This is a genomic window from Streptomyces sp. NPDC002754 (assembly GCF_053592315.1).
The window spans coordinates 332,904-390,574 of record NZ_JBSFVM010000001.1 but is presented as its reverse complement, the minus strand read 5'-3'; the positions used below and the strand labels follow the sequence as shown (position 1 = coordinate 390,574).

The window sequence follows — 57,671 nt, the reverse complement described above, 5'->3', positions numbered from 1 at the left end:
GTGGGCGGTCTGGTGGCTGGGAGCCGTTCCCGTGCTGGTCAACTCCTGGTGGAGCACGCGTGAGATCAAGCACGCCTTCGACCAGTTGCAGCCCCAGGCGGCACTGGCCGACTCCCGCCTGGCGCGGAAACTGCTCGCCGGTACCGTCACCGCCCCCTGGTCGACGCCGGCGATCATCGACGAGCCACTACCGGAGCGCGCCGAGGGCGACGATGAGAACGAACCGGCGCTGATCCTGTTCACCTCGGGCAGCACCGGATTCCCCAAGGCCGTGGTGCTGTCGCACCGCTCGATCATTTCGGGCCTGCACGCGCTGCTGGCCGTCACCAAACGTCTCCCCCAGGACCTCGGGGCCACCCCTGCGAGCGTCGCCCTGCATACTGCGCCGCTGTTCCACGTCGGCGGTGTGCAGACCTTGGTGCGCTCCGTGGTCGTCGGCGAGACGCTCGTTTTCCCGGAAGGCCGGTTCGACCCCGCGGGTGCGATGGACCTCATCGCCGCGCACGGAGTGACGCGATGGAGCGCCGTCCCGACGATGGTCGGCAGGCTGCTCGACGCCCGGGCGGAGCGCCCCGTCGACCTCGGCAGTCTGCGGTCCCTGACGCTCGGCGCGGCACCCGCACACCCCACGCTGTATCAACGCATCCGCGACGAACTGCCGTCCGTGCAGGCGCGGATCGCCACCGGCTACGGGCTGACCGAGAACGGCGGCCAGGCCACGGCTGCCACCGGCCGTGACACACGTGACCGCCCCGGAGTCTGCGGGATTCCGCTGCCCACCGTCGAGATCACCTTCGGCGAGCGGTCGGCGAGTGGCGACGGTGAGGTACTGGTCCGCGCGGCCTCGCAGATGCTCGGGTACTTCGGGGAGCCCGACGGCCCGATCGATGCCGAGGGTTGGCTGCACACCGGCGATCTGGGCCACCTGGACGAGGACGGCTACCTGTGGGTGACCGGACGCAGCAAGGACCTCATCCTTCGAGGTGGCGAGAACATCGCCCCGCTCGCGGTCGAGCGCGCGCTCGTCGGAGTCGAGGGCGTTCTCGACGCGGCGGTGCTCGGCCTTCCACACGCCGATCTGGGCGAGGAGGTGGCCGCGGTCGTAGTCGTCGACGAAGCCACTTCCGCCAGACCGGACCTCGACGAGTACGCCGCCGGCGCACTGCGTTCGGTCCTGGCGTCCTTCGCGGTGCCGACGCGCTGGCGCTTCCAGACCCACGAGCTTCCCGCTCTCGGCTCGGAGAAGGTCGACAAGCACGCTCTCGCCGCGGAACTCACCGCAGGAGAAACCCCAGTAGACGCCCGCGCCGCGACGGGCTCGTAGGCGAGGCCGCGGCGGCGCGCACAGCACCGGCCACCGGCGGAACCGCCCCGCACTGGTCATTCACAGAGGAAGGACCACATGCCCTCATCGGAATCGTCCACTCCTGAATCTCCACCAGCAGGCCCGCACCCGACGCACTCCCGGCGCTCCGTCCTCATGGCCTCGTCGGGAATGGCCTTCGCGGCCCTGGGCGTGCCCCTGTCGGTAGCGTCGGTGGCCGTCGCCGACGGTCCCAGCGCCCACAGACGCGGGGCGAGGGTACTCACGCCCTCGGTGAAGGGCCCCATCCCCTTTGACGCTCCGGGCAGCCCCGGACGCAACTACCCTTTCTTGGCGACTGATGTCGACCTGGCGGGGCGCGGGTACGTACTGGAGGAGTTCTTCTTCTCGGGTTCGGCGAACTCGTACGACCTCCCGGTCCCGACAGTCAAGAACGACCCGCCCCTGCCCACCGCCGACAGAGTGGTGTCGACGCATCCGTACACGACCCGGATGGTGATCCACCGCCCCGCCGACCCCGCCAAGTTCAACGGCACCGTGTTCGTCGAGTGGACCAACACCACCGCCAATTACGAGGTGCCGATCTGGTGGCAGCGCAACCACGAGTTCCTCATCCGCGAGGGCTACGGCTACGTGGGGGTCGCGGCGAACCAGTGGGGCGTGCACGCGGACCCGCACGGCCTCAAACACTGGAGCCCGGAGCGGTACGCGTCGCTCGACATCCCGCTCGTCCTGATCAGCGGTGCGACGGAGGTCGACCCGATCCGTCATGACGACCAACTCTCGTACGACATCTTCGCGCAGGCCATGAAGGCGGTGAAGGCCGTCCCACGTGTCATGGGCACCATGCCGGTGCGGCATGTCATCGCCGGCGGCCATTCCCGCTCCGCCGTACATCTCGGTGTGTACCTCAACGCCGTGCATCCCCGGGCCCCGATCGCTGATGGAGTGATGCCGCTCATCGCCGGCCGCCAGGTGCGCCCCGCTCTGGACATCCCGGTGATGAAGGTCCTGTCCGAGACCGACTTCGTCGGCATGTACGACGAGTGGACACAGAACACCGCCCGCCAGCCGGACACCGACCGGTTCCGTACCTGGTGGATGTCGGGCACCACCCACGGCGACCTCCAAAGCAGCCTCGCGGGCGCGGCAACCACGGCCCGCGACCTCGGCGACCAGCAGCCCGCGCCAGCCGACTGCGATCTGCCGGGTCTGAGCCGTGTCCAGTCCCATCACGTCGTTTCCGCCGCCATGGCCGCGATGGTCCGCTGGATCACCGACGGAGTGCCACCCGCCCACTCACCGCTGCCCGAGTTCACCACCACTCCCCCGGGCCTGGTCCGCGACGAGCACGCGAACGGCCTGGGCGGGATCCGCCTGGCCACCTTCGACGTGCCGGTGGCGACGGACCGGGGCACCACATCCTGCGCCAATCACTTGGTCGGAACTCATGTCCCGTTCGACGATGCGACATTGCGGAAGCTCTACCCGGCTCACGACGACTACGTCGCTGCCGTCGTGAAGGGACTGCTCCGCAACGTCAGGGACGGTTTCCTGCTGAAGGAGGACGCGACTGTTCTCGCGGAACAGGTCCGGGCGTCGATCGTCGGCACCGGCCTGGCCACCGGACCACTGATCACCAGTATCGGGGACTTCACGACCAATCCCTCGATCAGTATCCTCCGCGACCACACGCAGCTCTACTACTTCCGCAACGGTGCGCCATTGCTCGCCACTCTCGACCGCGCTGTCACCGCTGCTGCAGAGGGCTACACAGCGCACCGGCACGGAGATCGCGCTGTCCGGCGGGAGGCGTTCACCAAGGCCGTCGGACTTGTACGCAAGTACCGCGAGGAGACGTCCCGAATGCCCCACGAGGGCCGGGCCGACCCGGCGACCTCCGCGCTTCTCGTCCGCTACGCCGACACACTGATCGACAAGCTCGCCGCCGAGCGGGACAAGTAGTACCCCGAACGACAGCCGGCCCGGCACACCCCTCACGAGGTGTGCCGGGCCGGTCGCCATTGGTGTCACAACGGTCAGGTCGCGGCGATCGTCGCGGTGTCGAGCACGAACCGGTACCGCACGTCGCCCGCCGTCAGCCGGTCGTACGCCGTATCCAGTTCCTTCGCCGCGATCACCTCCACCTGGGCCGTGATCCCGTGCTCGGCGCAGAAGTTGAGCATCTCCTGCGTCTCGGGCATGCCACCGCTCATCGAGCCGACCAGCTTCCGCCGGTTGGTCAGCAGGGTGTACGGGTCGATCCGCAGCGGCTCCTCGGGGACACCGAGGTTGACGAACGTACCGTCGAAGTCGAGCAGATCGAGGTGGGCGGTGAGGTCGAAGTTCGAGGGGACCGTCGACACGATGAGGTCGAACGAGTCCTTCATCGCCGCCAGGTCACCGGTCGTACGGAATGCGTCCGCACCGAGCCGTTCGGCGTCGGCGCGCCGGTCCTCCGTGAGTTCGAGGACCGTCGTGTGCGCGCCGAGGGCGTGCGAGATCTGTACTCCGATGTGGCCGAGCCCGCCGAAGCCCAGGATGCCGACCCGCTTGCCGGGCCCCGCGCCCCACAAACGCAACGGCTGGTACATCGTGATGCCGGCACACATCAGAGGTGCGGCGGCCTTCAGCGGCAGTGAGTCCGGGATGCGGGCAACGAATCGCTGATCGGCCACGGTGCGTTCGCTGTATCCGCCGAGCGTGACCTGACCGTCCCGGCCGACCCCGTTGTAGGTCAGCACCTTGCCGCGGCGGCAGTACGACTCCTGGCCCGCCCGGCACACCGCGCACTCCCGACAGGAGTCGACCAGGCAACCGATGCCGACATGGTCGCCGATGGCAAGTCCGGTGACCTCGGCGCCGATTTCGCGGACGATCCCGGCGATCTCGTGGCCCGGGACGATCGGGTAGCGGGTGTGCCCGAACTCGGCGCGGGCATGGTGGACGTCGCTGTGACAGACACCGGCGTAGGCGATGTCGATGAGGACGTCCGTCGGACCGACGTCACGGCGCTCGATGGTGACAGTGCTGAACGGGTCGCTCGGACCGGCCATGGCCCGGGCCTGTGCGGTTATCAACACTCGCTCCTTTCAAGGATGTTGGTCCGTGCTCATGGGTTTTCAGCTGATGAGGGACTGGTACTCGAGGTACTCCTCGATGCCGTACCGGCCCATCTCGCGGCCGACGCCCGAGAGTTTGAGACCACCGTGCGGAGCGCGCATGTCGATGGGGGCGCCATTGATGCGCACGCGTCCGGTGCGGATGCGTCGTCCGATCCCGCGGGCCCGCTCGGGGTCGGCGGACCAGACGCCGCCCGCGAGGCCGTAGTCGGAGTCGTTTGCGATCGCGACAGCGTCGTCCGCGTCCTCGTACGGGATGATGACGTTTACGGGGCCGAAGACCTCCTGCCGCGCCAGCGTGTCCTGGTTGGTGCCGCTGAAGACGGTCGGCCGCACGTAGTAGCCGCGGTCGAGGTGGTCGGGTGCCTCGGGGCCGCCGGTGACCAGCTTCATCCCCTCGTCGATGCCCGTCCGGATGTAGCCGCGGACGCGCTCGCGCTGGGCGTCGGAGACCACGGGGCCGAGGGTCGTCGCCTCGTCGAAGGGGTCGCCCATGACGAACGTCGCGGCCTTGGCCGCGGCGATCTCCTCGGCCTCGGCGAGGCGCGAGCGTGGCACGAGCGTGCGCGAGAGGCCGCCGCAGACCTGGCCCGCGTTGCGGAAGGCGTCGGTGAGCCCGTCCGTGATCGCCTTCTCCAGGTTGGCATCCTCAAGGATGATGTTGGCGGACTTGCCGCCGAGCTCAAGGGCCACGCGCTTGACGGACCGGGAGGCGAGCTCCATCACGCGGCTACCGGCGCGCACCGAGCCCGTGAGCGAGACGAGGTCGATCAGCGGGTGGGTCGCGATCGCTTCACCGATCTCCGGGCCAGGGCCACTGACGACATTGAACACACCGTCCGGCAGGCCTGCTTCGGCGGCCGCCTCGGCGAAGACGAACGAGCTCAGCGGCGCGACCTCAGTCCCCTTGAGCACCATGGTGCAGCCCGCCGCGAGGGCGGCGCCCGCCTTCAGCGTGATCATCCGCATGGGACCGTTCCACGGGGTGATCGCTCCGGCCACACCCGCCGGGATGCGCCGGACGATGGTGTTGTCGAAGCGCTCCTCCCAGAGGACGTCCTTGATGGCCGCCGCCGCGATGCGCAAGTCGTTGATGGGCGTGGCGACATGCGAACTGCGCGCCAGCGCGATCGGCGTGCCGATCTCCCGTACGGTCGACCGCGCCAGCTCCTCGGCCTTCGCTTCAAGGATGTCGGCGATGCGGGTAATCACCGCGGTCCGCTCCTCCAGCGAGGTACGCGACCAGGTCTCGAACGCCTTGGCGGCGGCCTGCGCCGCACGGTCGACGTCGGTGGTGTGGCCCCGTGGCACCGTAGCGATCGGCTCCTCGGTCGCCGGGTTGACGACGGTGAGCACCCCGGTGCCCGCCGACTCGACCCACTTGCCGTCGATGAAGATCGCGTCCCGCTCGATCACGACTCTCTCCCTCGCGCGAGCACCACCGAGGCCGTTGCAACGCGCATCGTCGGTGATCGCATATACGAACCAGTGTCCCTTATTACGATTGAGAAGCTACAGCTGGCCGCCACACCAGGTCAATGGGTTGTCCGAGGAACGCCCGGCCGACAACACCGGAAAACGCTCCGGCCCCATTGACAGCCCCAGCCGGGTCCAACTTACGCTGCGCCGTAATGACGTCCCAGTGGTCGCATATACGGCCTTGGTCGATCGTGGAGGAGTACGGGATGGATTCCGGCCCGCTCACCGGCCTCCGGGTCATCGAGATCGCCGGACGCGGGCCAGGCCCCTTCGCCGGCATGCTGCTGTCCGACATGGGCGCCGAGGTCCTCAGGGTGGATCGGCCGAATCCGCCACCCCGGCCGCAGGCACCCGACCACCGCTTGGAGCTGTACAACCGCGGGCGGCGCTCCGTGATCGTGGACCTCAAGCACGAGCAGGGAACAGAGACCGTGCTGCGGCTCGTCGAGCAGGCGGACGCGATCTACGAGGGGTACCGGCCCGGCGTCGCCGAACGCCTCGGCATCGGCCCGGACGCATGCCTGGAGCGCAATCCGCGGATCGTCTACGGGCGCGGGACCGGCTGGGGCCAGTCGGGCCCGCTGGCACACACCGCCGGGCACGACATCAACTACATCGCATTGGCTGGGGCGTTGGACCCCATCGGGCACGCAGGGGGGCCACCTGCGATCCCACTCAACTTGATCGGCGACTACGCAGGCGGCGGCATGATGCTGGCCTTCGGAATCGTCTGCGCCCTGCTTGAGGCACGCGTCTCCGGCCAGGGCCAGGTCGTCGACGCCGCCATGATCGACGGGGCGTCGCTGCTGATGACGCTCTTCCATGGCCGCCGAATGATGGGTACCTGGAACGACGAACGCGGCACGAACTACGTCGACTCCGGCGCGCCGTTCTACAACGTGTACGAGACCAAGGACCACCGGTACATCGCCATCGGCGCGATCGAGCCGAAGTTCCAGGAGGCACTGTTCGACGCCATCGGCCTGAACCGCGACGGCATCACCGTTCCGGTCTCGCCGGTCGACCGCACCGAGTGGCCCGAAACCCGGCGCAGGCTGGAGGAGGTGTTCGCCACCCGGAACCGGGAGGAGTGGACCGCGCTGCTCGCTGACGTGGACGGCTGCTTCTCTCCGGTCCTCGGCCTCGGTGAAGTCGCCGGCCATCCGCACCACGAGGCGCGCGACGGGTTTCCGAAGCTCGGCGGCATACCGCAACCCGCCCCCGCCCCGCGGTTCGGCCGGACCCGGCCCACACTCAGGACCGGCCCGCCGGCTCCCGGAGAACACACCCACAAGGCGCTCGCCGACTGGGGTTTCACGGCGGAAGAACTGCGCACGCTGGACCGCGCGCATGTGATCCGCTAGCCCGCCGGCCGACTGATCCGCCGGCCCGCATCACCCACGCGCAAGCCATCGCGCTTACGCCCGATGTGACGGAGGCTGTGCATGACCGCCCTCGAAGGCGTGAAGGTGATCTGTGTCGGACAGTTCTACTTCGCCCCGTACTGCACCATGCTGATGGCCCGCCTCGGCGCCGATGTCATCAAGGTCGAAGCCCCTCAGGGCGACCCCTACCGGCGACTGCCGACCGTCGATGACGACGGTTACCCCATCCAGTTCCGCTTCCTGAACTCCGGCAAGCGCACCATCCGTCTCGACCTCACCAAGCCCGACGGCGCCGACATCCTGCGCGACCTCGTCAAAGGCGCCGACGTCCTCGTACAAAACCTCTCACCCGGCGCCATGGACCGCTTCGGCCTCGGCTACGACCAGCTCAGCGAGATCAACCCCCGCTTGATCATGGCCACGGGCACCGGCTTCGGCTCCTTCGGCCCCTACGCAGGCGAATCCGCCATGGACCTCACCATCCAGGCACGTAGCGCCATCATGTCCACCACAGGCTTCCAAGACGGTGCCCCGTACGCACCGGACCCTCGATCGTCGATTTCGTGGCAGGCACCCACGCACTCGCAGGGGTGCTCGCGGCACTCGTCCAGCGAACGACCACGGGACGCGGGCAGCACGTCGAGGTGGCCCTCCAGGATGCGGTCGTCCCGTCCCTGACATCCAATATCGCCGGACTGCTCAGCAAGAACACCACCTTCGAACGCACCGGCAACCGCCACGGGGCCATGGCCGTCGCCCCCTACAACGCCTACCGGACGGCCGACGGTTGGGTCGCCCTACTGTGTCCCACCGAGGCACACTGGCAGCGCCTGCGCGCGCAGTTGAACGACCCAGCCGCCGACGACCCACGGTTCGCCACCATGACCGACCGCGCCGCACACATGGACGACCTCGACGAGATCGTGGAGCGCTGGACCCTCACGCACACCAAGAACGACCTCACGCGACTGCTCGGCGACCTCAAGATTCCGTGTGCGCCGGTGGTGACTCTGCCGGAGCTCCTGGACGACCCGCACGTCCAGGCTCGCGGCGTCCTGCGCACCGTCGAGGACGAACAAGGCTCCTTCATGACCCTCGGCAGCCCCCTCTTTCTCTCCGACTCCCCCATGGTCGAACCAACCCGGCCCGGCGGCCTCGGCGAACACACCGACCAAGTCCTCACCGAAGAACTCGGACTGTCCACCGACCGCATCACCGCGCTACGTGACACCGGAGTCATCTGACCGCCGTGCACGGGCCGCACGGACCACGCCTACGAGCGGCCGACCATGGCGGCAGCCCAACGCTCCGGCCTGGCCCCGACGCACCTGATCCGTCCGAGTTCGCCCAGCCGCCGCAGGTGCGCCGAGGTCTCGGCGAGCGCGGAGCGCAGCGAGCGTGGCGTGAACGTGGCGAAGTCCCGTGCCCAGGAAACCGACTCCGCCACCTTCCACACCGTGTCATGTCCAAGCGCGACGGCGCGCTCGATCTCCGCCAGTCGCTCGTCGTGGTGCTGCCGCAAGAAGTCGAGTCGACCAGACAGCCGGTCGAAGGGCCACTCGTGGCCGGGGAGCACCAGCGTGTGATCCCGAATAGATCCCAGACGCCCCAGAGAGCCCAAGAAGTCCCGCAACGGATCGGGGTCCGAACCGGGCCGACGCGCGACGTTCGGTGTCACCTTCGGGAGGATGTGGTCACCCGTCAGCAGCAGGTTCCGGTCACGCTCGTGGAAGCACAGATGTCCCGCGGTGTGGCCAGGGGTGTGCACGGGGATCAGGGCCCCCTCAGTCCCGGGAACCGGCACACCCTCCTGGAGCTCCACGTCCGGCGCCGTCGTGGGCAACACCGCGTCGAGTGCCCGAAGTTCACCATCCAGTTCGGCGAGCAGGGGCCCGGGTACACCGCACTCCTGCAGCCAGTCCGCGATCTCCGCCCGCCGGGCTCGTCGCTCCTCTGCATCGACCTGGATCTGCGTGCGCTCGCCCAGGTGCGTCCCGATCCATGCCGACGTCCGTTCCCGGATCCGGGAAGCGAGCCCGTAGTGGTCGGGATGGGCATGCGTAGCTACGACACCCTTCACCTCGTCCAGGCTCGCACCAGCGCGCTCGAGCCCGGCGAGAAGGGAATGCCACGCCACATCCGAGTCCCAGCCGAGATCGACGACGACGATCCCGTCCGGATAGCGCAGCGCGTAGGAGTACGAGTAGGCCAGCGGGCTGGGAAACGGCACCGCCGTCGCCCAGACCCCGCCCGCGACGGCGAATCCTTCGATCCGTCGCGTGGGCCGTTCCTCGGGGCGTCGGTACGCCTCGGCGATGTCATCCTGCGCCGACGTTGGCATCACACCTCACAGTTCGCGATACCGAATATACAATCGCTATTACGCACGTTCACGATAGGTGGCGCCCACACTCATGGTCAACGCGCACAAGCGCCGTTCCGCAACCCCTCCATGAAGCCACCCTCCCCGCACATGCTAATGTCGAGTTCGTATTCACGAACTAACATTCTCAAATACGCACCGGGCTGATCGGTGATGACGTCCAGCGATGGAAGGAACGCCCGCAGCATGACCGGGTTCCACAAGAAGACGCGCCAGGGCAAGGAATCTCAACCACGCACCCTCCTGGCCTCGTTGATGTTCACGGCACTCTCAGTCTCTGTGATCAGCACATTGGGCGCCCCCATGGTCCCGACCATCGCCCGTGAGCAACAGGTGTCACTGAGCGCCGCCCAGTGGGTTCTGACCGCGACATTGCTCGCTGGGGCGATCGCCGGTCCCATCCTCGGCCGCCTTGGGGACGGCCCGCGCCGGAAGGGTGCCATTCAAGGAACGCTCGTGAGCGTGTTCGCCGGGAGCGTTCTGGCGGCGCTTGCCCCGTCGTTCGGTCTACTGCTGGCGGGACGCGCGCTGCAAGGCCTCGGCATGGGACTGATGCCGCTGACCATCGCCGTGGCCCGGGACCATCTCCCGGAGTCACGGATGCGCTCGGGAATCGCGGCGCTCTCCATCACGACGTCGGTCGGCGCGGGCCTCGGCTACCCCGTGACGGGCCTGATCGCCCAACACCTCGACTATCGAGCGGGATTCTGGTTCGCAGCGCTGCTCAGCGCCGCCGCGCTCATCGTGGTCACCCGCGTGACACCAGCCGGCTCCTCGGTCCCCCAGCGTCCCCTCGACATCATCGGGGCTACTCTGCTGTGCACGGGCCTGGCCGCGATCCTGCTGGCACTGAGTCAGGGAGAGGCCTGGGGAGTGACATCAGCTGCAACGCTAAGCTGCTTCGGCGCCGGCGCCGTGGTCCTCGCCTTGTGGATCGTGCAGGCGCTGCACGCCCGGCACCCGCTGGTCGACATCCGGCTGCTGCGCAACCGTGCGGTCCTGGCGGCCAACACGACCGCGCTGCTCATGGGCATCGGCATGTACGGGGTCCTGTCGCTGATCAACCTCTTCACACAGGTTCCCACCGAGGCCGGTTACGGTTTCCATCTCTCGCTCACCGCCACCGGACTCGTCCTGATGCCGATGTCCCTGGGGAGCATCACCGCCAACCGGGCCGCTTCGGCACTGGTGTCACGCATCGGGCTCTACCGTGTGCTGCCGCTGGGCGCGCTGGTCGTCTGCGTCGACCTGCTACTGCTCGCCCTGTGGCGCGAGCACGTCGCCGTCCTCGTCATCGGCACGTTCCTGCTCGGCACCGGTGTGGGTGCCGCGTACGCGGTGATGCCCATCCTGATCGTTCGCCACGTCCCGCCGTCCGAGACCGGCAGCGCGACGAGCTTCAACCAGGTACTGCGCACGGTCGGCGGCTCCGTCGGCAGCGCCGCGATCTCGGCGATCATGCTCACCTACACGCCGTCTTCCGGCGGCACTCCCGACGGCACCGCGTACACGACGGCCTTCCTCGTCACCGCGGCGGCGTCGTTCCTCGGCGTCGTAGCGGCGGTCGTGCTCCCCCGTGGCCCGTCGATGCAAACCTCGGACCCGAACTACCGCTCTCCCCAGCCGGATTCATACCGGCCGTCCTCGAACTCCTCTCCGAACCGGGTCTCCCCCATCGACACCGAGGTGTAGGTCACAGGGCAGTGGGGCGGCGAGCAAACGCATTCCCGGGGGCTGCTCACACATGCGAAGTGCTACAAGGAGGAAGACATGAAAGCGATCGGTCATGTCAAATTCGGTGGCCCGGAGGTGCTGCACCAGGTCGAGTTGCCCGACCCGGCACCCGCCCCTGGGGAGGTGCGGATTCGGGTACGCGCCGCCGCCGTCAGTCCCACCGACACATCGCGCCGGTCCGGTGCGCGCGGACGAGATGCGGGACCAAGAGATGCCATACGTACCCGGCATGGAACTGGCCGGGGTGTTGGAGGAGATCGGCCCCGGCACCGACACCGGCCTGTCAGTGGACGACCACGTGATGGGCATCGTCTTTCCACTCGGCTCGCACGGCGCCTACTCGGAGCAGATCACGCTGCCCGCCGACTCCGTGACCCGGACGCCCGCGGGTGTGGACGACATCGCCGGGTCGACCCAGCCAATCACCCTGGACGAGCTGGAGTTGACACCTGGGCAGACCGTCGCGGTGACCGGTGCCGCCGGCATGTACGGCGGATACGTGATTCAGCTGGCGAGGGCGGAAGGGCTACGGATGGTGGCCGATGCCGCGGACAAAGACCGGGAACTGGTCGAACAGCTCGGCGCCGACGTCGTCGTGCCGCGCGGCGACGACGTGGCCGCCCACTTCCTGACTGCGACGCCGGGAGGAGTCGACGGGCTTGCCGACGGCGCGATACTGAACGAGAAAGTGGTCGGCGCGGTGCGCCCGGGCGGACGGCTGGTCACGGTGCGCCACTATGTGGGAGAGCCGGTTAACGGTGTGACCTTCCATCCAGTGCGAGTCCGCCACTATGTGCGTGACTGGCCCAAGTTGGACCGGCTGCGCGAGCTGGTCGAGGCGGGCAAGGTGACACCCCGGGTGGCCGATACCTACCCGGCAGCCGAGGCCGCCGAGGCACACCGTCGCCTGGCACGAGGCGGCACCCGGGGCCGACTCGTGCTCACATTCGGCGATTGACGGATACACCCACCAGTGCAAATCGACCCCGACCGGGATTGCTCACACGGTCGGGGTCGAAGGCCGCACCCGGGTCAGATCGGTTCCCTGGCCGACACCTTGTGCGACCCCCAGGAGTCGACATGCTTGAGGAGCGTCTTGCGCAGCTTCGCCTCGCGGGACTTCATCGCGGAGGCCTGGCCGATGAGGATCGCCGCGCCGACACTCTCCCCCGTCTGATTGCGTACAACGGCGGCGAGGGCTTGCTGCGCACCGTGGTGGCGAAAGTTCTTGGCCACTCGGCTCTTGCTGATGTCGGCCAACTCGGCGAGGAATTCCGAGACGAGTTCCGGGTTCTCCGCCTGCTGTCGCCGCAGATAGGACTCACGCTCGACATCGGGGCGTGCCACCAACAGGGCTTTGCCGCCGGCGGTGTTGAGGAGAGCCCGCCGAATGTTGCTACGGGCGGCGAATCCGGTCAGCGCGTCCGTGCCCGACTCGCCGATGTAGATGAGGTGATCGCCGGCCTCGACGCCCAGGAAGACGGTGAGGCCGGTCGCCTCGTGCAGGGCGTCCAGATCCGCTTGTGTCACCTGCCCTGCGCGGATGTGACCGCTGGCCAGGGTGAGGCCGTACACCGCCGGGCCGAGGTAGAAGCGGCGGTTGTCCTCGTACAGCCACCCCTTGGCCTGCAGGCCCCGGATGAAGCCGTGCACCGAGCTCTTCGGGGCGCCCAGCGCCCGGGCGATCTCGGCGAAGCCGATGCCCGGGTGATAGACGACCTCTTCCAGGATCTGGGTCACCCGGTCGATGGTCCGGTGGTTCTTGGGGCCGGTGTCGTCGGAAGCGTCGGGAGCTGAAGACGTGTCTGTCACGCGTCCAAATGTAGTGGAACTCGACCTGGAATTCATAATTACGAACTCGTAAAGTGCGGCTGCCGCTTCTCGACGGAGGCGGCGATCCCTTCGGCGAAGTCCGCCGTCCCCAGCAGTGCGGCCTGGGCGTTCGCCTCGATGTCGAGGGCCGCCGACACCTCGGCCACCATTGCACGACGCATCGTGGCCCGGATCGCCGGCAGCGACAGGGGCGCGGAGGCTGCGATCTGCGTGGCGAAGTCGATGGCCTCGGTGCGCGGATCATCGGCGACCCGGTCGACCAGCCCCAGCCCGGCGGCTTCCTCGCCGTTGACGGAACGCCCGGTGTAGAGCAGTTCCAGCGCACGCTGCTGGCCGAGAGTCCTCGGCAGGGTCACGCTCAGGCCGAAGCCGTGGTGGAAACCGAGCCGGGCGAAGTTGGCGGTCAGGCGGGCATTCGGGGCCGCGACCCGGAAGTCCGCGGCCATGGCGAGGCCGAGTCCGCCGCCGACCGTGGCGCCGTGCAGGGCGGCGACGACCGGCTTGCGCCCGGAGAAGATCCGCAGGGCCTGCCGGTAGAACCGGCGGATCCCCCCGGCTCCGATGCCGCGCAGGTCGACACCCGCGCAGAAGTGCTTGCCCTGGGCGGCCAGGACGATGCACGAGACGTCGTCGTCATCGTCGTAGGCCAGGAGCGCGTCGGCCAGTTCGGTCAGTGACTTCTCGTCGACGAAGTTGTGGGGCGGTCGGTTCAGCTCCAACAGGGCCACCCGGTCGGCCACTTGCTCGCGCACGATGTCGTTCATGATCCGTCCCCTGCCTTCACAGTCAGTGCCGCGCGGGCCTCTTCCGCGAGCGACTTCTTGTCGATCTTGCCGGAGTGGTTGGTCGGCAGCGTCTCTTCCCGTAGATCCCACCGGGTCGGGACGGCGAAGGACGAGAGCCGTGAGCGGAGTTCCTCGCGCAGCCGCTGCTCCGTCAGGCCGTTCTCGATGGCGATCACGGCCATCACTTCTTCGCCGAGGTCGGGGTGCGGGACTCCGAACACGGCGGATTCGACCACCCCGGGGACCCCCGCGAGCGCCTCCTCGACGGCGGCCGGGGCGATGTTCTCGCCGCCGCGGATAATCATGTCCTTGGCCCGTCCCGTGATCCACAGGTAGCCGTCGTCGTCGATGTGCCCGAGGTCGCCGGTGTGCAGCCAGCCGTCGCTGTCGATGGGTGACTCGTCCAGGCCGAAGTACCCGACCATCTGAGTGGGGCTCTTCACCAGGATCTCGCCGTCCCCGACGTCAGCGGATTCCAGAATCTTCAACTCGACGCACGGCAGGGGTCGTCCGCTGGTTCCAGGCAGTCGTGTGGTGTCCTTGCCGGATGCCGCGGTGGCCTGACCGCCGTTCTCGGTGAGGCCGTAGCCCGTGGGCACCCTCGGTTCGACACCGGGCAGTCCGGCTCGCAGTCGGTCCAGGAACTCGCCGTGCACCGGGGCTCCGCCGACCGTGATCGAGCGCAGCGACGTCAGGTCCCGGCTGTGTACGTCGGGGTGCTCGAGGACGCGGGCAACCATCGTCGGCACGGCGCTCCAGCGGCTGATCCCCCACTCCTCGACGAGCCGCAGCGCCTCCCCCGCGTCGAACTTGCCGGACGGCATGACCAGGGTGTCACCGACTGTGATGGCACGGATGAGTGTCTGGACACCACCGATGTGGAACATCGGCCCGGTGTGCAGGCCCGCGTCCCCCGTCGACGCGACGACCTGGTGCGGGAGCCGGCGCGTGATGTGCAGCAGCATGTGCAGTCCGGCCAGGAGCGAGCGATGCGAGAGCACCACCGCCTTGGGGCGGCCGGACGTTCCGGAGGTGAAGACGACGACGGCCGGCGCGTCCTCGTCCTCATCACCGCTTTCGACGGGGAGCGCGATCCGGGGGGCCGTGGCCGGGTCATCGCATGCCCAGCGCCCGGTCGGGGCGTCAGCCGGGAGATTCGCCGCGCCCCGCGCGTCGGCCAGGACCAGCTTGGGGCTCAACAGCGCCAGAGCATCGGCGAGTTCGGCCTTCCCCCACCAGGCGTTGGCGAGCACCGGCACCGCGCCGACCTCGACGCAGGCCCAGAAGTTGATGATCCACTCCGGGCTGTTCCAGCCGAGCAGAAGGACCTGGTCGCCACGTCCCAGGGCAATGCTCTGGAGTTCGGCCGCCTTGGCGGCGACCGCGTCGCGCAGACCCGCGAAGGTGACGACCTCGGCGCCTTGCGCGATGTGCGCCCGCTCGCCCCACCGATCGGCGAAGGCCAGCAGACCCGCGATGCTGCGCGGGCGGTCCTTGTACGTGCGGAAGGCGGTGCCCCGCACCGTCTCGACACCGATTTCTTCGCCCCATACGGGTGGCGTCGGGTTCATGTGGTCCTCCATACAGACTGATGGGCGGGTGCTGTTACCAGGCGTTGGACAGCACTGAGAGGGCTTGGACCCGGTCAGGGACCCGCGGCGCCGAGGTGAGGATCCAGTCGTCGAGGGCGTGGTCCACCGACTCGACCAGATCCGGTTGCGAGACACCGACGTCCCTCAGCCGCCCGGGAACGTCGAACACCTCCAACTGCCGCTGGATCTTCCCGATCACCGCGTCCGGCGTGTGGTCGGAGAGACCGAGGATTTCTGCAAGTTGGACGATCCGTGGAGCGATCGCGCCGCCGTTGAACCGGATGACGTGCGGCAGCAGGAGGGCCTCCACGACGCCGTTGGCCGCGGCCGAGCGAGGCCCGAGGGTGTGCGAGAGTGCCCGTGCCAGGCCCCCGTCGGTGTGGTCGCTGCCCTGGCCGCTCATCAGGGCGGCCAGCATGAGTTGCAGGCGCGGCCGGGCGCTGTCCGGATCGGTGCGCAACTGCGGGAGCCACGCCACCACCGTGCGCAGGGCGTGCGCCAGCTGCGCATCGGCCAAGGGATCGACCTGTCGCGACTGGAGGCCCTCCACAGCCATGGAGTACACGTTCAGCGCGGCCGCCCGAACGAGTCGTGACGGTGCGGTGAGCGCCATCGCCGGATCCAACACCACGCCTTGCGCCCGGGTCTTCGGGTCGTACAGGGCGAGGCGCTCTCCGGTGTCGGGGTCGCGTACCGCGCTTCCCGCCTTGGCGTACGCGGTCGTCGGGGTGCTCGGCACCACCCACTGGGGCAGCTTCGGCGCGGTCAGGCGCGGGCTGACCAGCCTGCCGCCCCTGTCGCGCCGGGTGCACAGTTCGCGGATGTCCCGGTTCTCGGCGAGCAGGACGGTCGCAGCCCGCGCGGTGACCACCGCGGAGCCACCGCCGACAGCGATCACGGCGTCCGCGTCGTGCTCGGCGAGGAAGTCCCGGGCCTGGCGCACGACAGGCAGTGGACTGTGCTCGGCGACGCCGTCGAACTGCCCCACCAGGTACTCACCCAGGACGTGTCTGACCCGGCCGAGGGCGTCGGCGTGCTTGACGATCGAGGGCCCGCACACGATGACCGCGCGTCGCGCACCGTGTCGGTCGAGTTCACGGGGAAGTGCGGCCAGAGCATCCTCACCGGCGAAGGTGCGGAACGCCGTTGCGGCATGGCGGAGTTGAGGGGCGGCTCCCAAGTCCTGGCTCATCGGCTCAGCCCCCGAGTTCGACAACGGCGCGACCGCGGACCTGGCCGCCGTGCAGTGCCTCGACGGCGTCGTTCAGTTCGTCCAGCGTGAACCGGTCGGTGACCAGGGCGCTCGGGTCGAAGCGTCCGTCACGGGTCCAGTCGACGAAGGTCTCGAAGTCGCGCGCCGGGGCACAACTGCCGCCTACACAGCCGAGCAGGCTCTTCTCCCCGTTCAGCAGGTCCATGCTGTTCAGCGGGAAGGGGGCCCGCGGGATACCCACGAGGACGTCCGCGCCGCCACGGATGCCTGCGCCCCGGATGCCGGGGCGTACGGAGGCGAGGCTCACCGGGATGTTCGTGCCGACGCCGGTGCAGTCGAAGGCATAGTCGACGCCCTGTGTGCCGTCGTCGTGCGGGGTGAGGGCGCGGATGGCCGCGACCGCGTCGGTCTTCTTGGCGTTGATCACCTCCGTCGCACCGAACTGTCGCGCCAGCTTCAGTTTGTCGTCGTCGACATCGACGGCGATGACCGGTGTGGCGCCCAGGATGGCGGCACCGGCGATCGCACAGAGCCCCACACCTCCGGCGCCCCAGATGGCGACGCTCTGCCCCGGGCGGACCTCGGCGCTGTTCATGACGGCTCCGGCCCCGGTCATCAGTGCGCAGCCGATGATCGATCCCAGGTCCTCGGGCGTGCCGTTCGGCGCCTTGACCACATACTGCTCGTCGACCACGGCGTGCGTGCCCCAGGTGAACGTGTTGTGTGTCTTGGCCACGTCCCCGCCGGCGAAGGCGAGCTGCGAGGGCACGGGTGGGCGGCCGTCGAGCGGCGACCGGGGAATCCAGGTGACCAGCACCTCGTCGCCGGGCGCCACGTAGTGCACCTGGTCACCCACGGCCGCCACCGTGCCGATCGATTCGTGTCCGAGCAACATCGGCTCGGTTCGTGAGTCGTCGTAGATCCGGTCCAGCTGACTGTGGCAGACCCCGAACGCCCGCTGCTCGACCGCGACTTCGTACGGCCCCAGCGCGTCCAGTGTGACGTCCCGGATCTCCAGCCGCCGCTGTCCGGGCGGAAGGACCGCGATGCGTGCGTCAAGGGTCATGACGGTTCAGCTCCTTCTTCTGTGCGGCCGCTCAGGCGCCGCCCATTCCGAGCAGAGAGTTCATAAATCCGAACCATGGTACGTATTTACAGTCGCGAGACTATGGGCGCCACCGTGCACTGTCAACGCCGAACCTGCCGCTACGCAACGGAAAACCCGCGCGCACAAGCGTTGACACACCCCAGGTCGAACCATACGGTCAATCGCAGATACGCCCTCTGGTTCGTATATCAGAACTCTCGTGGTCAGTGAAGGGTCACGACCCGCGGGATTCCCGACCGACGCTCGGCAGAGCGTGCGCGGCATGCGGCCGCACCCTGACCCGGCGACGACGCCGCGTCACCAACAGGGAGATGCAATGACGCACCCACAGGAACAGACACTCGGGCCGGTGGAGGCACCGGATCCGGAAGCCGAAACGAAGTCCCCTCCGGGCATGGGACGCGTCGCGACCGCGAGTTTCATCGGCACCGTCATCGAGTTCTACGACTTCGGCATCTACGGGACGGCCGCTGCGCTGGTCTTCCCCAAGGTGTTCTTCCCCGCCCTCGGCGAAGCCGCAGGCATCACCGCCTCCTTCGCCGCACTCGGCGTCGCCTTCCTCGCACGCCCCTTCGGCAGCATCCTCTTCGGACACTTCGGCGACCGCCTCGGCCGCAAGAAGACCCTCATCGCCACCATGCTGCTCATGGGCCTCTCCACCATCCTCGTAGGACTCATGCCCACCGCCGCCCAAATCGGAGTCGCGGCACCCATCCTGATCATCGTGCTACGCGTCCTCCAGGGACTCGCCGCGGGCGGCGAGTTCGCCGGAGCGGTCCTGTTCTCCTCCGAACACGCACCCAAGGGCAAACGCGGCTTCTGGGCGATGTTCCCCAACTTCGGCGGCGGCGGGGCCATCACACTGGCCAACCTCACCTTCTTGCTCACCGCGCTCTTCATGAGCGAGGACACCTTCACCAGCTGGGGATGGCGCGTCCCCTTCCTGGCCAGCTTCCTGCTCGTCATCGTCGGGCTGTGGATCCGGATGCGGATCGACGAGACCCCAGTGTTCAAGAACCAGGTCGCTCAGTCGGGCACCTCACGACTGCCCTTCCTCGAAGCCCTCAAGCACCAGCCACGCCAGGTGCTGCTCGCCACCGGCACCGTGATGATCGGCTTCGCCCTCACCTACATCGGCGGCACCTACCTGGTCAGCTACGGCACGACCGTTCTCGAACTTCCCCGCACCTTCGTCCTGAGTATGGCGATGGTGGGCGGCCTCACCATCTCCCTCGGCACACTGATCGGTGCGGTCCTCTCCGACCGCATCGGCCGTCGCGGGGTGATCGTCGGCGCGGCGAGCGTCGGCGTGGTGTGGGCCCTTGTACTGTTCCCACTCCTCGACCTCGGATCGCGCGGCGTCTTCGCCATCGGTGTGCCCGTCACACTGTTCCTGTCGGGCATCGCCACCGGACCGCAAGGGGCATTCCTCTCCGAGCTGTTCCACACCCGCTACCGCTACACCGCGGCCGGCCTCAGCTACAGCCTGGCCGGAATGATCGGCGGCGGCATCCCGCCTCTGGTCGCGCCGTCCATCATCAACAACTTCGGCAGCTTCACCTTCGGATGCATCCTCGCCTGCGTCTGCCTCGTCAGCCTGATCTGTGTGCTCAAGGTCGGCGAGACGAGCCAGCTCGACCTCGACCGGGACGCGGTCGACGCCGTTGACTGATCACACGGCAGGCGGGCGGCCGGGCGACCTGGTGCTGCTGCGCCATGGCGAGAGTGTCTGGAACGCGCAGGATCTCTTCGCCGGATGGACCGATGTTCCGCTGTCCGATCGAGGACGGCGCCAAGCACGGTCGTGCGGTGCACAGTTGGCGGCAGTAGGCCTGTTGCCCGACATCGCACACACCTCGCTGCTGCGCCGAGCCATCGACACCGCGGATCTCGCACTCGACGCCACCGACCGGCACTGGATCGACGTCCGCCGGAGCTGGCGGCTGAACGAGCGGCACTACGGCGCGCTGCAGGGCAGGAGCCGACAACAGATACGCGACGAATTCGGTGACGAGCAGTTCCATCGATGGCGGCGGTCCTGGGACGTGCCGCCACCCGCCGGGGACGACGCCACTTCGTTGCAGGGCGACGGGACCGCCCGCTACCGCGGTCTTGGTGTCCCGGTTCCGGCAGCCGAGTCCCTCAAGGACGTACACGCGCGCCTGCTGCCGTACTGGGAGGCGGCCATCGTCCCCGATCTACTGGCCCGCAGAACCGTGCTGGTCGTCGCGCACGGCAACACCCTGCGTGCGCTGATCAAACTCGTCGAAGGCCTTTCCGAAAGCGCCGTATGCGGCCTCGACATCCCGACGGGGGTGCCCAGGCACTACCGCCTCGACAGCGATCTGCGCCCCCTCTCTCCGGGCGGCCCCTCCCTTCCGACCCGTACATCCCGCTAGATACACGAGATTGAAGGAGGTGACCTGCGATGTCGGCAGAGCCGACCTCGGCACGTCCACCCTTTGTCCTGGTCCACGGCGGCCGGCACGGTGGCTGGTGCTGGAAGCACGTGGCCACCGCACTGCGGCACGCCGGCCACATGGTGTACACCCCGACCCTGACGGGCCTCGGAGAGCGCTCGCACCTGCTCGACGAGACGATCGGCCTCGATCACCACGTTCAAGACCTCGTCGCCACCTTCGAGTTCGAGGACATCAACGACGCCGTTCTCGTGGCACACAGCTACGGAGGCATGGTCGTGTCCGGCGCCCTGGAACGGATGGCGGACCGAGTGCGCCGGGTCGTCTACCTCGACGCACACCTCCCGCGGACCGGGGAGTCCGCCTTCGACCTGGTCGGCGCCGACCGCGCCGCGCACCATCTGGCGGACGCCAAGAACAACGGAGAAGGCTGGTACATCCCACCGGCCGACGCCTCCCGGTACGGCGTCACCGATCCGGACGATGCCGCATGGGCCAACAGCCGCATCACGGCCCAGCCGTTGAAGACGTACCAGGACCCCGTCGGCGACACCGACCAGGCCTGGCGCCATCCCGGCCTGTTCATCGAATGCGTCCCGTCGTCCCTGGAGCCACACGTCTTGAACCGAGCCCGCGAACGACACGCCACCGACCCCACCTTCGCGTACCACATCCTGCACGCGACCCACGACGCGATGATCACGGCGCCGGGCGCCGTCACCCAACTCCTCCGAGAGGCGGCCGAGTCGTGACCACATCACCGACCCACACACTCGCCGAATACGCGGCCTCCACGTCGCTCGACGCGCTCCCCCATGAAGTGCGAGAGCAAGCGAAGCTGGTGATTCTCGACGAGATGGCCAGCGCCCACTTCGGCCGCCGGCAGCCCGCCGGTGCGCTGGCGGCCGAGTACGTCGCCACCATGCCCGGCCCGACGGAGTCACATGTGCTGGGCACCGCCCTGCGCACGTCTGCGCCACTGGCCGCGCTGGCCAACGGCACCGCTGGCCACGCGGATGAGATCGACGGGGCGCACGTCGTCGGCGGCCACCCCGGCGCGACACTCGTGCACGCCGCGGTCGCCATGGCCGAGCGGCAGGGCGCGACGGGCGGCGAACTGCTCAACGCCGTGGTCCTGGGCTACGACGTGGGTGTGCGTCTCATCGCCGCGTGCGGCGGTCTGTTCAGTGTGAAGGAGCGCCATCACCTGAACTCCGACTTCCTCCATGCCTTGGCGGCTGCCATCTCGTGCAGCCGACTCATGGGCCTTGAGCCGGAGCAGTACCGCCACGCGATGGCACTGGCGACCTTCCAGGCCAACGGGCTCTGCGCGCTCTTCCGCGAGCGAGAGCACCTCAGCAAGGCCTTCTGCAACGGCCAGTACGCGATGGCAGGGGTGAGCGCCGCACTACAGGCCGCCGTCGGCCTCGAGGGCTGCGACGACGTCCTGGGCGAACGCCACGGTGTGTTCCACGCGTGGGGCGTGGACGACGCGTCCGCGACGGTGACACGGGGCCTCGGCAGCGACTTCGCCGTGATGGGCGCCAACTTCAAGTTCGTACGCGCCGGTTACCCGATCCACGCGCCCACCGAAGCGGCCCTGTCGCTGGTGACGCGCCACGACCTCACGGTCGACAGCATCTCGGCGGTCGAGGTGGGCCTGCCTGCCCGCGCCATGCGCGTCGTCGACAACCGGCAGATGCACAACATCTGCGCCCAGGACATGCTCACCGCCGCCCTGCTGCGCGGAGGGCTCGCACTGAACGAGGACCCCTTCCCCGCCGCGCTCGACGACCCCGCGTTCGCGGATCTGCGAGCCCGCGTCTCCCTGGTTGTGAACCCTCTGCTGGAGGCTGAGGCACCCAACGGGCGTGGAGCTGTCGTCACGATCAGGACGCACGACGGCCGGAGCCTGACGGAACGGGTCGATCACCCCCGAGGGCACAGCGAACGGGGCGGGGTCAGCTGGGACGAACTGTCCGTCAAATGGCATGACGCGAGCCCGGGCCATGACGTGGGCTCCTGGATCGCTCACGCCCGCACGCTCGAGGAGTTGGAGCGCGCCGAGCAACTCGCGAGCGAATTCGCCCAATAGCCTTGATGAGCTGGGTATTTGACGTTGCCTCGGGTCCAAGAAGGCCACCTTCTTGGACCCGAGGCAACGTCATTTCAAACGCGCCAGTCTGACATGCCAGGACCCAGGAAGCACTGAAGCAAAGGGGCCGTATCACTACCCCCGCTGCCCTTCCCCCGTCACAACACGGCCTGCCACACCTCCCGTTGCCCGGGCAGGGTGTACGGCAACCTACGAGGCACAGAGAGGCGCCTGAGGACATGGGGCCGGTCCGTCGTGACCACGCCCCGATCAGCAAGCTCCCATCACCCCCGTACGAGAGAGTGGGCATGGCCACCGAACCCACCACCACCGATCCCGCCGAGACCGGCGCGACACCCTGGTCTCCCCTCGCCTCGACCCCCGCAGCCCCGACGCGACGCACCTTCATCGCCACGACCTCCGCTGCCGGCGGGGTCTTCGCAGCAGGCGGTCTGCTCGCAAGCCCCTCGCTGCTCGGCGCCCAGGAGGCCGCTGCCGCCGAGGCCTCCCCCAGCACCAATGTCACTCTGAGCGTCAATGGCCGTCGCCACGCCGTCACCGTCGACAATCGGACCTCACTCCTGGACCTGCTGCGCGAGCACTTGGCGCTCACGGGCTCCAAGAAGGGCTGCAACGCCGGCGCCTGTGGTGCCTGCACGGTCCTGGTCGACGGGAAGCGCGTGAACTCCTGCCTGACGCTGGCGATCCGCCTCGACGGCGCGGAGGTGACCACGGTCGAGGGCCTGGCCGACGGCGACGACCTGCACCCACTCCAGCAGGCGTTCATCGACCAGGACGCCTTCCAGTGCGGCTACTGCACCCCGGGGCAGATCGTGTCCGGTGTCGGTTGCATCGAGGAGGGCCACACCGGTTCCAAGGACGAGATCCGGGAGTGGATGAGCGGCAACATCTGCCGCTGCGGCTGCTATCCGAAGATCGTGCGTGCCATCGAGCAGGCCACGGGCCGGAAGTGAGGTCCGACTGACATGCACCCCTTTACGTACGCCAAGCCGAAGACCACCCGTGAGGCGCTCGACGCCGGCCGGCGCGGAGGGCGGTACATCGCCGGGGGCACCACTCTCGTCGACTTGATGCGCGAGACCGTCGAGCGACCCGACCGGCTGGTCGACATCAACTCCCTGCCGCTGCGCGAGATCAACGTCACTCCGCGCGGCGGGCTGCGCATCGGCGCCCTTGTCTCGATGTCCGACGCCGCCACCCACCCCAAGGTGAGCACGCTGTTCCCGGTGATCTCCGAAGCGCTGGAGCTGAGCGCGTCCGCCCAGTTGCGCAACATGGCCACCATCGGCGGCAACATCATGCAGCGCACCCGCTGCACGTACTTCCGTGACGTCACCGCCGACTGCAACAAGCGTGAACCTGGATCGGGTTGCGCCGCGCGCGAGGGATATAACCGCACACACGCGATCCTGGGCACCTCCGAGGACTGCGTGGCCACCCATCCGTCCGACGTCGCAGTCGCGTTGGCGGCCCTGGAGGCGCGAGTGCATCTGGTGAGCCCCGACGGTGAGCGGACGCTGCCCTTCGAGGGCTTCCTGCTCCGCCCCGGCAGCACTCCGATCCGCGAACAAGCCCTACACAAGGGTGAGTTGATTACCTCCGTGGAGGTACCCACGCTCCCCCGGCCGCTCGTTTCCGGCTACCTGAAGGTCCGTGACCGCCAGTCCTACGAGTTCGCCCTCACATCCGCCGCGGTGGCGCTGCATGTCACCGGTGGCGTGATCCGAGAGGCGAAAGTGGCGGCGGGCGGTGTGGGAACGGTGCCGTGGAAGCTGCCCTCCGTCGAGCGCGCCCTCGTCGGTGAGCGCCCCTCGGAGCAGCTGTGGGCCAAGGCGGCCGCATCGGCGGCGGACGGAGCTCGGCCGCTCCAACACAACAAGTTCAAGGCCGAGTTGCTCACACGCACCGTCGAACGCCAGCTGCGCATCGTAGGAGACCAGGTATGAGTCCTCAGCCGCAGGCAGCCGTCGGCGCGCCCCTCTCCCGTGTGGAGGGGCGGCTGAAGGTGACCGGGCAGGCGAAGTACGCCGCCGATCACGAACCCAAGGGTGTCGTGCACGCCGTCGTGGTCGATGCCGACATCGCGCGCGGGCGGATCACCGGGATCGACACCCGCGCCGCCGAGGCACTCCCCGGCGTACTGAAAGTGATGCACCACGGCAACGCACCCGAGCTCCCCTACCGCGACAACCCGGGCTCGCTCAACCTCCCCGGAAACCGGCTGCGCGTCTTCCAGGACACCGAGGTGCGATTCCACGGCCAACCGGTCGCGGTCGCCGTGGCCACCACTTTGGAGGCCGCTCAGCACGCCGCTTCACTCGTCAAGGTCACCTACCAGACCGAGGAGTCGGTCACCGACCTCGCCAAGGCACCGAACACGGGCGAACCCACGACCTACTCGCGCGGCGACGCGGAAGCCGCCTTGAAGTCCACCCCCGTCCGGCTCGACATGACCTACCACCTCGCCCGCGACCACCACAACGCCATGGAGCTGCACGCCACAGTCGCCCAGTGGGACGGCGAGCGGCTCACGCTGTGGGACAAGACTCAGTGGGTACAGAGTCCACGCGCCCAGCTCGCGGCGGACTTCGGGATTCCGGCCGACTCCATCCGTGTGCTGTCGCCGTTCGTCGGCGGCGCGTTCGGCAACTCCGCGCGCGCTTGGCCGCACATCACGATCGCGGCCCTCGCGGCCCGCGAGGTCGACCGCCCGGTGAAGCTCGTCCTGACCCGCAAGCAGCTCTACTTCGGGGTGGGGTTCCGGCCCGGCTACGAGTACAAGGTGCGCCTCGGCAGCGAGCGCAACGGGCGTCTGACCGCGATGACGCACGACCTGCGCGCCGAGACCTCGCGCTACGAGACGTTCGCCGAACGAGGCGTCACCGTGCCGGGTCAGATGCTCTACACGACGCCCAACGTCAGTCAGACGTACCGGACGGTGCCACTCGATGTGAACACCCCGACGCCGATGCGGGGGCCCGGCTATTCCAGCGCCGCGTTCCCCATCGAGAGCGCCGTGGACGAACTCGCCCACGAACTCGGCATTGATCCGGTCGAGTTGAGGCAGCGCAATGAGCCGGAGAACGATCAGACCAGCGGGCGCCCGTTCTCCACCCGCCGGCTGCGCGAGTGCTACACGGTGGGCTCCCGCGAGTTCGGCTGGAGCAAGCGCGACCCCAAGCCGCGCTCCTCCCGCGACGGCGACTGGTTGATCGGCACCGGCATGGCCACCGCGCTCTACGACACGCTGCGACAGCCGGGCCAGGCCGACGTGCGGCTCGACGCCGACGGCACCGCAGTCGTCGAAACCGCGACGAGTGACATGGGGCCCGGTACCTACACGTCCATGACCCAGGTCGCCGCCGACGCACTCGGCCTGCCCGTCCGCAACGTCACCTTCCGGCTCGGCGACACGGACATGCCGCCGGCGCCCATCCACGGCGGATCGCTGACCATGGCCAGCGTCGGATCCACCGTGCAGGACGGCTGCGACAAGCTGCGCAAGCAAGCCATCAAACTCGCCGTCGAGGACGAGGACTCCCCCTTGTACGGTGCCGATGCCGGGGACATCGTCGTACGCGGCGGCCGCCTCCACGTGAAGGACAACCCGGCACTCGGGGAGACCTACCGGCAGCTGCTGTCCCGAAACGACCGGACACATCTCGAAGCCGCCGGCAGCTATACCCCCGGCCAGGCCCGTTCCTCCATGTACGCCTACGGCGCGGTGTTCGCCGAGGTCGCCGTCGACGCACGCCTCGGTCTCGTGCGAGTAAGGCGGATGCTCGGCGTGTTCGACGCCGGACGCATCATCAGCCCCAAACTGGCCGACAGCCAGGCGCTGGGCGCGATGGTCGGCGGCATCGGCGCCGCCCTCTTGGAACACACGGTCACCGACCACCGCGACGGCCGCATCGTCAACGCCAACCTGGCCGACTACCTGGTCCCCGTCAACGCCGACATCCCCGACCTCAAGGCCATCTACGTCGACGGCCGCGACGACGAAGCCGACCCGCTCGGCGTGAAAGGGCTCGGCGAGGTCGTGCTGGTCGGCGTGGCACCTGCTATCGCCAACGCCGTATTCCACGCCACCGGGCGACGCGTGCGCCAACTACCCATTACAGCCGAGTCGTTGATCTGAGAGTCGGCGACCGACGCCGGAAGTGTGGAGGGCGCCACCAGCTTGGGCGGCGCCCTCCACACTTCATACCAAGAGCGGACTACATCGTGAGCCGTTCATCGTGCACACGCTTTCGCGATACACCGACCCTGCGTAGAGTCGACCGGCTTGCGAGGACGGCTGGGTTGGGGCCGACGACGAAGACCGCGCCCTTCTCGACGGCCTCCGGCGAGAGCGCCGCCGACAGGTGCTCCTTGCGGAATCGTCCGACACGGGTGGTGACCCGCATGCGCCCGCCGGAGCCCTGCACGAATTCGTCCAGCACGTCACCGTAATAAGGGTCGTCGGGGCGCCGAACCGACCACAGCAGCTCGATGGGGCGCCGTTTGTGGTGTGCTGCGGCCAGGCTGAGCAGCGGGGCGATCCCGGCTCCCATCCCGAGCAGCACGAGCGGAGTACTGTCGTCGAGCTCTTGGACGATGGATTCGAAGCGGCCGAAGGATCCTTCGAGCCGGACCCGGGTCCCCACCTCCACATCGCCGATCTTCCGCGTGTAGTCGCCGTGCTGCCGGATGGTGAACGTCAATTCCTTCTGGCTGTCTCCCGTCACGGAGAACGGGTGCCATTCCTTCCCTATGACTTTCCTGCGCTCGAACCGCAGGAAGAAGAAGTCTCCGGGTCGAATGCGCGGATCCGGCCGGTCCAGGACCACTGTCACCACGCGTGTGGTGTCACCACGCGCGATGTTGCTGCGCACGGTTCCGGTGAGGTACCCGTCAGGAGATATCCACTTCTTCCAGATATACACACCCAACACGGCGACCGTGTAGAAGTCGAAGAGCACCATGAAGGCGAAGTGCTCGCTGACCCGGCCGAGCAGGTGGGCATGGAGCCAGATCGCGGCGAGGACGAGGAGATTCAGCCGGTGCACCCAGACCGACAACTGGCGCCGGACAACCTTCTCAAGGAGTGACTTCACACGGCTCACCAGCCGGGATCGGTCCACCAGCCACCCGCTGAGAAAGAAGACCGAGAAACACAGCAGCCCAAAAGAGCCGTACAGCGCCCACTCACCCAGGTCACGGGCGAGCGCGTTCGGGGCGTACGAATTCTGGCTGTGGATATAGGCGAGGACCAGCGCGAGAACACCGAGCATGCCGTGCAGTCCGTAAACGGCAGGCAATCCGACCCAGCGGTCCAGCCACCCGGGGCGCGCGCTGAGCAGAACCGCCAGCAGCCACCAGCAGTAGGCCACAAGACCCAGCACGATAATATTCTTGAGCCGATCCGGGTCGCGTGATTCCGTCTCGAAGAGGACGACGAGCGGCAGCGGAAAGACGATGGCGATGCTCCAGAATGCGAGCTTTCGCAGGAAACTCATCGACTCGCCCCCGCCTGCGCGACCCACATACTCGCGATCCTGATTCTCGGCGTCTGGTCCTGCCTGGACTCGTGGAAGTCGGTGACGCCGAGGACGACCATGACCGCCACCAAGGCAACGAGAAGGACGGCTATTTTCGCTTTACTTTTCACGGTCACCCAGTTCAGGACTTGTAACCCAGCGCGTCCAGCCAGGGATTCAGTTCGGATTCGACGGATTCCATGTCGTCACGGGAGATGGTGAAGGCGTTCTGGACGACGGTGGATTCCGTCAGGCCGTCGGTAATGTTCTCGACGGTATCCGCCAGCTCGTTTCCGCCGTGCACCGAGAAGAGAACGACCTTCTTCCCCTTCAGGTCCTGCTGCTCCAGGAATGAGTACATCGCCATCGGGAGGTCGTACCACCAGATCGGATAGCCGATGAACACGGCATCGTAGTCGTCGATGTTCTTCACGAGCTGCTTCAGCTTGGGCCGGGCGTTCTCCTTCTGCTGGGCCTCTGTGATGTCCAGCGTCTCCTCATGGGATTCGGGGAGGGGGTTGGCTGTCTCGATACGGAACAGGTCCCCGCCGGTGCGTCGCTGGATGAGCGTCGCCGTGTACTCGACGTTTCCGTAGACCTTTCCGCCCACCTCCGTACGGCTGTTGTCCAACTCTTCCGCGGAGTTCACGGATTCATCGGTGTACGGGTGGGAGAAGTACGTGACGAGCGTCCGGTCGCCCCGGGCCGGTGGGCTCTTCGCCACGGCTCCGCTGTCCGTGCCGCGCGCTCCGGTGCCGCCCTGCCCCATCAGGGAGCAGCCGGCGAGGCCGAGGCCCGCGGTTCCTGCGGCGAACAGTCCAAGAAAGGCCCGGCGAGAAGTGTCGGCCATGGGGATGTGACTCCGTGTCGTCGGCGTGATCGTCGCCGAGCGGAATTCCCACGCTTGGCTCACGCCTCATCCTGCGGGCCCGAAAGAGCGCGTGACAGACCGTGTTTTGCCGGGGAGTGGCGTTCCAGGGAGGGACAGGGCCTCCCAAAAAATCACGGTTCCTGCGGGTTTCGAAGCCGCTGGTCAACCGTCATCTCAGTCAACCGAACGCTTCCCCAAAGAAGGACAGCCGCGCGTAAGGACTTGGTAAAGGGTGGATCCCCGGAAAGCGCCGTCGTCGTGTGAGAATTGGGTGCATGGCAGGAAGTGAGAACGGACCCCGCAGTAGCGCCACCGAGCTGGGTAGGTACCTGCGGGCACGCCGCACGCAGACCACCCCGGAACAGGCGGGCCTCACTCTGGGAACCGGGCTCCGCCGCACTCCGGGACTGCGCCGCGAGGAACTCGCCACCCTCGCCGGCATCAGCATCGACTACTACGTCCGCATCGAACGCGGGAAAGAAACCCGGCCCAGCCCTTCCGTCCTGGACGCGCTCGCCCGTGCGCTGCATCTGACCGAAGCAGAGCACCAGCACCTGCGAGAACTCGCGGTGCGCGCCGCCCACTACGCACCCGACCCCGCACCGCAGCCCGGCCGGACCGTGCGCCCGCACCTGAAGTTGCTCCTCGAAACGATGCGCCCCAACCCGGCCTACATCGTCAGCCGCAGCATGGACTTCCTGGCCTCGAACCCCGGCGGACTCGCTCTGTACGCAGGCCTGGAGGACTGGCCCGCAACGGACCGCAACCTCGCCCGGTACCTCTTCCTGCACCCCGCGGCCCGCGAGCTCTTCCCCGACTGGGACAGTCTGGTGCGCAGCTGCGTCGCCCGCCTTCGCGCGCAGGCCGGCACCGCACCCGACGCCCCCGATCTGACCAACCTCGTGGGCGAACTACTGCTGAAGAGCCCCGACTTCGCCAAGCTCTGGGAGCGCTACGACGTCGGCGGGCACAAGTTCGCCACGAAGACCTTCCACCACCCTCGGGTCGGCACGATCAGCCTCACCTCTCAGTCCATGACACTGGAAGGCACCTCGGGTCAACGTCTTGGTGTCTACGTGGCGGAGCCCGGCTCGCCCGATCATGACGCACTTGCCCTGCTCGACATGACGGAGCCCCAAACGCCCCGAGGGGAAGACCCCTCGGTGTCTCCACAGCCGGGGCAGCGCCCCCGCCACTGATCAGCCAACCCCCTCCGGCTTCGCGCCGCGGCAATGACACCTGCCCAGCGGCGGTTTCAGGCGCCGTTCAGCACCTCATCACGCCCTCTGGCCGACGCCTCATTCGGAAAAGCTGGTGCACGGGCGTTGACACGCTCTGGCCCGCATCTCTACCTTCGGTCGCAGATACGGAACTGCGTTCTTATATACGAACTTCAGAATGTGGTTCAGGCGGCCTCCGACGACAGGCCCGCCCGAACGCATCAGCCGTCCGTCGCCGCGCGCACCACCAGCCAGCCCTTACGTCCCCCTCAACACCCGCGCGCCCGGCGGCTCCTGGACCGATGACGCAACAGAGCACGTATGAGTACCGCCGCCCTCGGTCGATGCGCCCTCACCGGCAATCGGCCTCCTGACGCCGCGACGACGTCGCGTCGACGACAGGGAGATGCAATGACGCACTCACACGAACAGACACCACCTCCGCCGACCGCCGGCGACGAACCCGCCGCGGGTCAAGAAGATAAGCCGGGTATGCGACGCGTCGCGACCGCGAGTTTCATCGGCACCGTCATCGAGTTCTACGACTTCGGCATCTACGGGACGGCCGCTGCGCTGGTCTTCCCCAAGGTGTTCTTCCCCGCCCTCGGCGAAGCCGCAGGCATCACCGCCTCCTTCGCCGCACTCGGCGTCGCCTTCCTCGCACGCCCCTTCGGCAGCATCCTCTTCGGACACTTCGGCGACCGCCTCGGCCGCAAGAAGACCCTCATCGCCACCATGCTGCTCATGGGCCTCTCCACCATCCTCGTAGGACTCATGCCCACCGCCGCCCAAATCGGAGTCGCGGCACCCATCCTGATCATCGTGCTACGCGTCCTCCAGGGACTCGCCGCGGGCGGCGAGTTCGCCGGAGCGGTCCTGTTCTCCTCCGAACACGCACCCAAGGGCAAACGCGGCTTCTGGGCGATGTTCCCCTCCCTGGGCGGCGGTGGCGCGATCGTCCTCGCCAACGCCACGTTCTTCCTGACCTCGATCCTGATGAGCGAGGACACCTTCATCAGTTGGGGCTGGCGGGTCCCGTTCCTCGCCAGCTTCCTGCTCGTGCTCTTCGGACTGTGGGTACGGCTGCGCATCGCGGAGACTCCGGTCTTCAAGAAGCAACAGGCCGACTCCTCCGGCACGTCCAAGATGCCGTTCGCTGAAGCGTTCCGGAACCAGCCGCTCCAGGTGCTGTTGGCGACGGGCACGGCGATGACGTGCTTCGCCTTCACCTACATCGGCGGTACCTACCTCGTCAGCTACGGCACATCCCAGCTGGGCCTGAAGGGCGCCTACGTCCTGGGCATCACGGTGATCGGCGGAGTGGCGATCTCCGCCGGAGTCATACTCGGCGCCGTGCTCTCCGACAGGCTGGGTCGGCGCGTGGTCATGATCTGGGCGACCGCCGCGGCGGTCGTGTGGGCGATCGTGCTCTTCCCAATCCTCGACCTGGGCTCGCGGACGGTCTTCGCCATCGGCGTGATCGTCACCATGTTCATCTCCGGGCTCGGCCGCGGCCCCCAGGGGGCATTCCTGTCCGAGCTCTTCCACACCCGCTACCGCTACACGGCCGTAGGCCTCAGCTATGCCCTCGCCGGGATGATCGGCGGAGGTGTGCCGCCCCTCGTCGCCGCGTCGATCATCGGCTCGCTCGGCAGCTTCGCGTTCGGCCTGATCCTGGCCGCCACCTGTGCGGTGGGGCTGGTCTGCGTCCTCCTGGTCGGCGAGACCAGGCAGGTCGACCTGGACAACACAGCGCCGGACGCGCCGAGTCCCGTCCTCGACAATGCCGGCAACGTCGGCACCAGGAAGTGAGCCACCATGTCTGCGCACTCGGCCGCTGATCCCCATTCGGCCTCGGCAAGCCCTACCTTCGTACTTCTCCACGGAGGCCGCCACGGCGGCTGGTGCTGGAAGCACGTGGCCTCCGCACTGCGGCAGAAGGGACTGGTCGTACACACACCAACACTGACCGGTCTCGGCGAACGCTCGCACCTGCTGACTCCGGACATCGGCCTGGACGTCCACGTACAGGACGTCGTGGCCACCTTCGAGTTCGAGGACATCAAGGACGCGATTCTCGTGGCGCACAGCTACGGCGGCATCGTCGCGAGCGGTGCCATGGACCGGATCGCCGACCGCGTCAGAAGGATCGTCTTCCTCGACGCGCACCTTCCACGGACCGGGGAGTCGCACAGCGACCTGGTCGGCCCGGCCCGTGCCGCGGAACACGTCGCCATGGCCGAGCGTGGCGGCGAAGGCTGGTACATCCCGCCGTCCGACGCTTCCTGGTATGGCGTCACCGACCCCGAGGACGCCGCGTGGGTCAACAGCCGCACCACGGCTCAGCCGTTGAAGACCTACCAGGACCCGGTGGGCAGTACGGACCGTGCCTGGAGCCACCCGGGCATGTTCATCGAATGCGAGCCGTCCTCGCTGCAGCCGCACATCCTCGACAGGGCCCGAAAGCGTCACGCCGAGGACCCCTCGTTTCCGTACCACCGTCTTCAGGCGACCCACGACGCCATGGTGACGGCCCCGGACGAGGTGACCCGACTGCTCCTTGCGGCGATCAATCCCTGAGGAAGCCGCCACCGGGCGTCACTTCGCGGCCCGCACCAGATGGATGCAGTGGTCCCAGTCCCAATACGGTCCGGGATCAGTGATGTCGTAGCGCGTACTGATGTCCGCGGCGAGTCGTGCCGAGGCGCGATAAGCGGCCTCGGTGAACCAGTGGTCGGGGTCGTCGACGAAACCCTCGCGCTCGATGCAGACGCTCCTCGCGTTCCATTCCCAATTGCCGGCGTGGAACGCGGATGGGGCCTCGTCGAGCCGGGACTGCATGACGTGGACCACGATCCGGTCTATCCGTTGGTCGTTAGGACGGTCGGCAGAGCGGCAGCTGGAGTCAGAGGCGGCTATCCAGTCGGCGGGTGGCTGGCCCACATCAGGAAGACGCCGTCCTGTACTCCCCCGTGGACGCTGTAGCGGTCTGTCCCTCCGGCTGCTGCGCCGTCATGTCGAGCAGAGACATCGCATCGTGGTCCGGGGTCCCCGGCTCGGCCGTGTACGCCCCGAGCCGCTGCCCCGGCGTGCCTTCGAGGTGCATGCTCTGGGAGCTCAGGGTGAGCTCGCCCACCTGGGGGTGGTGGAACGTCTTCTGGGTCTTCTTGCGGCCGACGACCTCGTAGCGTTCCCAGAGCTTCGCGAAGTCGGGGCTCTTGAGCAGGAGTTCACCGACGAGGTGGGTGAGATCAGGCGCGTCGGGGTTGGTGCCGGCCTGTGCGCGCAGACCGGCGACGCAGACGCGGACCTGGGTCTCCCAGTCGGGGAACAGCTCGCGTGCGGTGGGGTGGAGGAACAGGTAGCGGGCGAGGTTGCGCTGCTTGACGGGCCAGTCGGCGAGGCCCGCGTACAGGGCCAGGCCGGCAGGGTTCCAGGCGAGGAAGTCCATGCTGCGGCTGACGATGTAGGCCGGGTTCGGCCGCATGCTCTCCAGCAGCAGCTTGAGGTGCGGACGGACGGTCCGGCTCGGGGGCGGCGGAGGTTCGGGGGCGTACCGTGCGGCGCGGGCGACGAGCTCTCTCAGGTGGTGGTCCTCGTCGTCGTCGAGCTGTAGCGCCCGGGCGAGCGCCTCGACGACGCCGGGGCTGGGTCGCGTCTCCTTGCCGCGCTCGAGGCGGGTGTAGTAATCGATGCTGACCCCGGCCAGCGTGGCCAGCTCTTCACGACGCAGGCCTGGGGTACGGCGTACGCCGGGTCCTGGTGTGAGGCCGACGGACTCGGGACTCGTATGGGTGCGGCGGGCTCGCAGGAAGCGGCCCAGCTCGTCACCGCTGGTGTGCTGCTCGGGTGTCATACATCCAGTCTCACCGCGTCGCCGACCTGGCGGAATCGATGAAGGGGGCCCTGTCATACCCCCCGCTGCACTCCCCCCGGAACGGCTCGGCCTGCCTCTATGACGCGCGAAGCGGCACGGTGGATGACATCAAAGCAACGATCCACCTGCACCAGGAGCACCCCGCCGTGTCCATGCCCCTCACTACGACCGTCGCCGAAGCGGACCGGGCCGCCGCACCACGGCGTCGCCCGGGATCCGCAGCGGCTTTGGGGGCCGCGCTTCTGGGATTCACCGTCATCACCCTGGACGCCTTGGTCGTCAACGTCGCCCTGCCCTCCATCCGGGACAGCCTCGGCGGCGACATCACGGGACTGCAGTGGGTGATCGACGGTTACACCCTGATGTTCGCGGCTCTGCTGTTGTCGGCGGGCTCGCTCACCGACCGGCTCGGGGCACGTCGCATCTTCGGGGTGGGCCTGGCCCTCTTCGTGGTGGCCTCCGCCGCGTGCGGCCTGGCACCCAACCTGGGCACCTTGATCGTCGCGCGGCTCGTGCAGGGTGCCGGCGCGGCCGTGATCGTGCCGTCCTCACTGACGCTCATCCGGGAAGCGTTCCCCGACCCGCCAAGGCGGGCGAAGGCGATCTCCATCTGGGCGCTGGGCGGTTCGATCGGATCGGCGGCGGGGCCGGTCGCCGGTGGCTTCCTCAGCCAGGTCGACTGGCGGCTGATCTTCTTCGTCAACCTGCCCATCGGCTTGATCGCCCTGTTCCTGCTGACGCGCGTGAACAGGTCGCCGCGCACCGAGCAGGTTCCGTTCGACTGGACGGGACAGCTCTCCGCCGTGGTGGCGATGGGTGCGCTCACGTTCGCCGCGATCGAGGCCGGTGGCGAGGGCTTCACCGCTTTGCCGGTGGTCGTCGCGTCCGTCCTCACAGTACTCGCCGCGGTGGTGTTCCTCCTGTCTCAGGCGCGTGGTCGGCATCCCATGGTCGGGCTGACGCTGCTGCGTGAGCGCACCATGATGATCTCGGCAGCGATCGGCTTCGCCCTGAACATCGGCTTCTACGGCATGATCTTCCTGCTCAGCATCTACCTGCAGCAGGCCAAGGGAATGTCCGCCCTGACCACGGGGCTCGCGTTCGTGCCGACGACACTGCTCACCGGTTTCGTCGGTCCGACGGCCGCATGGTTCGCAGGCCGCTTCGGTCCCCGTATGCCGGTGATCGCCGGACAGGTGGCCATGGTGGCCGGCCTGATACTGCTGGCGTTCATGCCCGCTTCCGCACCTACGTGGCTGATGATCATCGCCATGATTCCGGTCGGCACCGGCGGTTCGCTGGCTGTTCCGGCCCTGACCTCGATGCTGCTCAATCATGTGTCGGCCCGCCAGTCCGGCACGGCGAGCGGCGTGCTGAACACCTCCCGCCAAGTCGGGGGCGCGCTCGCCGTCGCGATCTTCGGTGCGCTGATCGCCGGGCCCGGCCGGCTCACGCGGGGCCTTGAGACCAGCATGCTCATCGCGGCCGGGGCGGTCCTCCTCACCACCGCGGCGAGTTTCCTGCTCCGGCCCGCAGCACACTCGTAGCCCCAGGGAGCGCAGCCGATGCCGCACTCTCCCACCCTCAACTCACCAGCACAGTAAAGGAATTCCACTCATGCAGACCGTCACCCTCAACAACGGCGTACAGATGCCGCTCCTCGGCTTCGGCGTGTTCCAGATCCCCGCCGAGGACACCGAGCGCGCCGTCTCCGAGGCGCTGGCCGCCGGCTACCGCCTCCTCGACACGGCTGCCGCCTACGGCAACGAAGAGGCCGTGGGCCGCGCCATCAAGTCCAGCGGCATCCCGCGCGAGGAGCTGTTCGTCACCACCAAGCTGTGGGTGCAGGACGCCCCCGCCGAGAACAACACCCGGCGTGCCATCGAGACGTCCCTGACCAAGCTGGGCCTGGACCACCTCGACCTCTACCTGATGCACCAGCCCTACGGTGATGTCTACGGTCAGTGGCGCGCCATGGAGTCCGCCCACCACGAGGGCCTCACCAGGGCGATCGGCGTCTCCAACTTCTACCCCGACCGTCTCCTGGATCTCATCATCAACAACGAGATCACCCCGCAGGTCAACCAGATCGAGACGCACCCGTTCTTCCAGCGCGCCGACTACCAGGCGCTGATGGGCGAGCACGGCGTTCAGATCATGTCCTGGGGAGGCTTCGCCGAAGGCAAGAACGACATGTTCACCAACCCGATCCTCGCCGGGATCGGCAAGGAGTACGACAAGTCGGTCGCCCAGGTCGTGCTGCGCTGGCTGACCCAGCGCGGCGTCATCGCCATCCCCAAGTCCGTGCGCGCCGAGCGCATGGCGGAGAACCTCGACGTCTTCGACTTCGAGCTCACCGACGAGCAGCTGGCCGAGATCTCCTCCCTCGACGCCGGGGCATCGCTGTTCTTCGACCACCACGACCCCAAGATGGTCGCCTGGCTCGCGGCTCGCCGCCTCGACGCCTGACACACCGGCCGGCGACGACCGACCGCACTTCTGTCTCGCGCGCGGATGCCACACCTCTCCACACGACAGGCACCCGCGCGCCTGGCCCCCATCCCGGCCGTACGCACGACGGCACCCACATCATGACCAGGGGTTCACCATGTCTCAGACTCAGCAGATCACCAATGTGCTCATTGTCGGCGCGACCGGCAGCATCGGCCGGCTCGCTGTCGAGGCCGCACAGCGACACGGCCTGCACCCACTCGCACTGGTCCGCGACGTGCGGCGCGCCGAGCGCATGCTCCCCGGCGTAGAACTCGTGAAGGGAGACCTCGAAGATCCCGCCTCGCTGCGCCGAGCGGTCGAGGGCGCCGACGCGATCATCCTCACTCACGGTTCCGGAGGCGACCCGCGCCCCGACGCCCGGGCACACATCGACTACGGCGGCGTCCGCAACATCCTCCAGGCGCTCGACGGTGCGCGACCCCGCGTGGCCCTGATGACCAGCGTCTACGCCACCCGCACCGACGTACCCGGCGCAAACCCCTGGAAGCGTCGATCCGAACGTCTCCTGCGAGCCAGCGGACTGCCCTACACGATCGTGCGCCCCGGCTGGTTCGACCACGCCGACCCCACCCAGCGTCACCTCGTCCTGGAGCAGGGCGGAACGCTGGACGGCGGCATCGCCCGCGAACAGATCGCCGAGACACTCATCCGCGGCCTGCTGACCGACTCCGCGCTGGGCAAGACGTTCGAACTCGTCGCCACCGAAGGGGCGGAGCAGTCGGACTGGTCCGAGCTCTTCGGCGGACTCAAGGCAGATCAGGTCGGCTCGTTGGACGGCGCCCTGGACCCGAGCGACCTCCCCGTCGCGTCCGAGCCGTCGGACCTGCGCGAGGACCTCGAGGCCGTACGTTCCCGTCTCGGGGACGCCCGTTGACTGCGGGCGGTCCCGAGAGCGGAGAACGGATCCTGCTGGCCTACTTCTCCCGTCCTGGCGAGAACTACTCGTACGGCGGGCGCGCCATCCTCACGACCGGCAGCACCGAGATCCTGGCCCGGATGATCAGCGAGCGCGTCGAGTGCGACGTTCACCGCATCGAGGCCTGCGACCACTACCCCGGCGACTACGACGCGACGGTCGCCCGCAACGTACGTGAACAGAACGCCAACGCACGGCCGGCCATCGCCAACCTGCCGACGTCACTGGCGGGCTACGACACGGTGCTGCTGGGCAGCCCCATCTGGAACGTCAGGCCGCCGATGGTCATGAAGACCTTTGCCGAGACATTCGACTTCCGCGGCAAGCGAGTCTTCCCCTTCACAACGCACGCCATGAGCGGCCTCGGCACCACAGAGCGCGACTACGCGTCGTCCTGCCCCGGCGCGACCATCGGCGAGGGCCTCGCGGTCCGCGGCGAGGAAGTCCGGGAGGCCGGCGCCGCGGTGCAGTCGTGGCTCCGGCGCATCGGCCTTCTGCCGGCCTGAACGAGCGCTCCACAGACGTACACACCGCAATTCTCCAGGAAAGGCAGTACAGCGATGACGCAGGAACCCACCAGGGCTCAGCAGCTGCTCGGCGAACTGGCCCCGAAGATGGTCCAGTTGACGGACGATGTGCTTTTCGGTGACATCTGGAAGCGCGAGGGCCTGTCCCCCCGGGACCGCAGTTTGATCACGGTCGCCGTGCTGGCCGCCACGTCCCGCCCTGACCAGCTCAACAGCCACCTTCGCCTGGCGCTGGAGAACGGACTGTCCCAGGACGAACTCGTCGAGGCACTCACCCATGTTGCCTTCTACGCCGGCTGGCCCAGCGGGATGGGCGCACTGGTGCAGCTCAAGGCCATCCTCGGCGAGAACACGGAATAGCGGGGAGGCAGGGCGGCATGGGGTATCTGACGAAGAAGCCGACACCGCGCGCTAGCGGCGATGAACGCGAGACCCGGTTCACCTTCGACGCCATCGGCAGTCACTGGCAGATAGACACGGACGAGCCCCTGAGTACGAGTCTGCGCACCTGCATCTTCGATCGCGCCGAGCACTTCGACGCGACGTACTCCCGCTTCCGCCCGGACTCCCTGGTGTCCCGGATCGCCGCCGCCACTGACGGCGGCGCGTTCGACTTCCCGGAGGACTCGCTTCACCTCTTCGATCTCTACGATCGCTTGTATGCCGCGACCGGTGGGGCGGTGGACCCACTCGTCGGGCGCGACCTGGAGCTGCTGGGCTACGACCCGACGTACTCGCTCGCGCCCGCACCCGACACGGCCCGCCGCGCGGAACACGCCCGTGGCCGTGCCACCTGGGCCGCCGACGTTGTCCGCGACGGCACGACGCTCGTCACCCGGCGCCCTCTCGTGATCGACGTCGGGGCCGCGGGCAAGGGGTACCTGGTGGACCGTCTCTCCGGAATCCTCCGCGAGGCCGGACACACCGGGTTCGTCGTGGACGGGAGCGGAGACCTTTTCCACAACGGTGAGCACGCCATCCGCGTCGGCCTGGAGCACCCCTACGACCAGAAGCAGGTGATCGGCGTCGCGAGCCTGCACGGCCAGGCAATGTGCGCGTCCGGGACCACGCGGCGGACCTGGGGAGAAGGACTGCACCACGTGCTGGACGCACGCACCGGTGTCCCCGTCGACAAGATGGTCGCCACGTGGGTCGTGGCCGAGGACACTGCGCTCGCGGACGGTCTGGCAACGGCGCTGTTCTTCACCGAAGCGCAGCGTCTGGCAGACGACTTCCGGTTCACCTACGTGCGCATGTACAGCGACGGGCGAGCCGAGCACTCGCCCGACTTCGTCGGCGAAATCTTCACCTGAGAAGCATCCGTACGGGGCTCACGAAGGACGGGAAACGAGAAACCATGTCGCCCTTGAGCAAGAAGATCACCACTGCCCTCGTCGGTGTGTCGGTCACCACCGTCATGGCCGGCTGCACGGACTCCGGTGCAAGCACGCCGAGTTCACCCTCCGACGCGAACGCGAACCCGTCACCCTCCGGTCGCTCCGCGAACGGCGGGCCGTACAAGGACGGCGAGTACGAAGTGAACGGTGAGTACGGCACCCGAGGGTCCAGCATCGGCGTGGCGCTCACGCTCCAGGACGAGGACATCACGGCGGTCGACGTGACCCCTCACGCGACCGACGAGACCTCGCTCGGCCTGCAACGACGCTTCGCCAAGGCGGTTCCCGCCCTCGTCGTCGGCAAGGACATCGATGACCTCAACCTGGACCGCGTCGCGGGGAACAGCCACACGCCGGACGGCTTCAAAGACGCCATCGACAAGATCAAGGCGGAGGCCTCCAGGTAGGGCTTGGATCCTTTGGCAGCTCGCCCCCGCCCGAGCGGGGGTCTATTGACACGCCTTCACGCAGACACCTAGCGTGAGCCCAATCGATCGCAAAGACGATATAGAGTTCGTATATACACACTCACTTGCTGCATGGTCGGCCCGACCTCGGAACGGCGCCGGCACGGGAGACAGCTATGCGAGCCGCATCACCGCCGCATCCGTCGGCTCTGGGCTGGTTAACGGGAGCCCGAAACAACCCGGCCCGAACCGACAGACGCGTACTTCTGCTGTGACCGCTCCGGGCACCGCGTCCCGGCGCCCGGCCGGCTCACGTATGGCCAACGGGCGGGCGTGCCCGCGGTGTGGAGAACCCGCACTCCACCAATCACCGTAAGGACCTCACTGCCATGCCCCAGAGCCCCGCTCCCCGGCCAGAAGCATCGTCCGGCCGGGACCTGGCCGCCGATCTCGCCGACTTCGCAGCGCGCATCGACGTTGCCCGCCTCGATCCCCTCGTGGTCGAGGCGGTACAAGCGAACATCCTCGACACACTCTCGTGCGCCGTCGCCGGCTCTACGGCGCCGGCCATCGACGTCGTCCACTCCCTGGTGAAGGAGTGGGGCGGCGCGCCACAGGCAGATGTGTGGGTGCACGGAGGCAAGGTTCCCGCCCATCACGCCGCCTGGCTGAACAGCGCCATGGCCCACGCCAGGGACTACGACGACACGCATGACGCGGCGATCCTGCACGCGGGGATCTCGTGCGTGCCCAGCGCACTCGCCGCCGGACAGCTCAACCCGGAAGCCACGGGCGCCGATCTGCTCGCGGCCGTCGCCGCGGGTCTCGAGACGATGTGCCGCCTCGGCACGGCCATCGAGGTCGACATCGTCGCCAGCGGCTTCATCTACTCCGCGCTGCTGGGCTACTTCGGTGCCACCGCAGCCGCCGGCCGCATGCTCAAGCTGACGCCGGAACAGATGTGGGACGCCTTCGGCATCGTCTTCAGCTCCGTGGCCGGCAACCACCAGGTGTCACGCGACGCCTCTCTGATGAAGCGCATGCAGCCGGGCCTCGCCGCACAGGCCGGTGTCGTCGCCGCGCAGCTCGCGCAGAGGGGCATCCGCGGAGTGCGCAACGTGTTCGACGGTGCCGACGGGTTCTCCCGTATCTACCTGCAGGGGCGCCTCGACAACGACGTCGCGCGGGCGGACCTCGGCGAGCGCTTCGAACTCCTCAACCTCAGCTACAAACCGTACCCGTGCTGCCGCGACACCCACTCGGCCATCGACGCCGTCCTCGACGTCCGCGAGCGCATGCCGCGCCCCTCGTCGGACATCCGGTCCATCCGCGTCGGTGTCACGGCTCCCGGTTACCAGATGGTGTGCACTCCGGAGGCTGTGCGCGCGGCGCCGCAGACCATCGTCGAGGCCCAGTTCAGCATTCCCTACGCTGTCGCCGCGGCCTGGATCGATGGCGGGGTGCGCCTGGAGCACTTCACTGACGACGGAGTACGTCGCAAGGACATCCTCGAACTCGCCGCGAAGGTCACGCCGTTCGTGGACGAAGGCATCGACCGCGACTGGCGCCGGTTCGTCACTCCTGCCGCGGTGAGTGTCGAGTTCACCGACGGGCAGAGCGCACACGCCCGTGTCGACTACGCCAAGGGCCACCCGAAGAGCCCCATGTCGACGGCCGAGGTGACGGGGAAGGCCGAGAACTGCGCCGCCCTGGCCGCGCAGCCGCTCACCGACGCGCTGCCCGAGCAGCTGCTCGCCACGACAGGACGACTCGTGACGCTCCCCGATCTCAACGCTCTGACCTCGCTGCTGGCGCCTCGCCGCCGCGACAGCTGAGAAGCGGGCCGCGAGGCCCGAACTGCCAGTGCCCTACTGACTTTTCATCGACCATGGAGGTTCACGCATGACCGTCAGCGCGAGTGGGAGTCCCGGGCTGGCCCGCGAGGTGACCACAGAGGTCTCCGTCCATGCCCTGCGCTATTCCCGTCGCCCCGACTGCATGGCCAGCCAAGCGTTCTACCGTCACGACCTGTACGGCGAGCCGGACCGGGCAGTAGGGATCGACTACTTCTTCTGGCTGGTGCGGACGAGTTCCCACACCATCCTCGTGGACTGCGGATTCAGTGCGGAAACCGCGGCCGTGCGCAATCGACACCTCGACACGGCCGCCGAGGATCTGCTTGCGCGTATGGGCACTTCGGTGGCGGACGTGGACCACGTCGTGCTGACACACATGCACTTCGACCACGTCGGAAACACCGACCTCTTCCCCAACGCCGTCTTTCACATGGCGCGCTCCGAGTTCGAGTACTGGACGGGCCCGCATCGCGAACTACCCGCATTCTCCTGGCCGGTGGAACCGTCGGAAATCAGGGCGCTGGAGCACCTGCACCAACAAGGACGACTGAAGTTGCTCCACGACGGGAGAACACTCGCCGCCGGAGTGGAAGTGACGCGCTTCCCGGGCCACACACCCGGCCAGCTCGTCACTCACGTGTCTGCCGGTGAACGCCAGATCGTCCTGGCATCGGACGCCTTGCACTACTACGACGAGATGGACAAGTCCCGGCCGTTCTTCCTGTTCACCGACCTCGGGCAGCTCCTGGACAGCTACCAGCTGTTGTACGACCTCGATGCACGCCCGGACATCGACGTCGTCGCCGGGCACGATTCTGCCGTTGCCACGATGTACGCCGAGGTGCAGCCGGACTGTTTCGACCTGCTTCAGCCACTGCCCGAACACCGGGGCGCCCTCCAGCCCTGAGGTGTCCGACAGGTACGACCACGTCCGTCGTTCCCGAGGGGGGCCGTGTGACTCCCCCGCAGATCTCGACCTGCCTGTTTCGGACTCACAGGGCCACGCTTATGTAGTCGGCGTTCGTCGTCACGCTCTCAGCGAGGGCGCGAGGAGCGGGCGAGTCACGCAACCCGCGAGTGAGGGATCAGCACACATGAAGCACATCAAGCTGGGCGACCTCGACGTCTCCCGGATCGGTCTGGGCGCGATGGGCATGTCCCACGGCTACACCGACTCCGGGACGGACGAGGAGGAGTCCGTCCGCACCCTTCACCGGGCGCTTGAGCTGGGTGTCACCCACATCGACACCGCCGAGATCTACGGCCCGTACGTCAATGAGGAGCTGCTCGGCCGTGCGCTGAAGGGGCGGCGCGACGAGGTGGTCCTGGCGACGAAGTTCGGCATGGTGTCGCACTCCGGTGCCGGTGCGTGGAACCTGGACTCGGGCCCCGCCAACATCCGCACGGCGGTCGAGGGCTCCCTGAAGCGCCTGGGCACCGACCACATCGACCTGTACTACCAGCACCGCGTCGACCCGAACACACCCATCGAGGAGACTGCGGGCGCCGTGGCGGAGCTGATCGCCGAGGGCAAGGTCCTGCACTTCGGTCTGTCCGAGGCCGGGCCCGACACCATCCGCCGCGCGCACGGTGTCCAACCGGTCACGGCCGTGCAGTCCGAGTACTCACTGTGGACCCGCGGCCTCGAGGACCGCGTCCTGCCCGCCCTGCGCGAGCTGGGCATCGGCCTGGTGCCCTTCTCCCCGCTCGGCCACGGCTTCCTCACCGGCACCGTCCGCTCGGAGGCCGACTTCAAGCCCGGCGACTTCCGCCACGGCAACCCGCGTTTCACCGGCGAGAACTTCCAGCGCAACCTGGCGCTCGCCGACGAGGTCCAGGCGATCGCCACCGACGCGGGTGTCACACCCGCCCAGGTCGCTCTCGCCTGGCTGCTCGCCCAGGGCGACGACATCGCCCCGATCCCGGGCACCAAGCGGGTCCACCGCGTCGAGGAGAACACCGCCGCCGACGCCGTACAGCTGACCTCCGAGCAGCTCGACAAGCTCAGCAGCCTGCCCCCGGCCGCAGGCGACACCCACACAGAGGCGGGCCGCAGCATGCTGGAGCGCTGACCGGCCCCGCCTCCAACCTCGAACATTCACCCATCTGGCGGAGGGTGCCGGACGTCGACACCGACCGCCGCAAGCGCCACCAGCAAGGACCTGTCATGCGAGCAACACTCATCTACGGTGCCGGCGACGTACGCGTGGAGAACGTGCCCGACCCGGTCGTCAAGAACCCGACGGACGCCGTGGTGCGCGTGGTCCGCTCGTGTGTCTGCGGCAGCGACCTGTGGCCGTACGGCTCCAAGCCGCAAGGCGAGCACGGCGACCGGATCGGGCACGAGTTCCTCGGCGTCGTCGAGGACACCGGCTCGGACGTCTCCGGGTTCTCTCGCGGCGATGTGGTCGTCGCCCCGTTCGTGTGGTCGGACAACACGTGCGACTTCTGCCGCGAGGGGCTGCAGACCTCCTGCCGCCACGGCGGCATGTGGGCAGCCGGAGACGTCGACGGCGGCCAGGGCGAGGCCGTACGTGTCCCGCAGGCCGACGGCACACTCGTGAAGCTGCCGGTGGCCGAGGACTCGCCGCTCCTCGCCTCGCTCCTCACCCTCTCCGACGTCTTCCCGACGGGATACCACTGCGCCCGCAGCGCCGGTGTGGACGCCCGGACCACCGTCACCGTCATCGGCGACGGAGCGGTGGGCCTCAGCGCGGTGATGTCCGCCAAGCGCCTGGGCGCCGAGCGCATCATCCTGATGGGCCGCCACAAGGAACGCACCAACCTGGGCCGTGAGTTCGGCGCCACCGATGTCGTCGCCGAGCGCGGCGAGGAGGGCATCGAGCGGGTCCGTGACCTGACCGGTGGCGACGGCACCCACACTGTCCTGGAGTGTGTCGGCCTGGAGCAGGCCATGGACACGGCCCTCGGTGTCGTACGCGCCGGTGGCACCATCTCGCGCGTCGGCGCGCCCCAGTACGGTCAAGTCCCCATGGGCTTCCCGTCGTTCCTGAGCAACATCACCCTCACCGGCGGTGTCGCCCCTGCCCGCGCCTACATCGAGGAGCTCCTCCCCGACGTACTGGAGGGCAAGCTCGAACCCGGACGGGTCTTCGACCGCACGGTGAACCTGGACGGCGTGGCCGACGGGTACCAGGCCATGGCCGACCGCACGGCCTTGAAGGTCCTCATCCAGCCGTAACCGCCCCACCCGCCTGGGAAAGAGAGTCACTCCCCATGCCCACCTGGTTCATCACCGGATGCTCCACCGGCCTCGGTCGGGCCCTCGCCACGGCCGTCCTGGACCGCGGCTGGAACGCCGTCGTCACCGCGCGCAGCGTCGACAAGGTGCAGGACATCGCCGACGCACACCCCGGGACCGCTCTCGCCCTGGCCCTCGACGTCACCGACAACGCCCAGGTCACCGAGGCGGTCGAGCAGGCCACAGCTCGCTTCGGATCGATCGACGTTCTCGTCAACAACGCCGGGCACGGCTACCGCTCCGCCGTCGAGGAAGCCGACGACGCGGAGGTCACGACCCTCTTCGCTACGAACTTCCACGGACCGGTCACGCTGATCAAGGCAGTTCTTCCAGCCATGCGGGCGCGCCGCGAAGGCGCGATCGTCAACGTCTCCTCCATCGCCGGGCAGTACTCCGCGCCCGGATCCGGTTACTACTCCGCCACCAAGTTCGCGCTGGAGGGGATGTCCGACGCACTGCGCAAGGAGGTCGGCCCGCTCGGCATCAAGGTCCTCGTCGTCGAACCGGGCGCCTTCCGCACCGACTTCGCGGGACGCTCGCTCCAACAGTCCCCCACCGCCATCGCGGACTACGCCGAGACGGCCTGAAGTTCCCCCATGACCGTGGGCAGCGGGTACTTATGCTGCGGGGGTGAAGTCGTGTTGCAGTCGGACGCGTGTCTCGAGTGGGGTGATGTACCCGAACTCGGGGTGTTGACGAAGTCTGCTGCGGTTGTACTCGACCTCGATAAAGCGGAAGTCGGCTCGCGGGTCTCCCAGACGGCGGTACCAATCTCCGCCTTGAGGGGACACCACCAGGATTCCCGTAGTGACCGGTGAGCTGGAGCTTCTCGCCTCGATGCTGCGGCAACCGGATCCGCGGATAAGCCCGCTACTCAGGCAGCGGGCGGTCCTGGACGACGTTCTTCATGACGAGGGTCGAGGTCAGGCGCTGGACTCCGGGCAGTCGGGCGAGTTGCTCGTCGTAGAGCTGCTGGAAGGCGGCAAGGTCGGCGGTGGCGACACGGAGCAGGTAGTCGGGTTCGCCGAACAGGCGCTGCGCCTGGATCACGTGCGGGACAGCGCTCACGGCCTCTTCGAAGGTCGTGACGGTGTCGGGGTCCTCCCAGCGCAGAGTGGCGAAGACGACAGCCTCGAAGTTCAGGCCGACGGCCGCCGGGTCCACCACCGCCCGGTAGCCGCGGATCGCACCCTCGCGTTCGAGATCGCGCAGGCGGCGGTGGCAGGGCGAGACACTGAGCTGCACGCGCGCGGCCAGCTCGGTGACCGTCAAACGGCCGTCCAACTGCAGCTCGGTAAGAATCTTGCGATCTAGGGCATCCATGGAGGAGATTCTCCCCCATATCAAGCGATCGTCAGCGAAATACGCAAACACATTCGGGGAAATTCGACCTAGCCTTCCCTCCTGTAGCAAGAAAGCGAGAGGGACAGGGAACGATCGATGGATACGACGACGCTGATGGCCTTCCTAGCAGTGGACCTGCTTCTGGTGTTCTCCCCCGGCGCGGACTGGGCCTACGCGATCTCGGCCGGACTTCGGGAACGCTCGGTCATACCCGCCGTCGCGGGGCTGGTCGCCGGGCACGCGGCCTATGCGCTGGTGGCCGTTGCGGGCCTGGCGGTGATCGTGGCGAGCTCCCCGGCCGCACTCACTGCCCTGACGGTGGTGGGCGCGGGCTACCTGCTGTGGCTGGGCTGGGGTGTTCTGAGGCAGTCGGCCGGGCCGACAGCCGCGGCAGAGGGCGCGAACGCCTCCCGCGTGCAGGTCATGCTCAAGGGTGCCGGGATCAGCGGCCTGAACCCGAAGGCTCTGCTGCTGTACTTCTCGCTGTTTCCGCAGTTCATCGACACCGTCCGCGGCTGGCCGGTTGCCGCGCAGACCGGGCTGCTCAGCATGGTGCACCTGACCGCGTGCGCCGTCGTCTACTTCACCGTCGGCGTCCTGGCCCGCACGGTCCTGCGGACCCGGCCCTCGGCCGCCCGGGCCGTCACCCGCATCAGCGGTGCCATGATGATCGCCATCGGCGGGCTCCTGCTGGTGGAACGCCTGGTCGGCTGAGGGACCCGTCTCCCGCTCCACCTGACACGGACCCGAAGGAGAGCATGTACGTGCAAGACCACACGCGACAGGAACAAGCGAGCCCCGCGGTCCGCAGGCGAGTCCAGGACAGCTTCGACCGCCAGGGCCTCATGGCCCATCTCGGCGCGCGCCTCGCCCACATCGGCCATGGTCGCGTGCACATCGTGCTCCCGGCCCGCCATGAGGTGACCCAGCAGCACGGCTATATCCACGCAGGCGCCACCAGCGCCATCGCTGACAGCGCCGGCGGCTACGCGGCACTCACCCTGTTCGACGAGGAATCCGAGGTCCTCACCGTCGAATACAAGATCAACCTTCTTGCACCCGCCGCCGGTGACCATCTCGAAGCGATCGGCACCATCCTGAAAGCCGGTCGCACCCTGACTGTGTGCCAACTGGAGGTGTACGGCATCCAGGACGGCGGCGAGCGAAAGCTCGTCGCCAACGGCCAGCAGACGCTGATCCGCGTGAACAGGCCCGCCACATGAGCCCGCAGCCGTCTTCCCTGTCCCTGCCATCGTGGCTGACGTGGTGGCAGCGCCCCTTCCCCGACGCCAACACGTTCCTGCTGCCCGGAAGGCAACCAGCCCTGATCGACAGCGGGTTCGTCGGGCACGCGGAGGAGACCACAGCCTGGGCTCGTACGCGCGCCGGGGACATCGCCCTGGTCGTGAACACCCACTGGCACTCCGACCACGTCGGCGGCAACGCCCTCCTCCAGGCCAAGGGTGCCGCCATCGCCGCCGGAGCACCGGAGGCCGAGGCGATCGGGCGCCGGGACCCCGGATGCTGCGCGGCCGAGTACCTCGACCAGCCCGTGGCCCCGTACACCGTCGACATGCCGCTCGACGACGGGCAGATCCTGCGCCTCGGGGACACCGACTGGCAGGTCGTCCGCACTCCCGGTCACACCCCGGGCCATCTCGCGCTGTGGCAGCCGGAGGAGCGGCTCCTCGTGGTCGGGGACGCGCTCTCGGACTACGACGTCGGCTGGGTGAACCTCGCCCTCGACGGGCCCGACGCGGCCGCCACCGCACTCGCCTCTCTCAAACGGCTGGCAGAGCTCGCCCCTCGCGTGATCCTCCCCTCCCACGGCCCCATCCCCACCGCACCCGGCCCGTCCCTCGCCGGTGCCGTCCGCCGCGCTCAGCGCCTCGTCGATGACCCCGACGGTGCGGTCTGGTACGGCGCCCGCCGGATCTTCGCGTTCGCCCTGATGATCCGTGACGGCATCCCCGCCGACGCGATCGAGCCTTACCTTCATGCGAGGGCCTGGCTGACCGATGCCGCACGTCTCCTGGGCGTCGCCCCCGAGGTACTCGCCGCAGAACTGGTCACGACCATGCTCGCCAGCGGCTCGATCGTCCTGCGCGACGGGCGCCTGCACGCTGCCGCCGACCACACCTCTGTGGCACCCGAGGCGTTGCGGGTGCCCTATCCGCGCGCCTGGCCGACGACTGAGACTTCCTGACACGCAGTTCGGGCAGGGGCGGCGCGGTTATGCGGTCAGATACAGCGGAGGTATGGGCGAGGCCCGACTTTGTCCCATTCAACCGGTCCTGCGGCCGACAACTCCGCGCCAAGGTTCCGTCTGCTGCGCGCAGCCGCCACGAGCGGCTGTCCACGTCCGCGACGCGCATCGAACCGCGCGCCTTGTATCCCTCATCGTCCGCGAACCGCTCCCATTCGCGTTCAACCTCCCGATGCATCCCGCAACGGCGCCCACCGAAAAGCGACATAACCGGCGAAACGAATCGGAACTGGGGTCAAGAATTCGCATGGCCACACACCCCGGCCGCCAGCCAAGGGGCCGCCGCTCCCACCGCGCTCCCGACCCCAGCCCTCATGGGAGCAACCCCCACCAGCACGAAGAGCGCCAGCCCATAACCAGAACTCGACCCGATCGACGGGAAAACGGCCCCGCCCGGGGGCCACAAACCGGGCTCGGATGTGAACGCACGCGCAAGGAATCGAATATGAGCGCAGCAGCCCGAGTGGGAGCAGGGAGGGAGCAAACAGACAAGGGGACACGGGGAGCATGGGAGCAACAGAAAAAGGGCCGTTCGAAAACGGCCCTTCACCTGCGACGTTCGATCGTTCGAACTTGTCGGGACGACAGGATTTGAACCTGCGACCCCTTGACCCCCAGTCAAGTGCGTCCACTCCCAAGCGAGTTCTTGAATTCCACCGTGCGCCGTTGCGAGATGTTCGTGGCACCTGAGCGGCAGTTCACGGAACTATGTGCCCGGTGTCCATAGTTCGACGCTCTCTCCGGAGGTTGCTGGCTACTTCCTACGGTACGCACCTTTAACGAGCCGTCAATTCTCGTCTCGTTCTGCAGGCGCCATGAACTGTCGACCGGCATCGCATTCACGAGGAGACGTTGCCGTGCGCCAGGCGCTGTATTCTGACGCTGCCAGCAGTAGGACGCCCCCTGAGTCCCATCGCCTCTACTGGCCAGACCGTCGGCGCAAGCCTTATGCCCGCCAATGTCACTCAGTCCTGCAGCCGCCCCCTCCGGTTTCACAGAGCCGCAGTCAAGTCAGCCGCTAAGGCCAACCTGCGCTGCCAGCCGTCAAGCACGACGTCACGACACGGCACCGTCCTTGGCCCCGGTGCCACCTCCACTCTGCGTGAGGGCCTTCACTCGTCGTCGCCTAATGATCTCGCGCCCGATGTACGTCGCAAACATGATGAACAGCACGTTCTTGAGGAGACCTGGCATGGCGTCCGCCACCCCTTGGAGCAACGGGGTGCTCAGCTTCCAGTGGAAGTAATGCGTACCCGCTGCCACCCAGTAAGTCACGCACAAGGGGCCATAGCTCATCAGACGCAAGATTAGGGATTTTCTACCCAGCCTCGTCTCGTAAAGCGCAAGCCCCGCGCAAAGCACCGTGAACGAGTAGAGCGACGTCATCCACATCCAGGGACTCACGGTCGAATACGTTTCCGCGAACCACCAGAGCGTGGGCCACATGACCGTCAAGAAGACACAGCCCACAAGGAGTAGCAGCACACCGATGCCCCAGAGAACCAGCTTGGGGTTGCGCTCCATGCCGAGCGCAAGTCGTTCAAAATATACGTTCGGGTGGCCCCCCACAGGCGCATCCTTGAGGACAAGACTGTCCCTTACAGACGAGAGGAGTCTTACCTTCGCCTTGAACTCCTCGCGCTCCCTGGACCCTGAGATCTCCAAGTACCGTCGCGTGTCACGCACGAACTCATGAACCGTCTTGTCGTTCAGTACATCCTGCTCGCCAATCGCGATGGATTTGAGCGCCACTCCGTCAGCCTTGGCTTCACGTAGCTGCCGCGTCGCATTGCCCCAGTAGAGCGCCTTCATCTCCGGGTCGTAGACCACACATAAGACAGGAACGTTACTACGACGCCAGTCATCGGCGTGCTTGCGGGTAGAAACTCCGTAGCCCGTGGCCCTTCGGAACGACGTCCCACCCTTTATCTGCACAGCGATCAAATCGCCGGTTCGACGCCCTCCATCCACGAAAGAGACGTAAAGATCTTCGCCGTAATCACTGCCGCCATCGACCTCTTGAACGATGTGCCCATGCCGCTCCAGTAGCGCGCGCGTTTCGTTCACCGCGATACGTTCGACCGCCCTGTTTGCAGGAACCTTCGTCATCGCTATCGCTCCCCCAGTCGCCCACCAGCCACGTCCACAGGACCATACGATCCCCCACCGACATCGGGGGCTGACCAGCATTTTCCCTCCCTCGGCCCTCCAGAGCGGCAAGCCCCAACCCCCTGCCCCAGAAGGAGCACAGTGGAACAGCCAACACGACGAGGCGCATCTGGTAGCCGTGCCTGACGGTCGGAGCAACTGGCACTTGAGGTCAGACAGCTGGATCGTGAGCTGTTCCTGTGCGTGTTGCGGAAATCCCCATTTGGCTGGCGCAGTTGGTCGGGGAGAGGGCCACCATGGTGCTGTCGGAGGTAGGCGAGAGCCTGTTCGATGAGGGGTGTGGCAATTCCGTTCTTCACGAACTCCAGGCGCTTTTTGGCCTCTCTCAGGATTTCTGACCAGGTGCGCACCCAGACTCGGAGCTTGGCATGTGTGTATTGGGTGGGTTCCAGGTACAGCCCTTCAGACTGGTTGGCTTGACGAAGTGACAGCTTGAGCCTGTCCTTGACCGAGCGAACGACGAGGTAGAAGTCCCAGGTCGTTTCGATGTTGGCAAAGCGAGGTTCTTTGAGAACGGCCTGCATGTAGTCGTCAACCTGATGAGCCTCGTTGCGGACTTCGTCAACAGAGCGCGTCTTCAGTCCGATCGCGAGATGCCGCACGCGATCGTTCGCACCCGCATCCTCGGCGGAGCAATCAATGAGTACCGATGTGCCGCCTGCCGTCCCGCACCGTCGTCGACTGCCACCTTCGGCAAATGCGCCGGGTACGTGCCCCCTGATGGCTGGATCGCACACTTGTCGCCGTTTCAACCGAGCCTCACTCTGACCAGGTCAGCTGACGACCACAGGGGGAGCACATGGCGATCTTCGGCAACGACGACCTGTTACGGCAGATCCTTGGGCAGCTCGGGAGAGTCAGCGAAGACCTCTCCGCGCTCAAGCAGCAGGTCGCAGACCAGCAACACGCCATCGATGAGACGCGACGGGACGCCAACACACAGATCGCCAACGGTCTCACTGGAAACCGGGATGCCATCAGCGCCGGGCTCTCCGACAACCGGGCCGTGATCCGCGAGGGCCTCGAAGAAATCAAGGACAGGTTCGGCGACTCACTCACTCGTATCGGCGCCGACCTCGGCACCATCCACGACGGCATCGACCAGCTCAACGCCCCGGCAACCAGTGAATCTGCGCCGGTGGCCGACAGCGCCTCCGCCCCTGCCCCGGAGCCAGACGATAGCCCGAACTTTGAGCCCGCCTCAGAGCCGCGGCCAGCCGCCCTCACCCCCAACTCAGAGGTGCTCCGCGCCGCCGCCGGCATCGCTCACGCCGCCATCCAAGCCCACCGCGACACCTGGGCTTTCCTCGTCCAAATCGCAGGTAATGAACAGCACTTCCACATCCCCGGCAAAGTCGAGGACGACGACGGATTCATCCACGCCCGCATCTCCGGACCAAGCCTCGTGGCCGCAATCACCAGCCTCGGACAAGTCGCCCACACCGCAGACAGCCCGGTGACTCAAGCCATCGCCGACCACATCCACACGAAGATCACCGACGCCGTGCAAGCCATCATCGACAACCCGCGCACCAGCGGCAACGGCACACCAGTCCGCATCGTCATCGACGACCGCGCTCAAGCCGACGAGGCCCCCGACGGCGGCGAAGGCGGCGACCAGTCGAACTCCAAATAATCATGGTGGCGCCTCTGCAGCACGGCAGTTCTCGAGGCGTCCACTACCGTGCGAAGCACCTCAGCCAAGCCGGGAGCGGCTTGTCGTCCGCCCAGTACTGCTGCAACGCATATTTGAAGTTCAGAAGGCCCACCTCGAGCACTGAGTGCAAGATCATCCGGGCGTCTACGGGGCCGTTCGGAAACCCATCGACCCTGGCCAGGCACAGTTCTGTACTCGTTGATCACGCCGCCGAGTATTCGAGTGCGCACAAGCCGGTGCCTGGACGGAGCCTGGTGAACGTGCTGTACACGAACAGCGGGTTGCCGAACTTATCACCGATCAGGAGGACGCGCACTCACAGCGTTCGGCAAGGCACCGATTGGCAACCTGGACGACGCCCTTGATGCGCTCGACCGAGTCGGAGAACTTCGACATCCACGTGAGGGTCGTTCGGTTGTCGGAGACGGAAACCGAACGGTTCTTCTACAGCATGTCGTTGGCGGCCACTCGCAGGTCGATAAACGGAATTTCTGTGTCCAACAAGAGTGCTGTGGCATTCTTGGCCCAGCTCTCGTCCGGGACCGCCCGGCAGATGGCCCATAACCACCGGAGAGTACGCAGCATTGCGCCTGCCGAAAATGTCGTCCATGCAGATCAGGAGCCTGGCCGGTGTGCGGCAGGATGAGCTCTCGTGTTGCTTCGTCTCGCCTATCTGACCGTCACCAACCTGTTCGCCGCACTGCGAATGCTGCCGATGAGCGACCGCGACAAAGACGCAGAGATCCTTGCCCTGCGCCACCAGCTCACCGTCCTCGAGCGGCAGCTCGGAGCAAAACGGGTGAAGCTCGCTCCGCAAGACCGGGCGTTCCTGGCCGCTCTGCTGGCGCCGCTGCCCCGCCAGGTACTGCGCCGGCTGCGGCTACTGGTCCGCCCCGACACCGTGCTGCGCTGGCACCGCGACTTGATCAAGCAGCGCCATGCCCAAACATGCCGGCCGAAGAGACCAGGCCGACCACCCACCATCCGTTCGATCCGCACCCTCGTCCTGCGCCTGGTCCGTGAAAACCCCTCCTGGGGCTACCGCAGGGTGCACGGCGAACTCGCCACCCTCGGCATCAAGATCGCCGCCTCCACCGTCTGGGAGATTCTCACGGCCGAAGGCATCGATCCTGCGCCCGACCGGGCCGCCACCACCTCGGCCGGCTTCCTGCGCTCCCAAGCCGACGCCCTCCTGGCCTGCGACTTCATCGAGACCGTCACCCTGACCGGCCAGCGCCAGTACATCCTCGCCGTCATCGAGCACACCACCCGCCGCGTCCGGATCCTCGGCACCACCGCACACCCCACCGCAGCCTGGGTCACCCAAGCCGCCCGCAATCTGGCCATGGACCTGACGGACGCCAACGCCACCCCCGCGTACCTGATCCGAGACCGGGACGCGAAGTACCCCAGCCTCTTCGACGAAATCCTGAACACCGCCGGCATCCAAGTCGTGCGCACCGGCGTACGGATACCGCGCATGAACGCGGTCATGGAGCGCTGGGTACAGACCTGCCGCCATGAACTACTGGACCGCACCCTCGCCTGGAACGAACGTCACCTACGCCACGCGCTCCGCCAGTTCGAACTGCACTACAACACCCACCGGCCCCACCAAGCGATAGACCAGACAGCACCCCTTCGCGCCATACCCAAACCACTCCCCTACGCACAGATCACCAAGTTGAAGGTACGCCGGAGAGACCGCCTCGGCGGAGTCCTGCACGAATACCAACATGCCGCCTGAACTGCGCGGATGGAGTTTTCGGCAGGCGCAAAGTCCCGTAGTGGGAGCAGACGCGGCAGCGACGCTCAACCCCAGACCACACGACACCCTCGAACGCCGCCGAACTGCTCCCACCCGCGTTCAACCTCTCGATGCAGTCCGCAACGGCCACCACCGAAAAACCGCATACCGCCCGGCCAAAATCGGAACTGGGGTCAACAATTCGCATGCCCCCATAACCCAGCTTCCAGACAAGGGGACACCGCTCCCGACCCCACTCCCACTGGGAGCGGCCCCCACCAGCGTGAAGAGCGCAAGCACATACCCAGAAAGCCACCCATAGGACGGGGAGCCAGGGGTAACAAACTGGGCTCGGATGTGAACACGCGCGCAAGGAATCGAATATGAGCGCAACGGCCCGAGTGGGAGCGAACAGACAAGGGGACAGTGGGAGCCCGCTCCCACTCGCCACGCTCCCATTGGGAGCATGGGAGCAACAGAAAAAGGGCCGTCCGAAAACGGCCCTTCACCTGCGACGTTCGATCGTTCGAACTTGTCGGGACGACAGGATTTGAACCTGCGACCCCTTGACCCCCAGTCAAGTGCGCTACCAAGCTGCGCCACGTCCCGATGTCCACTGCCTCGGCCCGGTGTTCTCAGGCCCGTTCGGCGGCGACAAGAAGAACAATACCCCAAGCTCAGGGGTGGTTTGAAACCGGTTGTGCGGGCTCGCGGGCGGCTGCGCGAGAATTGGGGCATGAGTACTTCGCGCGACGGTGAACGGGACCGTGACCAGGAGGGGAGGGCGCGCAATGCCCGTCCCCGGGATGGGCTAGGTCGGCCGCTCCCCTATGGCAAGCCCGGTGTCGAGCGGCAGCCGGAAGGGGTCGTGCGGACGGCCGCGCAGAGTGTCGCGGAGGCGCAGGCGTTGCTCGACTCGGGGCGGCCGTTCCACGCGCACGAGGTCTTCGAGGACGCGTGGAAGTCGGGGCCGGAAGGTGAGCGTGGGCTGTGGCGGGCCCTCGCGCAGACCGCGGTGGGGCTGACGCACGCGGCGCGTGGCAACGCAACCGGGGGCGCCCGGCTGCTGCGCCGCGGCGCGGAGGGCATCGCGGCGTGGCAGGGCGTCGCGCCGGCGGGGCTGGATACGGCGGCGTTGGTGCGGTGGGCGCAGGGGCTGGCCGACGAGGTGGAGCGGAGCGGAGGCCCCGTGGATGCCGCCTCCGTCGCGCCGCACCTGACCTGACGCGGGGCGCCGGGCACGCACGTCCCCTCCAGCCCGGGGTCCCGGGCACCCGCGTCCCCCTCCGTCGCGGCGTGCCAACCATCGCCCCTCCTCCAGCCCAGGGTCCCGGGCACCCACCTCCCCCTCCACCGCAACGCACCAGCCACCCACCTCCCCCTCCACCCCGCCAAGCGCACGTCACCAGTCCGGCCCCCACCCACATGCGCCGCCCGAGGCCCGATGTGACGCTGCGAGAGTGACGACCACCGAAGAAGCTGCCCCGCCGCCGGCCGCCGAGGCGGCGGCTCCACCGGTTCTCGACAGACGGCGTCGCAATGTCGTCTTCGGGACGATCATGCTCGGCATGCTGCTGGCCGCGCTGGACCAGACGATCGTCGGTACGGCGCTGCCCACCATCGTCTCGGACCTGGGCGGCGCGGCGCACATGTCCTGGGTCGTGACGGCCTATCTGCTCGCGGAGACCGTCGCCACGGTTCTCGTCGGCAAGTTCGGCGACATGTTCGGGCGCAAGATCGTCTTCCAGCTCTCGGCGATCATCTTCATCACCGGCTCATTCCTGTGCGGCCTGTCCACGAACATGTCGCTGCTCATCGCCTGGCGGGCGCTGCAGGGCATCGGTGCAGGCGGGCTGATGGTGACGGCGATGGCGCTGATCGCGGATGTGATTCCGCTGCGCGAGCGGGGGAAGTACCAGGGTGCGATCGGTGCCGTGTTCGGTGTGTCGACCGTCATCGGGCCGCTGCTCGGCGGTGTGTTCACGGACCACCTGACGTGGCGGTGGGCGTTCTACGTCAACGTACCGATCGCGATCGTCGTCGTCATTGCCGCCGCCAGGACGATTCCGGTGGTGAAGTCGGCGGCGAAGCCGATCATCGACTATCTCGGCATCGCGCTCGTCGCGGTCGGGGCGAGCGCCCTGATTCTTGGGACCAGTTGGGGTGGCAACGAGTACGCGTGGGGCTCGGGCGTCATCATCGGGCTCTTCGTCGGCGGCCTCGTCGCGCTCGGGCTGTTCTGCTGGGTGGAGATGCGGGCCAAGGAACCGATGCTGCCGATGCATCTGTTCCGCAACCCGGTGTTCACGGTCTGCTCGATCCTCAGCTTCGTCGTGGGCTTCGCGATGCTCGGCGCAATGACGTTCCTGCCGACGTATCTGCAGTACGTGGACGGGGACTCGGCCACCATCTCGGGTGTACGCACCCTGCCGATGGTGATCGGTCTGTTGATCGCGTCCATCTTCTCCGGCAATGTTGTCAGCAAGACGGGGAAGTACCGGATCTTCCCGATCGTGGGCGCGCTGGTGATGGCGCTCGGTCTGTATCTGCTGTCCCTGATGGACAGTTCGACCAGTACGTGGCTCGAGTCCCTGTACATGTTTGTGCTGGGGCTCGGCATTGGCCTGTGCATGCAGGTGTTGACGATCGCCGTGCAGAACACCGTCGATTACGCGGAGTTGGGCACCGCGACCTCCGGTGTCACGTTCTTCCGTACGCTGGGCAGCTCGTTCGGGACCGCCGTGTTCGGCACGATCTACGCCAACAGCCTGGGGACGAACCTGAAGCAGGGCGTGGCGGAAGCGGCGCAGGCCGGGACCGGGATCGCTCCTGAGGCGCTCACCAAGGCGGCACAGAGCCCGCAGGGCCTGCACAGCCTGCCTCAGGCGGCGCGCGAGCCGATCGTCAACGGGTACGCGGATTCGCTGCACACGGTGTTCCTGTGCACGGTGCCGGTGGCGCTCATCGGGTTCCTGGTGGCGCTGTTCCTCAAGCAGGTGCAATTGCGCGACACCGCGCGCGCGGGCTCAGCCGACATGGGTGAGGGCTTCGCGCAGCCCTCGACCGGCGACTCCTCGCATGTGCTCCAGCGGGCCGTGGCGAACCTGGTGAAGGAGGCGAACCTGAACACCGCGCGGCAGATCCTGGAGCGATCCGAGACCCGGCTCGATGTCGCGGGCGCGTGGGCCGTGATGCAGGTGGACTTCTTCACGCGGATGGTCGGGCACGCGACCCTAGGGATGATCGCGGCGCGCCGCAGGCTTCCGCCGGAGGTGCTGGTGCCGGTGTTCCAGCGGATGGTCGACGAGGGTTATCTGACGCGAACGGACGCGTTCTTCTCGCACACCGAGGCGGGGCACCGGGAGTCGAAGGTCATCAACAGGGCCTGGGGCGACTGGCTGAGCGAGAAGGTCGAGGCCGATGTCGGACGCCCCGCGAACGCGGAACTGCGTATCGCGGTCGACTCGATCGCGAAGCGGTTGCTCGCCGAGGACATGGCGCAGGGGCTGACGAGCCAGTCGGGCTCGGAGCGTGCGCTGGTTCCCATGTAGTTGGTTCCCATGTAGCCGGTTCCCGTGTAAGGGGCGGGTCTCTTCAAGCGTCAGTTCAGCAGGAGTTGGAGGCCGCC

At 67.6% G+C, this 57,671-nt stretch carries 49 protein-coding genes, 1 tRNA gene and 1 pseudogene (2 of these 51 cut by a window edge); 35 read left to right on the top strand and 16 right to left on the bottom strand.

Translation table 11 applies throughout. The features are described 5' to 3' along the window. Both ACWD2L_RS01940 and ACWD2L_RS01935 read left to right on the top strand, forming a co-directional pair. On the top strand, positions 1-1,324 hold the 3' portion of the coding sequence (locus ACWD2L_RS01940; RefSeq protein WP_351331192.1) for a class I adenylate-forming enzyme family protein. Its footprint begins 287 nt before the window's first position; 1,324 of the gene's 1,611 nt are visible here — the last part of the coding sequence; the start codon falls outside the window, past its left edge; its stop codon occupies positions 1,322-1,324. A 78-nt stretch (positions 1,325-1,402) separates the two neighbouring features. After that, entirely contained in the window at positions 1,403-3,289 is a 1,887-nt protein-coding gene (locus ACWD2L_RS01935; protein ID WP_351331191.1) for an alpha/beta hydrolase domain-containing protein, read from the top strand. Between the two features lie 74 nt (positions 3,290-3,363). Here ACWD2L_RS01935 and ACWD2L_RS01930 read toward each other — a convergent pair whose 3' ends face one another. Next, on the bottom strand, positions 3,364-4,404 hold the full coding sequence (locus tag ACWD2L_RS01930; RefSeq protein ID WP_351331190.1) for an NAD(P)-dependent alcohol dehydrogenase: 1,041 nt from the start codon (positions 4,402-4,404) through the stop codon (positions 3,364-3,366). 42 nt (positions 4,405-4,446) lie between these two features. Beyond that, positions 4,447-5,862, bottom strand: coding sequence for an aldehyde dehydrogenase family protein (locus ACWD2L_RS01925; protein WP_351331189.1), 1,416 nt, complete (start codon positions 5,860-5,862; stop codon positions 4,447-4,449). Between the two features lie 269 nt (positions 5,863-6,131). Here ACWD2L_RS01925 and ACWD2L_RS01920 point away from each other — a divergent pair, with 269 nt between their 5' ends. Beyond that, positions 6,132-7,289: a CaiB/BaiF CoA transferase family protein gene (locus ACWD2L_RS01920; protein ID WP_351331188.1), complete on the top strand. Its 1,158-nt coding sequence runs from the start codon at positions 6,132-6,134 to the stop codon at positions 7,287-7,289. Between the two features lie 81 nt (positions 7,290-7,370). Next, positions 7,371-8,554, top strand: a pseudogene (locus ACWD2L_RS01915) (CaiB/BaiF CoA transferase family protein). A gap of 29 nt (positions 8,555-8,583) precedes the next feature. Here ACWD2L_RS01915 and ACWD2L_RS01910 read toward each other — a convergent pair. Further along, positions 8,584-9,651: an MBL fold metallo-hydrolase gene (locus tag ACWD2L_RS01910; protein ID WP_351331187.1), complete on the bottom strand. Its 1,068-nt coding sequence runs from the start codon at positions 9,649-9,651 to the stop codon at positions 8,584-8,586. 228 nt (positions 9,652-9,879) lie between these two features. On the opposite strand from ACWD2L_RS01910, the gene ACWD2L_RS01905 reads away from it, so the two are divergent. Together ACWD2L_RS01905 and ACWD2L_RS01900 are read left to right on the top strand one after the other, a co-directional pair. Next, positions 9,880-11,385 carry an MFS transporter gene (locus ACWD2L_RS01905; RefSeq protein WP_351331186.1) on the top strand — a complete coding sequence of 502 codons (1,506 nt, stop codon included), beginning with the start codon at positions 9,880-9,882 and terminating at the stop codon, positions 11,383-11,385. Positions 11,386-11,656: 271 nt separating this feature from the next. Next, the gene (locus ACWD2L_RS01900; protein ID WP_351331185.1) at positions 11,657-12,385 is read left to right on the top strand and encodes a zinc-binding dehydrogenase; all 729 of its coding nucleotides are present in this window, start codon (positions 11,657-11,659) and stop codon (positions 12,383-12,385) included. A 74-nt stretch (positions 12,386-12,459) separates the two neighbouring features. On the opposite strand, the gene ACWD2L_RS01895 is transcribed toward ACWD2L_RS01900, so the two are convergent. Genes ACWD2L_RS01895 through ACWD2L_RS01875 form a run of 5 tightly spaced genes read right to left on the bottom strand, consistent with a single transcriptional unit; the run spans position 12,460 to position 17,916 of the window. Then, positions 12,460-13,239, bottom strand: a complete 780-nt coding sequence (locus tag ACWD2L_RS01895) for an IclR family transcriptional regulator (RefSeq protein WP_351331184.1) — start codon at positions 13,237-13,239, stop codon at positions 12,460-12,462. 38 nt (positions 13,240-13,277) lie between these two features. Then, on the bottom strand, positions 13,278-14,024 hold the full coding sequence (locus tag ACWD2L_RS01890; protein ID WP_351331183.1) for an enoyl-CoA hydratase/isomerase family protein: 747 nt from the start codon (positions 14,022-14,024) through the stop codon (positions 13,278-13,280). Beyond that, the gene (locus tag ACWD2L_RS01885; protein WP_351331182.1) at positions 14,021-15,616 is read right to left on the bottom strand and encodes a class I adenylate-forming enzyme family protein; all 1,596 of its coding nucleotides are present in this window, start codon (positions 15,614-15,616) and stop codon (positions 14,021-14,023) included. The genes ACWD2L_RS01890 and ACWD2L_RS01885 overlap by 4 nt, the downstream gene beginning before the upstream one ends. A gap of 34 nt (positions 15,617-15,650) precedes the next feature. Continuing rightward, complete coding sequence (locus ACWD2L_RS01880) at positions 15,651-16,829, bottom strand: iron-containing alcohol dehydrogenase family protein (RefSeq protein ID WP_351331181.1); 1,179 nt, start codon at positions 16,827-16,829, stop codon at positions 15,651-15,653. A gap of 4 nt (positions 16,830-16,833) precedes the next feature. Further along, positions 16,834-17,916 carry a zinc-binding dehydrogenase gene (locus ACWD2L_RS01875; protein ID WP_351331180.1) on the bottom strand — a complete coding sequence of 361 codons (1,083 nt, stop codon included), beginning with the start codon at positions 17,914-17,916 and terminating at the stop codon, positions 16,834-16,836. A 358-nt stretch (positions 17,917-18,274) separates the two neighbouring features. Between ACWD2L_RS01875 and ACWD2L_RS01870 the strand changes: the two genes are divergently transcribed. The 7 genes from ACWD2L_RS01870 to ACWD2L_RS01840 all read left to right on the top strand — a co-directional run bounded on the left by ACWD2L_RS01870 (position 18,275) and on the right by ACWD2L_RS01840 (position 26,632). After that, positions 18,275-19,630, top strand: coding sequence for an MFS transporter (locus tag ACWD2L_RS01870; RefSeq protein ID WP_451187077.1), 1,356 nt, complete (start codon positions 18,275-18,277; stop codon positions 19,628-19,630). After that, positions 19,623-20,357: a 2,3-bisphosphoglycerate-dependent phosphoglycerate mutase gene (locus ACWD2L_RS01865; protein ID WP_451187075.1), complete on the top strand. Its 735-nt coding sequence runs from the start codon at positions 19,623-19,625 to the stop codon at positions 20,355-20,357. Before ACWD2L_RS01870 ends, ACWD2L_RS01865 begins: the two co-directional genes overlap by 8 nt. A 29-nt stretch (positions 20,358-20,386) precedes the next feature. Continuing rightward, complete coding sequence (locus ACWD2L_RS01860) at positions 20,387-21,130, top strand: alpha/beta fold hydrolase (protein WP_351344805.1); 744 nt, start codon at positions 20,387-20,389, stop codon at positions 21,128-21,130. Next, positions 21,127-22,473, top strand: coding sequence for an MmgE/PrpD family protein (locus ACWD2L_RS01855; protein WP_351344808.1), 1,347 nt, complete (start codon positions 21,127-21,129; stop codon positions 22,471-22,473). Before ACWD2L_RS01860 ends, ACWD2L_RS01855 begins: the two co-directional genes overlap by 4 nt. A 308-nt stretch (positions 22,474-22,781) precedes the next feature. Beyond that, on the top strand, positions 22,782-23,447 hold the full coding sequence (locus tag ACWD2L_RS01850) for a (2Fe-2S)-binding protein (protein WP_351344811.1): 666 nt from the start codon (positions 22,782-22,784) through the stop codon (positions 23,445-23,447). 12 nt (positions 23,448-23,459) lie between these two features. Beyond that, on the top strand, positions 23,460-24,440 hold the full coding sequence (locus ACWD2L_RS01845; RefSeq protein ID WP_351344814.1) for an FAD binding domain-containing protein: 981 nt from the start codon (positions 23,460-23,462) through the stop codon (positions 24,438-24,440). Beyond that, positions 24,437-26,632 (top strand): xanthine dehydrogenase family protein molybdopterin-binding subunit, encoded by a 2,196-nt coding sequence (locus tag ACWD2L_RS01840; protein ID WP_351344817.1) that lies wholly within the window; start codon positions 24,437-24,439, stop codon positions 26,630-26,632. Before ACWD2L_RS01845 ends, ACWD2L_RS01840 begins: the two co-directional genes overlap by 4 nt. A gap of 79 nt (positions 26,633-26,711) precedes the next feature. Here the strand turns inward: ACWD2L_RS01840 and ACWD2L_RS01835 are convergent, their stop codons facing one another. Together ACWD2L_RS01835 and ACWD2L_RS01830 are read right to left on the bottom strand one after the other, a co-directional pair. After that, entirely contained in the window at positions 26,712-27,992 is a 1,281-nt protein-coding gene (locus ACWD2L_RS01835; protein ID WP_351344820.1) for a ferric reductase, read from the bottom strand. Positions 27,993-28,155: 163 nt separating this feature from the next. Further along, positions 28,156-28,863 (bottom strand): flavodoxin, encoded by a 708-nt coding sequence (locus ACWD2L_RS01830; RefSeq protein ID WP_351344823.1) that lies wholly within the window; start codon positions 28,861-28,863, stop codon positions 28,156-28,158. A gap of 296 nt (positions 28,864-29,159) precedes the next feature. Between ACWD2L_RS01830 and ACWD2L_RS01825 the strand changes: the two genes are divergently transcribed. The 3 genes from ACWD2L_RS01825 to ACWD2L_RS01815 all read left to right on the top strand — a co-directional run bounded on the left by ACWD2L_RS01825 (position 29,160) and on the right by ACWD2L_RS01815 (position 32,684). Beyond that, positions 29,160-30,083, top strand: coding sequence for a helix-turn-helix transcriptional regulator (locus ACWD2L_RS01825; RefSeq protein WP_351344826.1), 924 nt, complete (start codon positions 29,160-29,162; stop codon positions 30,081-30,083). Between the two features lie 513 nt (positions 30,084-30,596). Further along, on the top strand, positions 30,597-31,916 hold the full coding sequence (locus ACWD2L_RS01820; RefSeq protein WP_451187073.1) for an MFS transporter: 1,320 nt from the start codon (positions 30,597-30,599) through the stop codon (positions 31,914-31,916). A 6-nt stretch (positions 31,917-31,922) separates the two neighbouring features. Further along, positions 31,923-32,684 carry an alpha/beta fold hydrolase gene (locus ACWD2L_RS01815; RefSeq protein ID WP_351337548.1) on the top strand — a complete coding sequence of 254 codons (762 nt, stop codon included), beginning with the start codon at positions 31,923-31,925 and terminating at the stop codon, positions 32,682-32,684. An 18-nt stretch (positions 32,685-32,702) separates the two neighbouring features. On the opposite strand, the gene ACWD2L_RS01810 is transcribed toward ACWD2L_RS01815, so the two are convergent. Both ACWD2L_RS01810 and ACWD2L_RS01805 read right to left on the bottom strand, forming a co-directional pair. Next, positions 32,703-32,957 carry an N-acetylmuramoyl-L-alanine amidase gene (locus ACWD2L_RS01810; RefSeq protein ID WP_351337551.1) on the bottom strand — a complete coding sequence of 85 codons (255 nt, stop codon included), beginning with the start codon at positions 32,955-32,957 and terminating at the stop codon, positions 32,703-32,705. Positions 32,958-33,048: 91 nt separating this feature from the next. Beyond that, entirely contained in the window at positions 33,049-33,960 is a 912-nt protein-coding gene (locus ACWD2L_RS01805; RefSeq protein ID WP_351337553.1) for a helix-turn-helix transcriptional regulator, read from the bottom strand. A 173-nt stretch (positions 33,961-34,133) separates the two neighbouring features. On the opposite strand from ACWD2L_RS01805, the gene ACWD2L_RS01800 reads away from it, so the two are divergent. From ACWD2L_RS01800 to ACWD2L_RS01745, 12 genes are all read left to right on the top strand, one after another. Further along, positions 34,134-35,528 (top strand): MFS transporter, encoded by a 1,395-nt coding sequence (locus tag ACWD2L_RS01800; RefSeq protein ID WP_351337668.1) that lies wholly within the window; start codon positions 34,134-34,136, stop codon positions 35,526-35,528. 70 nt (positions 35,529-35,598) lie between these two features. Beyond that, positions 35,599-36,450: an aldo/keto reductase gene (locus ACWD2L_RS01795; RefSeq protein ID WP_351337556.1), complete on the top strand. Its 852-nt coding sequence runs from the start codon at positions 35,599-35,601 to the stop codon at positions 36,448-36,450. Positions 36,451-36,589: 139 nt separating this feature from the next. Next, complete coding sequence (locus tag ACWD2L_RS01790) at positions 36,590-37,369, top strand: SDR family oxidoreductase (RefSeq protein ID WP_351337557.1); 780 nt, start codon at positions 36,590-36,592, stop codon at positions 37,367-37,369. Continuing rightward, the gene (locus tag ACWD2L_RS01785) at positions 37,366-37,917 is read left to right on the top strand and encodes a flavodoxin (RefSeq protein WP_351337560.1); all 552 of its coding nucleotides are present in this window, start codon (positions 37,366-37,368) and stop codon (positions 37,915-37,917) included. The genes ACWD2L_RS01790 and ACWD2L_RS01785 overlap by 4 nt, the downstream gene beginning before the upstream one ends. Before the next feature lie 54 nt (positions 37,918-37,971). Further along, entirely contained in the window at positions 37,972-38,298 is a 327-nt protein-coding gene (locus ACWD2L_RS01780) for a carboxymuconolactone decarboxylase family protein (RefSeq protein ID WP_351337563.1), read from the top strand. A gap of 17 nt (positions 38,299-38,315) precedes the next feature. Further along, complete coding sequence (locus ACWD2L_RS01775; RefSeq protein ID WP_351337565.1) at positions 38,316-39,251, top strand: FAD:protein FMN transferase; 936 nt, start codon at positions 38,316-38,318, stop codon at positions 39,249-39,251. 53 nt (positions 39,252-39,304) lie between these two features. Then, on the top strand, positions 39,305-39,742 hold the full coding sequence (locus ACWD2L_RS01770) for an FMN-binding protein (RefSeq protein ID WP_451187070.1): 438 nt from the start codon (positions 39,305-39,307) through the stop codon (positions 39,740-39,742). 389 nt (positions 39,743-40,131) lie between these two features. After that, positions 40,132-41,577, top strand: a complete 1,446-nt coding sequence (locus ACWD2L_RS01765; protein ID WP_351337571.1) for an MmgE/PrpD family protein — start codon at positions 40,132-40,134, stop codon at positions 41,575-41,577. A 67-nt stretch (positions 41,578-41,644) separates the two neighbouring features. Then, positions 41,645-42,505: an N-acyl homoserine lactonase family protein gene (locus ACWD2L_RS01760; protein ID WP_351337574.1), complete on the top strand. Its 861-nt coding sequence runs from the start codon at positions 41,645-41,647 to the stop codon at positions 42,503-42,505. Positions 42,506-42,692: 187 nt separating this feature from the next. Further along, positions 42,693-43,670: an aldo/keto reductase gene (locus ACWD2L_RS01755; protein ID WP_351337576.1), complete on the top strand. Its 978-nt coding sequence runs from the start codon at positions 42,693-42,695 to the stop codon at positions 43,668-43,670. A 95-nt stretch (positions 43,671-43,765) separates the two neighbouring features. Next, positions 43,766-44,800, top strand: a complete 1,035-nt coding sequence (locus ACWD2L_RS01750; RefSeq protein WP_351337579.1) for a zinc-binding dehydrogenase — start codon at positions 43,766-43,768, stop codon at positions 44,798-44,800. Between the two features lie 35 nt (positions 44,801-44,835). Then, positions 44,836-45,447, top strand: a complete 612-nt coding sequence (locus tag ACWD2L_RS01745) for an SDR family NAD(P)-dependent oxidoreductase (RefSeq protein ID WP_351337582.1) — start codon at positions 44,836-44,838, stop codon at positions 45,445-45,447. A 283-nt stretch (positions 45,448-45,730) separates the two neighbouring features. On the opposite strand, the gene ACWD2L_RS01740 is transcribed toward ACWD2L_RS01745, so the two are convergent. After that, positions 45,731-46,183: an Lrp/AsnC family transcriptional regulator gene (locus ACWD2L_RS01740; RefSeq protein WP_351337585.1), complete on the bottom strand. Its 453-nt coding sequence runs from the start codon at positions 46,181-46,183 to the stop codon at positions 45,731-45,733. A gap of 117 nt (positions 46,184-46,300) precedes the next feature. On the opposite strand from ACWD2L_RS01740, the gene ACWD2L_RS01735 reads away from it, so the two are divergent. Genes ACWD2L_RS01735 through ACWD2L_RS01725 form a run of 3 tightly spaced genes read left to right on the top strand, consistent with a single transcriptional unit; the run spans position 46,301 to position 48,410 of the window. Then, a complete protein-coding gene (locus ACWD2L_RS01735) occupies positions 46,301-46,918 on the top strand; it encodes a LysE family translocator (RefSeq protein ID WP_351337588.1) in 618 nt (205 codons plus the stop codon). A gap of 44 nt (positions 46,919-46,962) precedes the next feature. Continuing rightward, complete coding sequence (locus tag ACWD2L_RS01730; RefSeq protein ID WP_451187067.1) at positions 46,963-47,427, top strand: PaaI family thioesterase; 465 nt, start codon at positions 46,963-46,965, stop codon at positions 47,425-47,427. Beyond that, the gene (locus ACWD2L_RS01725) at positions 47,424-48,410 is read left to right on the top strand and encodes an MBL fold metallo-hydrolase (RefSeq protein ID WP_351337591.1); all 987 of its coding nucleotides are present in this window, start codon (positions 47,424-47,426) and stop codon (positions 48,408-48,410) included. Before ACWD2L_RS01730 ends, ACWD2L_RS01725 begins: the two co-directional genes overlap by 4 nt. 1,116 nt (positions 48,411-49,526) lie before the next feature. Here the strand turns inward: ACWD2L_RS01725 and ACWD2L_RS01720 are convergent. Then, positions 49,527-50,579, bottom strand: a complete 1,053-nt coding sequence (locus tag ACWD2L_RS01720; RefSeq protein ID WP_351337593.1) for a DUF4365 domain-containing protein — start codon at positions 50,577-50,579, stop codon at positions 49,527-49,529. A gap of 859 nt (positions 50,580-51,438) precedes the next feature. On the opposite strand from ACWD2L_RS01720, the gene ACWD2L_RS01715 reads away from it, so the two are divergent. Further along, a complete protein-coding gene (locus ACWD2L_RS01715) occupies positions 51,439-52,275 on the top strand; it encodes a hypothetical protein (RefSeq protein WP_351337596.1) in 837 nt (278 codons plus the stop codon). Positions 52,276-52,948: 673 nt separating this feature from the next. Next, the gene (locus ACWD2L_RS01710; RefSeq protein ID WP_351337598.1) at positions 52,949-54,043 is read left to right on the top strand and encodes an integrase core domain-containing protein; all 1,095 of its coding nucleotides are present in this window, start codon (positions 52,949-52,951) and stop codon (positions 54,041-54,043) included. A 535-nt stretch (positions 54,044-54,578) separates the two neighbouring features. Here the strand turns inward: ACWD2L_RS01710 and ACWD2L_RS01705 are convergent. Next, positions 54,579-54,652: transfer RNA gene (locus tag ACWD2L_RS01705), tRNA-Pro, on the bottom strand. Positions 54,653-54,779: 127 nt separating this feature from the next. On the opposite strand from ACWD2L_RS01705, the gene ACWD2L_RS01700 reads away from it, so the two are divergent. Both ACWD2L_RS01700 and ACWD2L_RS01695 read left to right on the top strand, forming a co-directional pair. Further along, on the top strand, positions 54,780-55,268 hold the full coding sequence (locus ACWD2L_RS01700) for a DUF309 domain-containing protein (protein ID WP_351337600.1): 489 nt from the start codon (positions 54,780-54,782) through the stop codon (positions 55,266-55,268). 235 nt (positions 55,269-55,503) lie between these two features. Further along, positions 55,504-57,594: an MDR family MFS transporter gene (locus ACWD2L_RS01695; protein WP_351337602.1), complete on the top strand. Its 2,091-nt coding sequence runs from the start codon at positions 55,504-55,506 to the stop codon at positions 57,592-57,594. A gap of 50 nt (positions 57,595-57,644) precedes the next feature. On the opposite strand, the gene ACWD2L_RS01690 is transcribed toward ACWD2L_RS01695, so the two are convergent. After that, positions 57,645-57,671, bottom strand: the 3' portion of a protein-coding gene (locus ACWD2L_RS01690; protein WP_351337604.1) for a sulfite exporter TauE/SafE family protein. 741 nt of this gene lie beyond the right edge of the window; 27 of the gene's 768 nt are visible here — the last part of the coding sequence; its start codon lies off the right edge, out of view; the stop codon is at positions 57,645-57,647.

What these genes read in the sequence shown, in the direction of transcription:
- ACWD2L_RS01935 (WP_351331191.1), top strand. Translation starts at nt 1,403, where the DNA reads ATGCCCTCATCGGAATCGTCCACTCCTGAATCTCCACCAGCAGGCCCG.
- ACWD2L_RS01920 (WP_351331188.1), top strand. Translation starts at nt 6,132, where the DNA reads ATGGATTCCGGCCCGCTCACCGGCCTCCGGGTCATCGAGATCGCCGGA.
- ACWD2L_RS01910 (WP_351331187.1), bottom strand. Translation starts at nt 9,651, where the DNA reads ATGCCAACGTCGGCGCAGGATGACATCGCCGAGGCGTACCGACGCCCC.
- ACWD2L_RS01905 (WP_351331186.1), top strand. Translation starts at nt 9,880, where the DNA reads ATGACCGGGTTCCACAAGAAGACGCGCCAGGGCAAGGAATCTCAACCA.
- ACWD2L_RS01900 (WP_351331185.1), top strand. Translation starts at nt 11,657, where the DNA reads ATGGAACTGGCCGGGGTGTTGGAGGAGATCGGCCCCGGCACCGACACC.
- ACWD2L_RS01890 (WP_351331183.1), bottom strand. Translation starts at nt 14,024, where the DNA reads ATGAACGACATCGTGCGCGAGCAAGTGGCCGACCGGGTGGCCCTGTTG.
- ACWD2L_RS01885 (WP_351331182.1), bottom strand. Translation starts at nt 15,616, where the DNA reads ATGAACCCGACGCCACCCGTATGGGGCGAAGAAATCGGTGTCGAGACG.
- ACWD2L_RS01880 (WP_351331181.1), bottom strand. Translation starts at nt 16,829, where the DNA reads ATGAGCCAGGACTTGGGAGCCGCCCCTCAACTCCGCCATGCCGCAACG.
- ACWD2L_RS01875 (WP_351331180.1), bottom strand. Translation starts at nt 17,916, where the DNA reads ATGACCCTTGACGCACGCATCGCGGTCCTTCCGCCCGGACAGCGGCGG.
- ACWD2L_RS01870 (WP_451187077.1), top strand. Translation starts at nt 18,275, where the DNA reads ATGACGCACCCACAGGAACAGACACTCGGGCCGGTGGAGGCACCGGAT.
- ACWD2L_RS01860 (WP_351344805.1), top strand. Translation starts at nt 20,387, where the DNA reads ATGTCGGCAGAGCCGACCTCGGCACGTCCACCCTTTGTCCTGGTCCAC.
- ACWD2L_RS01850 (WP_351344811.1), top strand. Translation starts at nt 22,782, where the DNA reads ATGGCCACCGAACCCACCACCACCGATCCCGCCGAGACCGGCGCGACA.
- ACWD2L_RS01845 (WP_351344814.1), top strand. Translation starts at nt 23,460, where the DNA reads ATGCACCCCTTTACGTACGCCAAGCCGAAGACCACCCGTGAGGCGCTC.
- ACWD2L_RS01840 (WP_351344817.1), top strand. Translation starts at nt 24,437, where the DNA reads ATGAGTCCTCAGCCGCAGGCAGCCGTCGGCGCGCCCCTCTCCCGTGTG.
- ACWD2L_RS01835 (WP_351344820.1), bottom strand. Translation starts at nt 27,992, where the DNA reads ATGAGTTTCCTGCGAAAGCTCGCATTCTGGAGCATCGCCATCGTCTTT.
- ACWD2L_RS01830 (WP_351344823.1), bottom strand. Translation starts at nt 28,863, where the DNA reads ATGGCCGACACTTCTCGCCGGGCCTTTCTTGGACTGTTCGCCGCAGGA.
- ACWD2L_RS01825 (WP_351344826.1), top strand. Translation starts at nt 29,160, where the DNA reads ATGGCAGGAAGTGAGAACGGACCCCGCAGTAGCGCCACCGAGCTGGGT.
- ACWD2L_RS01820 (WP_451187073.1), top strand. Translation starts at nt 30,597, where the DNA reads ATGCGACGCGTCGCGACCGCGAGTTTCATCGGCACCGTCATCGAGTTC.
- ACWD2L_RS01815 (WP_351337548.1), top strand. Translation starts at nt 31,923, where the DNA reads ATGTCTGCGCACTCGGCCGCTGATCCCCATTCGGCCTCGGCAAGCCCT.
- ACWD2L_RS01805 (WP_351337553.1), bottom strand. Translation starts at nt 33,960, where the DNA reads ATGACACCCGAGCAGCACACCAGCGGTGACGAGCTGGGCCGCTTCCTG.
- ACWD2L_RS01800 (WP_351337668.1), top strand. Translation starts at nt 34,134, where the DNA reads ATGCCCCTCACTACGACCGTCGCCGAAGCGGACCGGGCCGCCGCACCA.
- ACWD2L_RS01795 (WP_351337556.1), top strand. Translation starts at nt 35,599, where the DNA reads ATGCAGACCGTCACCCTCAACAACGGCGTACAGATGCCGCTCCTCGGC.
- ACWD2L_RS01790 (WP_351337557.1), top strand. Translation starts at nt 36,590, where the DNA reads ATGTCTCAGACTCAGCAGATCACCAATGTGCTCATTGTCGGCGCGACC.
- ACWD2L_RS01780 (WP_351337563.1), top strand. Translation starts at nt 37,972, where the DNA reads ATGACGCAGGAACCCACCAGGGCTCAGCAGCTGCTCGGCGAACTGGCC.
- ACWD2L_RS01775 (WP_351337565.1), top strand. Translation starts at nt 38,316, where the DNA reads ATGGGGTATCTGACGAAGAAGCCGACACCGCGCGCTAGCGGCGATGAA.
- ACWD2L_RS01765 (WP_351337571.1), top strand. Translation starts at nt 40,132, where the DNA reads ATGCCCCAGAGCCCCGCTCCCCGGCCAGAAGCATCGTCCGGCCGGGAC.
- ACWD2L_RS01760 (WP_351337574.1), top strand. Translation starts at nt 41,645, where the DNA reads ATGACCGTCAGCGCGAGTGGGAGTCCCGGGCTGGCCCGCGAGGTGACC.
- ACWD2L_RS01755 (WP_351337576.1), top strand. Translation starts at nt 42,693, where the DNA reads ATGAAGCACATCAAGCTGGGCGACCTCGACGTCTCCCGGATCGGTCTG.
- ACWD2L_RS01750 (WP_351337579.1), top strand. Translation starts at nt 43,766, where the DNA reads ATGCGAGCAACACTCATCTACGGTGCCGGCGACGTACGCGTGGAGAAC.
- ACWD2L_RS01745 (WP_351337582.1), top strand. Translation starts at nt 44,836, where the DNA reads ATGCCCACCTGGTTCATCACCGGATGCTCCACCGGCCTCGGTCGGGCC.
- ACWD2L_RS01740 (WP_351337585.1), bottom strand. Translation starts at nt 46,183, where the DNA reads ATGGATGCCCTAGATCGCAAGATTCTTACCGAGCTGCAGTTGGACGGC.
- ACWD2L_RS01735 (WP_351337588.1), top strand. Translation starts at nt 46,301, where the DNA reads ATGGATACGACGACGCTGATGGCCTTCCTAGCAGTGGACCTGCTTCTG.
- ACWD2L_RS01730 (WP_451187067.1), top strand. Translation starts at nt 46,963, where the DNA reads ATGTACGTGCAAGACCACACGCGACAGGAACAAGCGAGCCCCGCGGTC.
- ACWD2L_RS01725 (WP_351337591.1), top strand. Translation starts at nt 47,424, where the DNA reads ATGAGCCCGCAGCCGTCTTCCCTGTCCCTGCCATCGTGGCTGACGTGG.
- ACWD2L_RS01720 (WP_351337593.1), bottom strand. Translation starts at nt 50,579, where the DNA reads ATGACGAAGGTTCCTGCAAACAGGGCGGTCGAACGTATCGCGGTGAAC.
- ACWD2L_RS01715 (WP_351337596.1), top strand. Translation starts at nt 51,439, where the DNA reads ATGGCGATCTTCGGCAACGACGACCTGTTACGGCAGATCCTTGGGCAG.
- ACWD2L_RS01700 (WP_351337600.1), top strand. Translation starts at nt 54,780, where the DNA reads ATGAGTACTTCGCGCGACGGTGAACGGGACCGTGACCAGGAGGGGAGG.